The organism is Escherichia sp. MOD1-EC6098 (assembly GCF_002965865.1).
Taxonomy (GTDB): domain Bacteria; phylum Pseudomonadota; class Gammaproteobacteria; order Enterobacterales; family Enterobacteriaceae; genus Escherichia; species Escherichia marmotae.
In genome coordinates this window covers 1-57,671 of sequence record NZ_PTSN01000004.1, presented here as the reverse complement: position 1 = coordinate 57,671, position 57,671 = coordinate 1, and the positions used below count along the sequence as shown (strand labels likewise).

General features: G+C 47.6%; 41 protein-coding genes, 1 tRNA gene, 1 pseudogene and 2 CRISPR repeat arrays (1 of these 45 running past the window's edge). Of the genes and pseudogenes, 32 read left to right on the top strand and 11 right to left on the bottom strand.

The window, feature by feature from the left end:
• Positions 1–351, bottom strand: the 5' portion of a protein-coding gene (gene lysO / locus C0K55_RS06190; RefSeq protein WP_105266425.1) for an L-lysine exporter LysO. Its footprint begins 549 nt before the window's first position; 351 of the gene's 900 nt are visible here — the first part of the coding sequence; it begins with the start codon at positions 349–351; its stop codon lies beyond the left edge, outside the window.
• A 140-nt stretch (positions 352–491) separates the two neighbouring features.
• Positions 492–1,187 (bottom strand): aquaporin Z, encoded by a 696-nt coding sequence (gene aqpZ, locus C0K55_RS06185; RefSeq protein ID WP_001516085.1) that lies wholly within the window; start codon positions 1,185–1,187, stop codon positions 492–494.
• Positions 1,188–1,611: 424 nt separating this feature from the next.
• Between aqpZ and C0K55_RS06180 the strand changes: the two genes are divergently transcribed.
• The gene (locus C0K55_RS06180) at positions 1,612–3,270 is read left to right on the top strand and encodes an ATP-dependent endonuclease (RefSeq protein ID WP_000599821.1); all 1,659 of its coding nucleotides are present in this window, start codon (positions 1,612–1,614) and stop codon (positions 3,268–3,270) included.
• Here C0K55_RS06180 and C0K55_RS06175 read toward each other — a convergent pair.
• Positions 3,267–4,217 carry a VirK/YbjX family protein gene (locus tag C0K55_RS06175; RefSeq protein WP_143403315.1) on the bottom strand — a complete coding sequence of 317 codons (951 nt, stop codon included), beginning with the start codon at positions 4,215–4,217 and terminating at the stop codon, positions 3,267–3,269. The two genes, C0K55_RS06180 and C0K55_RS06175, sit on opposite strands and share 4 nt — an antisense overlap.
• A 158-nt stretch (positions 4,218–4,375) precedes the next feature.
• Here C0K55_RS06175 and macA point away from each other — a divergent pair, with 158 nt between their 5' ends.
• Together macA and macB are read left to right on the top strand one after the other, a co-directional pair.
• Positions 4,376–5,491, top strand: a complete 1,116-nt coding sequence (gene macA, locus C0K55_RS06170) for a macrolide transporter subunit MacA (RefSeq protein WP_000747340.1) — start codon at positions 4,376–4,378, stop codon at positions 5,489–5,491.
• A complete protein-coding gene (gene macB / locus C0K55_RS06165) occupies positions 5,488–7,434 on the top strand; it encodes a macrolide ABC transporter ATP-binding protein/permease MacB (RefSeq protein WP_085448909.1) in 1,947 nt (648 codons plus the stop codon). The genes macA and macB overlap by 4 nt, the downstream gene beginning before the upstream one ends.
• A gap of 72 nt (positions 7,435–7,506) precedes the next feature.
• Here macB and cspD read toward each other — a convergent pair whose 3' ends face one another.
• Positions 7,507–7,731 carry a cold shock-like protein CspD gene (gene cspD / locus C0K55_RS06160; protein WP_000410785.1) on the bottom strand — a complete coding sequence of 75 codons (225 nt, stop codon included), beginning with the start codon at positions 7,729–7,731 and terminating at the stop codon, positions 7,507–7,509.
• 149 nt (positions 7,732–7,880) lie between these two features.
• On the opposite strand from cspD, the gene C0K55_RS26520 reads away from it, so the two are divergent.
• From C0K55_RS26520 to C0K55_RS06095, 13 genes are all read left to right on the top strand, one after another.
• Complete coding sequence (locus C0K55_RS26520; RefSeq protein ID WP_212741843.1) at positions 7,881–7,955, top strand: hypothetical protein; 75 nt, start codon at positions 7,881–7,883, stop codon at positions 7,953–7,955.
• A gap of 98 nt (positions 7,956–8,053) precedes the next feature.
• Positions 8,054–8,374 carry an ATP-dependent Clp protease adapter ClpS gene (gene clpS / locus C0K55_RS06155; RefSeq protein ID WP_000520777.1) on the top strand — a complete coding sequence of 107 codons (321 nt, stop codon included), beginning with the start codon at positions 8,054–8,056 and terminating at the stop codon, positions 8,372–8,374.
• Between the two features lie 30 nt (positions 8,375–8,404).
• Positions 8,405–10,681: an ATP-dependent Clp protease ATP-binding subunit ClpA gene (gene clpA / locus C0K55_RS06150; protein WP_000934071.1), complete on the top strand. Its 2,277-nt coding sequence runs from the start codon at positions 8,405–8,407 to the stop codon at positions 10,679–10,681.
• 213 nt (positions 10,682–10,894) lie between these two features.
• Positions 10,895–11,222: a CRISPR direct-repeat array (repeat unit 28 nt; unit sequence GTTCACTGCCGTACAGGCAGCTTAGAAA).
• A gap of 171 nt (positions 11,223–11,393) precedes the next feature.
• Positions 11,394–12,377, top strand: a complete 984-nt coding sequence (cas1f, locus tag C0K55_RS06145) for a type I-F CRISPR-associated endonuclease Cas1f (RefSeq protein WP_105266424.1) — start codon at positions 11,394–11,396, stop codon at positions 12,375–12,377.
• Positions 12,374–15,607, top strand: a complete 3,234-nt coding sequence (gene cas3f, locus C0K55_RS06140; protein WP_105266423.1) for a type I-F CRISPR-associated helicase Cas3f — start codon at positions 12,374–12,376, stop codon at positions 15,605–15,607. Before cas1f ends, cas3f begins: the two co-directional genes overlap by 4 nt.
• 328 nt (positions 15,608–15,935) lie before the next feature.
• Positions 15,936–17,243 (top strand): type I-F CRISPR-associated protein Csy1, encoded by a 1,308-nt coding sequence (csy1, locus tag C0K55_RS06130; RefSeq protein ID WP_105266422.1) that lies wholly within the window; start codon positions 15,936–15,938, stop codon positions 17,241–17,243.
• Complete coding sequence (csy2, locus tag C0K55_RS06125; protein WP_061090904.1) at positions 17,240–18,163, top strand: type I-F CRISPR-associated protein Csy2; 924 nt, start codon at positions 17,240–17,242, stop codon at positions 18,161–18,163. The genes csy1 and csy2 overlap by 4 nt, the downstream gene beginning before the upstream one ends.
• Positions 18,164–18,173: 10 nt before the next feature.
• Positions 18,174–19,175: a type I-F CRISPR-associated protein Csy3 gene (gene csy3, locus C0K55_RS06120; protein ID WP_061090903.1), complete on the top strand. Its 1,002-nt coding sequence runs from the start codon at positions 18,174–18,176 to the stop codon at positions 19,173–19,175.
• Positions 19,176–19,185: 10 nt separating this feature from the next.
• On the top strand, positions 19,186–19,740 hold the full coding sequence (gene cas6f / locus C0K55_RS06115) for a type I-F CRISPR-associated endoribonuclease Cas6/Csy4 (RefSeq protein WP_105266421.1): 555 nt from the start codon (positions 19,186–19,188) through the stop codon (positions 19,738–19,740).
• 380 nt (positions 19,741–20,120) lie between these two features.
• Complete coding sequence (gene yehD, locus C0K55_RS06110; protein WP_061090901.1) at positions 20,121–20,663, top strand: fimbrial protein YehD; 543 nt, start codon at positions 20,121–20,123, stop codon at positions 20,661–20,663.
• Positions 20,664–20,718: 55 nt separating this feature from the next.
• Positions 20,719–21,399, top strand: a complete 681-nt coding sequence (locus C0K55_RS06105) for a fimbrial assembly chaperone (protein ID WP_061090900.1) — start codon at positions 20,719–20,721, stop codon at positions 21,397–21,399.
• A 14-nt stretch (positions 21,400–21,413) separates the two neighbouring features.
• Entirely contained in the window at positions 21,414–23,900 is a 2,487-nt protein-coding gene (locus C0K55_RS06100; RefSeq protein WP_061090899.1) for a fimbrial biogenesis outer membrane usher protein, read from the top strand.
• Positions 23,901–23,911: 11 nt separating this feature from the next.
• Positions 23,912–24,931, top strand: coding sequence for a fimbrial protein (locus C0K55_RS06095; RefSeq protein WP_061090898.1), 1,020 nt, complete (start codon positions 23,912–23,914; stop codon positions 24,929–24,931).
• 121 nt (positions 24,932–25,052) lie between these two features.
• Here C0K55_RS06095 and C0K55_RS06090 read toward each other — a convergent pair.
• The 6 genes from C0K55_RS06090 to trxB form a co-directional block, all read right to left on the bottom strand.
• Positions 25,053–25,140 (bottom strand) — tRNA-Ser (locus tag C0K55_RS06090).
• A gap of 340 nt (positions 25,141–25,480) precedes the next feature.
• A CRISPR array of direct repeats spans positions 25,481–25,808; the repeat unit is 28 nt; unit sequence GTTCACTGCCGCACAGGCAGCTTAGAAA.
• Between the two features lie 107 nt (positions 25,809–25,915).
• Entirely contained in the window at positions 25,916–26,134 is a 219-nt protein-coding gene (gene infA, locus C0K55_RS06085; protein WP_001040187.1) for a translation initiation factor IF-1, read from the bottom strand.
• Between the two features lie 284 nt (positions 26,135–26,418).
• Positions 26,419–27,123 carry a leucyl/phenylalanyl-tRNA--protein transferase gene (aat, locus tag C0K55_RS06080; protein ID WP_061090897.1) on the bottom strand — a complete coding sequence of 235 codons (705 nt, stop codon included), beginning with the start codon at positions 27,121–27,123 and terminating at the stop codon, positions 26,419–26,421.
• 44 nt (positions 27,124–27,167) lie between these two features.
• Positions 27,168–28,889, bottom strand: coding sequence for a heme ABC transporter ATP-binding protein/permease CydC (gene cydC / locus C0K55_RS06075; protein WP_001202150.1), 1,722 nt, complete (start codon positions 28,887–28,889; stop codon positions 27,168–27,170).
• On the bottom strand, positions 28,890–30,656 hold the full coding sequence (gene cydD / locus C0K55_RS06070; protein WP_105266790.1) for a heme ABC transporter permease/ATP-binding protein CydD: 1,767 nt from the start codon (positions 30,654–30,656) through the stop codon (positions 28,890–28,892).
• Between the two features lie 122 nt (positions 30,657–30,778).
• Positions 30,779–31,744 carry a thioredoxin-disulfide reductase gene (gene trxB, locus C0K55_RS06065; RefSeq protein ID WP_000537399.1) on the bottom strand — a complete coding sequence of 322 codons (966 nt, stop codon included), beginning with the start codon at positions 31,742–31,744 and terminating at the stop codon, positions 30,779–30,781.
• Between the two features lie 544 nt (positions 31,745–32,288).
• On the opposite strand from trxB, the gene lrp reads away from it, so the two are divergent.
• The 8 genes from lrp (at position 32,289) to dmsC (ending at position 44,553) form a co-directional block, all read left to right on the top strand.
• Entirely contained in the window at positions 32,289–32,783 is a 495-nt protein-coding gene (lrp, locus tag C0K55_RS06055) for a leucine-responsive transcriptional regulator Lrp (protein WP_000228473.1), read from the top strand.
• Between the two features lie 134 nt (positions 32,784–32,917).
• On the top strand, positions 32,918–36,871 hold the full coding sequence (ftsK, locus tag C0K55_RS06050) for a DNA translocase FtsK (RefSeq protein WP_105283163.1): 3,954 nt from the start codon (positions 32,918–32,920) through the stop codon (positions 36,869–36,871).
• A 158-nt stretch (positions 36,872–37,029) separates the two neighbouring features.
• Positions 37,030–37,641, top strand: coding sequence for an outer membrane lipoprotein chaperone LolA (gene lolA, locus C0K55_RS06045; protein WP_001516101.1), 612 nt, complete (start codon positions 37,030–37,032; stop codon positions 37,639–37,641).
• Between the two features lie 9 nt (positions 37,642–37,650).
• The gene (gene rarA, locus C0K55_RS06040) at positions 37,651–38,994 is read left to right on the top strand and encodes a replication-associated recombination protein RarA (RefSeq protein WP_000067764.1); all 1,344 of its coding nucleotides are present in this window, start codon (positions 37,651–37,653) and stop codon (positions 38,992–38,994) included.
• A gap of 90 nt (positions 38,995–39,084) precedes the next feature.
• Positions 39,085–40,377 carry a serine--tRNA ligase gene (serS, locus tag C0K55_RS06035; protein ID WP_000886683.1) on the top strand — a complete coding sequence of 431 codons (1,293 nt, stop codon included), beginning with the start codon at positions 39,085–39,087 and terminating at the stop codon, positions 40,375–40,377.
• A gap of 238 nt (positions 40,378–40,615) precedes the next feature.
• Entirely contained in the window at positions 40,616–43,060 is a 2,445-nt protein-coding gene (dmsA, locus tag C0K55_RS06030; RefSeq protein WP_001516102.1) for a dimethylsulfoxide reductase subunit A, read from the top strand.
• Between the two features lie 10 nt (positions 43,061–43,070).
• The gene (gene dmsB, locus C0K55_RS06025; RefSeq protein WP_000213098.1) at positions 43,071–43,688 is read left to right on the top strand and encodes a dimethylsulfoxide reductase iron-sulfur subunit DmsB; all 618 of its coding nucleotides are present in this window, start codon (positions 43,071–43,073) and stop codon (positions 43,686–43,688) included.
• Position 43,689: 1 nt separating this feature from the next.
• Positions 43,690–44,553 carry a dimethyl sulfoxide reductase anchor subunit DmsC gene (dmsC, locus tag C0K55_RS06020; protein ID WP_105266792.1) on the top strand — a complete coding sequence of 288 codons (864 nt, stop codon included), beginning with the start codon at positions 43,690–43,692 and terminating at the stop codon, positions 44,551–44,553.
• A gap of 35 nt (positions 44,554–44,588) precedes the next feature.
• Here the strand turns inward: dmsC and ycaC are convergent, their stop codons facing one another.
• Positions 44,589–45,215 carry an isochorismate family cysteine hydrolase YcaC gene (gene ycaC / locus C0K55_RS06015; protein WP_000165876.1) on the bottom strand — a complete coding sequence of 209 codons (627 nt, stop codon included), beginning with the start codon at positions 45,213–45,215 and terminating at the stop codon, positions 44,589–44,591.
• Between the two features lie 314 nt (positions 45,216–45,529).
• Between ycaC and C0K55_RS06010 the strand changes: the two genes are divergently transcribed.
• The 8 genes and pseudogenes from C0K55_RS06010 to C0K55_RS05985 all read left to right on the top strand — a co-directional run.
• Positions 45,530–46,678: an MFS transporter gene (locus tag C0K55_RS06010; RefSeq protein WP_105266793.1), complete on the top strand. Its 1,149-nt coding sequence runs from the start codon at positions 45,530–45,532 to the stop codon at positions 46,676–46,678.
• A gap of 182 nt (positions 46,679–46,860) precedes the next feature.
• Positions 46,861–46,959, top strand: a pseudogene (locus C0K55_RS26515) (hypothetical protein); the annotation flags it as partial.
• 1,240 nt (positions 46,960–48,199) lie between these two features.
• Positions 48,200–49,258 carry a CHASE9 sensor domain-containing protein gene (locus C0K55_RS26510; protein WP_313885320.1) on the top strand — a complete coding sequence of 353 codons (1,059 nt, stop codon included), beginning with the start codon at positions 48,200–48,202 and terminating at the stop codon, positions 49,256–49,258.
• Positions 49,248–50,369, top strand: coding sequence for an EAL domain-containing protein (locus C0K55_RS26505; protein ID WP_236942236.1), 1,122 nt, complete (start codon positions 49,248–49,250; stop codon positions 50,367–50,369). The genes C0K55_RS26510 and C0K55_RS26505 overlap by 11 nt, the downstream gene beginning before the upstream one ends.
• Before the next feature lie 4 nt (positions 50,370–50,373).
• Complete coding sequence (locus C0K55_RS06000) at positions 50,374–51,714, top strand: GGDEF domain-containing protein (RefSeq protein WP_061090893.1); 1,341 nt, start codon at positions 50,374–50,376, stop codon at positions 51,712–51,714.
• 84 nt (positions 51,715–51,798) lie between these two features.
• Positions 51,799–53,931: a UDP-forming cellulose synthase catalytic subunit gene (gene bcsA / locus C0K55_RS05995; RefSeq protein ID WP_105267008.1), complete on the top strand. Its 2,133-nt coding sequence runs from the start codon at positions 51,799–51,801 to the stop codon at positions 53,929–53,931.
• A 47-nt stretch (positions 53,932–53,978) separates the two neighbouring features.
• On the top strand, positions 53,979–56,279 hold the full coding sequence (gene bcsB / locus C0K55_RS05990; RefSeq protein ID WP_105267009.1) for a cellulose biosynthesis cyclic di-GMP-binding regulatory protein BcsB: 2,301 nt from the start codon (positions 53,979–53,981) through the stop codon (positions 56,277–56,279).
• 118 nt (positions 56,280–56,397) lie between these two features.
• Positions 56,398–57,671, top strand: a 1,274-nt coding sequence (locus C0K55_RS05985; protein ID WP_157944159.1) for a tetratricopeptide repeat protein, incomplete at its 3' end; no start/stop codon positions are given.

The window sequence follows — 57,671 nt, the reverse complement described above, 5'->3', positions numbered from 1 at the left end:
AATCACTACTACGCCGCACAGTTTTAGCGACTCCAGTGCCATCGTAATACGTGACGGTAATTTCTCTTGCTGGTGGTGATTACGCCATGGCAAACCACGCTCCAGCCACAGCAAGGCGACAATATTGCATAGCAAAATAACGGTAATACTGACGGCGGAATAATGCAGGATCGCCAGCAAATTACTGGCAAGATTATCAAGGAACGCCAGGCTAATACCCATAAAAAAGAGAATGAGATAGACCATCCAGCTTAATAACTGATTAATGCGTTTTAACGCAGCTTTTTGGCGAAGCGGAATGAGGTAACCCACAATGAGTGGCACCAGAATGATTAACAGCCCAGAAAACATGAAAACTCAGCCCTTGCAAAGAAGAAATCGAAATGCGCGATGACACACTACTGAAAGCGGAAGGATGAGTAAAGTTGCAATTAAAAGGAAACGTTATGCAAATGAGAAGGCCTGACATTGCGTCAGGCCTTCTGTGTTAATTAATCGCGTTTTTCCAGCAGTGTCCGGTAAATCAGACCACCAATAATACCGCCGACAATGGGCACTACCCAGAAGAACCACAGTTGTTCTAACGCCCAGCCACCCTGGAAGATAGCAACCGCAGTGCTGCGCGCCGGGTTAACGGAGGTGTTAGTGACCGGAATACTGATTAAGTGAATCAGCGTTAATGCCAGACCAATGGCAATCGGCGCAAAACCCGCCGGCGCGAATTTGTCGGTCGCACCGTGGATCACCAACAAGAAACCAGCGCTCAATACCAGTTCAACAACCAATGCAGAAAGCATGGAATAGCCGCCAGGTGAATGCTCACCATAACCGTTAGACGCAAAACCGCTGGCCGCCGCGTCAAATCCGGCTTTACCGCTGGCGATTAAATACAGCAGTGCCGCCGCAACAATACCGCCAACAACCTGGGCAATGACGTAGCCAACGACTTCTTTTGCCGGGAAACGACCGCCAGCCCATAAACCAATAGTGACTGCCGGGTTAAAATGACCACCAGAAATATGACCAACAGCGAAGGCCATGGTCAGTACTGTCAGACCAAACGCCAGCGCGACACCAGCAAAGCCAATACCTAATTCCGGAAATGTCGCCGCCAGCACAGCGCTACCGCAGCCACCAAATACAAGCCAGAAAGTACCAAAACATTCTGCTGCTAATTTTCTGAACATATCCACCTCAATTAAAAATTGACCCTGTGAAAAATATGGTCGTTTTATAGGGTCGTCGTAAAAAAGTGACGACAGAAATAATGCGTGGGTATTTTAAAAACGAAGCTGAGTCATTCGCCAGATAAATAAATCCAGTAATTTTGATTTAGAACAAATGAGGGTTCCCCCATATAGTCATTTGCCTGATTGACAGTGTAGTGCAAACCACGAAATTAAACCTTTGGGGGTAATAAAAATAATACACAAGATTAATCATTTGATTTTATTGTTTTTTGGGGGAAATCAGTGAGAGGGCGTCTGACACAATTATTCGCTCATTTTTCAGACATTTGCCATGCTTAAGTGTGATGTCATCACGTATTCCTGGGGGCTTTCCCGTTATACTGCCGGAGTAAAGGATAAGTAACATATTTCTGGAGGGGATATGATTCTTGAGCGCGTTGAAATTGTGGGCTTTCGTGGTATCAACCGACTATCGTTGATGCTGGAACAAAACAACGTCCTGATTGGGGAGAACGCGTGGGGTAAATCCAGTTTGCTGGATGCGCTAACCCTACTGCTATCGCCAGAATCAGATCTCTACCATTTTGAACGCGACGATTTCTGGTTTCCGCCGGGCGATATCAATGGCCGGGAACACCATCTGCATATCATTCTGACCTTTCGTGAATCGCTGCCAGGGCGGCATCGTGTTCGCCGTTATCGCCCACTTGAAACATGCTGGACGCCGTGCGTCGATGGTTATCACCGCATTTTTTATCGTCTGGAAGGGGAGTGTGCGGAAGATGGCAGCGTGATGACGCTGCGCAGTTTTCTTGATAAAGACGGGCATCCGATTGAGGTTGATGATATTAACGATCAGGCGCGTCATCTGGTGCGGTTGATGCCTGTTCTGCGCTTGCGTGATGCCCGCTTTATGCGCCGTATTCGCAACGGAACTGTACCAAATGTGCCCAATGTGGAAGTTACCGCGCGCCAGTTGGATTTTCTTGCCCGTGAATTATCCTCACATCCACAAAATCTTACTGACGGACAGATTCGTCAGGGGCTTTCGGCAATGGTGCAACTGCTTGAGCATTATTTTTCGGAGCAGGGAGCCGGGCAGGCGAGATACCGCTTAATGCGGCGGCGGGCCAGCAATGAGCAACGGAGCTGGCGTTATCTGGATATCATCAACCGGATGATTGACCGGCCTGGAGGTCGTTCGTATCGGGTTATTTTGCTTGGGCTATTTGCGACTTTGCTACAGGCAAAAGGCACATTGCGGCTGGATAAAGACGCGCGTCCGTTATTGTTGATAGAAGATCCGGAAACGCGCCTGCATCCGATTATGCTTTCAGTCGCCTGGCATCTGTTGAACCTTCTGCCATTGCAGCGTATTGCTACCACCAACTCTGGCGAGCTGCTTTCGTTAACGCCGGTAGAGCATGTTTGCCGTCTGGTGCGTGAATCTTCTCGCGTTGCCGCATGGCGTCTGGGGCCGAGTGGCTTGAGTACCGAAGATAGCCGACGCATATCCTTTCACATTCGTTTTAACCGTCCGTCATCGCTGTTTGCCCGTTGTTGGTTGCTGGTGGAAGGGGAAACAGAAACCTGGGTTATTAACGAACTGGCGCGCCAGTGTGGGCATCATTTTGATGCTGAAGGGATCAAGGTCATTGAATTTGCCCAGTCAGGATTAAAACCGCTGGTTAAATTTGCCCGCCGGATGGGGATTGAGTGGCATGTGCTGGTCGATGGCGATGAAGCCGGGAAGAAGTATGCCGCTACGGTGCGCAGCCTGTTGAATAACGATCGGGAAGCTGAACGAGAGCATTTAACGGCATTACCGGCGCTGGATATGGAGCATTTTATGTATCGCCAGGGATTTTCCGATGTATTCCATCGCGTGGCGCAAATCCCGGAAAATGTACCGATGAATCTGCGCAAAATCATCTCGAAGGCGATCCATCGCTCTTCCAAACCTGATCTCGCCATTGAGGTTGCAATGGAGGCCGGACGCCGTGGTGTGGAGTCCGTACCGGCATTGCTGAAAAAAATGTTCTCGCGCGTGCTGTGGCTGGCGCGCGGTCGGGCAGATTAACCGCGAAACATCGTTGCCATCTGTGGCTGAATAGCGTCGAGCATCTCATAGCGGCGACGGTATTCAGCTCGTTTTTTACTGGCTATTTCAGCAACTTCTTTTCGTACTATCTGACCAGGAAGTCGGTAATGCCGTTCGGCATCGCATTCGCCGCCAACCGACTCCCAGAACGCGTTATAGTCCGCATGGATTTTTCCTTCTTTATCGCGATAGCGCAGGCTGCGATAAATATGCGTTTCATTGCTGACGGCAATAATCTGCTCAACCTGTAAGCGTTGGGCAAAGAGACAGACCGCTTCCATCACCAGACGTTTTGGAAACAGACCGTGGCAGGCTTTCGTCGCATTCTGGATTTCCTGGTGCGGAATTTCCCATTTCGCGCCTTGCAGTCCACCAATAAACAGCGTTCTTTTTCCCAGGTACTCACACAGAGTGAAGGTGATCTCTGCCAGAGGGATGCCCTCGCTGTTACGGAACAGGATCGTGCTGTCACCTTCTTTATCCATTGAGATCATCATGGTCAGTTCAAGCGTGAACTGCTCGCCGTTTTTTCCTTCCAGCTTCGCCAGTTGCAGCCCGGGGGTATTCAAATATAAGCTGAATTCTTCCGCCGACATGCAGGCACGCAGCAATGCATAATGGTAACGTAACGCCTCCAGTAATTGTTTGCGGTTAAGATTGGCGGCAAGGTAAGGGCGATGCAGACGAACAGGCAGTCGCGGCTGGCGTGTTAACAGCGTATTGAGGTTCGGCCAGTGGGATAGTTCGTTCATCCACTCAACGCTTAAACGCGGCATAATCAAAGAGCGCAGCAAAAATTTCTGGCGAAAGCTACGGCGATGCCAGAATTTACCTGGTCGCCACTGGCCACCAGCCAGACTAAGGAAAAGAGACATGCTGCTAAGAGATTCAGATGGCGTAAAAGCCCGTTCAGTAAGTTGTGACATATTCACAAAATCAATGATTATACATAGCGTCGATTTCACCATCGGAAATCTTAACCAAACATCAATAATGTGATTACTAACGGAAATTTTAGGGTTTTGTTGATATTTTGTTGATGTTAACAACGCCCGGATGCGCGTATGGAGTACTCAATATATTTATGAAAAAGCGAAGAAACATTAAGAAGCGTTACGTTATTGCGCTGGTGATAGTCATTGCCGGGTTGGTTGCATTGTGGAAAATTCTCAATGCGCCGGTGCCAACTTATCAGACATTGATAGTGCGCCCCGGTGATTTGCAGCAAAGCGTGCTGGCGACCGGAAAGCTCGACGCGTTGCGTAAAGTTGATGTTGGCGCGCAGGTCAGCGGTCAGTTGAAAACGCTGTCGGTGGCGATTGGCGATAAAGTGAAAAAAGATCAGCTTTTAGGCGTTATTGATCCAGAACAGGCTGAAAACCAGATCAAGGAAGTGGAAGCGACGCTGATGGAGCTGCGCGCACAACGTCAGCAGGCGGAAGCAGAACTGAAACTGGCTCGGGTGACATACTCTCGCCAGCAACGACTGGCGCAAACGCAGGCCGTTTCACAGCAGGATCTCGACACTGCTGCGACTGAAATGGCTGTTAAACAGGCGCAGATTGGCACCATTGATGCGCAAATCAAACGCAATCAGGCCTCTCTCGACACAGCTAAAACCAATCTCGATTACACCCGCATCGTTGCTCCGATGGCCGGGGAAGTCACGCAAATCACTACCCTGCAAGGGCAGACGGTGATTGCCGCACAACAAGCGCCGAACATTTTGACGCTGGCAGATATGAGTACCATGCTGGTAAAAGCGCAGGTTTCTGAAGCGGATGTTATCCACCTGAAGCCGGGGCAAAAAGCCTGGTTTACGGTGCTTGGCGATCCGCTGACGCGCTATGAAGGGCAGATTAAAGATGTGTTGCCAACACCGGAAAAGGTCAACGACGCTATTTTCTATTACGCCCGTTTTGAAGTACCAAACCCCGATGGTCTGTTGCGGCTGGATATGACTGCACAGGTGCACATTCAGCTCACTGATGTGAAAAACGTGCTGACAATCCCACTGTCGGCGTTAGGCGATCCGGTTGGCGATAACCGCTATAAGATCAAACTGCTACGTAATGGAGAAACGCGCGAGCGTGAAGTAACGATTGGCGCACGTAACGATACCGATGTTGAGATTGTCAAAGGGCTGGAAGTGGGCGAAGAAGTGGTGATTGGTGAGGCCAAACCAGGAGCTGCGCAATGACGCCTTTGCTCGAATTGAAGGATATTCGCCGTAGCTATCCCGCGGGAGATGAGCAGGTTGAGGTGCTGAAGGGGATCACTCTGGATATTTATGCCGGAGAGATGGTGGCGATTGTCGGCGCTTCGGGTTCCGGTAAATCGACCCTGATGAATATCCTCGGCTGCCTGGATAAAGCCACAAGCGGCACCTATCGCGTCGCCGGTCAGGATGTTGCCACGCTGGACGCCGATGCGCTGGCGCAGCTCCGTCGCGAGCATTTTGGCTTTATTTTCCAGCGTTACCACCTGCTTTCGCATTTAACCGCCGAGCAGAACGTTGAAGTTCCCGCCGTCTATGCTGGTCTTGAGCGTAAACAGCGACTGCTGCGCGCCCGGCAATTACTGCAACGACTGGGGCTGGAAGAGCGCGCAGAGTATTACCCTGCTCAGCTTTCCGGTGGTCAACAACAGCGAGTCAGTATCGCCCGCGCGTTGATGAACGGTGGGCAGGTGATCCTCGCTGATGAACCGACAGGCGCGCTGGACAGCCATTCCGGTGAAGAGGTGATGACTGTCCTGCATCAGTTGCGCGATCGCGGGCACACGGTGATTATCGTCACTCATGATCCGCAGGTTGCCGCCCAGGCAGAGCGAGTGATCGAAATTCACGACGGCGAAATCGTGCGTAATCCACCTGCTATTGAAAAAAATACTGCTGCAGCCAACAGCGAACCGGGTGTCAAAACAGCGTCTGGCTGGCGGCAGTTCGTCAGCGGTTTTAACGAGGCGCTGACGATGGCGTGGCGCGCGTTGGCAGCCAATAAAATGCGTACTTTACTGACCATGCTGGGGATTATTATCGGTATTGCGTCGGTGGTATCTATTGTCGTGGTGGGCGACGCGGCTAAACAAATGGTACTGGCGGATATTCGTTCTATTGGTACTAATACTATTGATGTCTATCCCGGGAAAGATTTTGGCGATGACGATCCGCAATATCAGCAGGCGCTGAAGTACGACGATTTAATCGCCATTCAAAAACAACCGTGGGTCGCTTCTGCCACACCCGCCGTCTCGCAAAACCTGCGCCTGCGTTATAACAATGTTGATGTTGCTGCCAGCGCCAACGGCGTAAGCGGGGACTATTTTAATGTTTATGGTATGAGTTTCAGCGAAGGGAACACCTTTAATCAGGAGCAACTGAATGGTCGCGCGCAGGTAGTTGTTCTCGACAGTAATACCCGCCGTCAGCTTTTTCCGCATAAAGCGGATGTGGTTGGCGAGGTGATTCTTGTCGGTAATATGCCAGCGAGGGTCATCGGCGTGGCGGAAGAGAAACAGTCGATGTTTGGCAGTAGTAAAGTGCTGCGCGTGTGGTTGCCTTACAGCACCATGTCCGGGCGGGTTATGGGGCAGTCGTGGCTTAACTCCATTACCGTAAGAGTGAAAGAAGGCTTTGACAGCGCTGAAGCTGAACAGCAACTCACCCGTTTGTTGTCGCTGCGCCACGGCAAAAAGGATTTCTTCACCTGGAACATGGACGGTGTCTTGAAAACGGTCGAAAAGACCACACGTACTTTACAACTGTTTTTGACACTGGTGGCGGTGATTTCGCTGGTGGTGGGCGGCATTGGCGTCATGAATATTATGCTGGTATCGGTGACAGAGCGGACGCGGGAAATTGGTATCCGCATGGCCGTGGGCGCACGCGCCAGCGATGTGTTGCAACAATTTCTGATTGAAGCCGTGCTGGTTTGTCTGGTGGGTGGTGCGCTGGGGATAACGCTGTCACTGTTAATCGCTTTCACATTGCAGCTTTTTTTACCCGGTTGGGAAATTGGTTTTTCTCCGCTGGCGCTGCTACTGGCGTTTCTTTGTTCAACCGTTACCGGGATTTTATTTGGCTGGCTGCCTGCGCGAAATGCGGCAAAACTGGATCCAGTGGATGCTCTGGCACGGGAGTAATATTTGAGATAAAAATGCCAGCCGATCGGGCTGGCATTTTGCCTGTAGGATGTACACAATGAGACAGAAGAGCTATGCGACTGCAGCTTCTACTTCGACGGGCACAATGACACTGGCATGATTGCCTTTTGGCCCCTGGTGGACATCAAACTGAACGGATTGCCCAGCTTTTAGCGTTCTGTAACCATCCATCTGGATGGTGGAATAATGAGCGAAAATATCTTCGCCGCCGCCTTCAGGGCAGATGAAACCAAACCCTTTGGCATTGTTGAACCACTTAACAGTACCCTTTTCCATGCTTCGACATCCTTCGCAAATCTTATACAAGTAAGATGGAATAAACCGGGGTCAGAGAGGGAGCTGTTCAAAACCTCGCCAACTCTAGAAATACAATTTAGAGAAATAGGGCGAGTCGTCAAGCGTTTGACAGGGGCCTGGGGGTAGGTATGCATCAAAAATTTGAAGCAGTTAACGCTATTGACAGTAATGTGACTGATGTCGCTGATGCCAACGATAGATGATAATTATCTATTATGTGGAGTAGATTGGTCAGGCAAATAAGCTCTTGTCAGCGGCAGAGCGTTCTGCCGATAACCGTAACCGAAGATGATAACTGACAATGGGTAAAACGAACGACTGGCTGGACTTTGATCAACTGGCGGAAGAAAAAGTGCGTGACGCGCTAAAACCGCCATCTATGTATAAAGTGATATTAGTCAATGATGATTACACTCCGATGGAGTTTGTTATTGACGTGTTACAAAAATTCTTTTCTTATGATGTAGAACGTGCAACGCAATTGATGCTCGCTGTTCACTACCAGGGGAAGGCCATTTGCGGAATCTTTACCGCCGAGGTTGCAGAAACCAAAGTGGCGATGGTGAACAAGTACGCAAGGGAGAACGAGCATCCATTGCTGTGTACGCTGGAAAAAGCCTGAATGCAGGCATAAAAATTGGGGGAGGTGCCTATGCTCAATCAAGAACTGGAACTCAGTTTAAACATGGCTTTCGCCAGAGCGCGCGAGCACCGTCATGAGTTTATGACCGTCGAGCACTTGTTACTGGCATTGCTCAGTAACCCGTCGGCTCGGGAGGCGCTGGAAGCATGTTCCGTGGATCTGGTGGCGCTCCGTCAGGAACTGGAAGCCTTTATTGAACAAACCACACCCGTTCTGCCTGCCAGTGAAGAGGAGCGTGACACGCAGCCGACGCTGAGTTTTCAGCGTGTACTGCAACGTGCGGTCTTCCATGTTCAGTCCTCCGGTCGCAGTGAGGTTACCGGTGCGAATGTTCTGGTTGCTATCTTTAGCGAACAGGAGTCACAGGCTGCCTATCTGTTGCGCAAACATGAAGTCAGCCGTCTTGATGTGGTGAACTTTATTTCTCATGGCACGCGTAAAGACGAGCCATCTCAGTCTTCTGAACCAGGAAACCAGCCCGGCAGTGAAGAACAAGCTGGTGGGGAGGACCGTATGGAGAATTTCACGACGAACCTGAACCAGCTTGCGCGCGTGGGAGGAATCGACCCGCTGATTGGTCGTGAGAAGGAGCTGGAGCGCGCCATTCAGGTTCTCTGTCGCCGCCGTAAAAACAACCCACTGCTGGTTGGCGAGTCTGGCGTTGGTAAAACTGCGATTGCGGAAGGTCTCGCCTGGCGTATTGTCCAGGGCGATGTACCGGAAGTGATGGCTGACTGTACGATTTACTCTCTGGATATCGGTTCCCTGTTAGCGGGAACTAAATATCGCGGCGACTTTGAAAAACGTTTCAAAGCGTTGCTCAAACAGTTGGAGCAGGATACCAACAGCATCCTGTTTATCGATGAGATCCACACCATCATCGGCGCAGGCGCAGCTTCTGGCGGTCAGGTGGATGCGGCTAACCTGATTAAACCACTGCTCTCCAGCGGTAAAATTCGCGTTATAGGTTCGACGACGTATCAGGAGTTCAGCAACATTTTCGAGAAAGATCGTGCTCTGGCGCGTCGCTTCCAGAAAATCGATATTACTGAACCGTCGATCGAAGAAACCGTTCAAATCATCAACGGTCTGAAACCGAAGTATGAAGCGCACCACGACGTGCGCTATACCGCGAAAGCGGTGCGTGCGGCGGTAGAACTGGCGGTGAAATATATTAACGATCGTCATCTGCCGGACAAAGCGATTGACGTTATCGACGAAGCGGGCGCTCGCGCACGTCTGATGCCGGTAAGCAAGCGCAAGAAAACGGTCAATGTGGCGGATATTGAGTCCGTGGTGGCGCGTATCGCACGTATCCCAGAGAAGAGTGTTTCTCAGAGTGACCGCGATACTCTGAAAAACCTCAGTGATCGCCTGAAAATGCTGGTCTTCGGTCAGGATAAAGCCATTGAGGCGCTTACCGAAGCCATCAAGATGGCGCGTGCGGGTTTAGGCCACGAACATAAACCGGTCGGTTCGTTCCTGTTTGCTGGTCCAACCGGGGTCGGCAAAACCGAGGTCACGGTGCAGCTTTCCAAAGCCCTCGGCATTGAGCTTCTGCGCTTTGATATGTCCGAGTATATGGAACGTCACACTGTCAGCCGCCTGATTGGTGCGCCTCCGGGATACGTCGGTTTTGATCAGGGTGGTCTGCTGACCGATGCGGTCATCAAGCATCCGCACTCGGTGCTGCTGCTGGACGAAATCGAGAAAGCGCATCCGGACGTGTTCAATATCCTGTTGCAGGTGATGGACAACGGCACGCTGACCGATAACAACGGACGCAAGGCCGATTTCCGTAACGTGGTGCTGGTGATGACTACCAACGCCGGGGTACGTGAAACCGAGCGCAAATCGATTGGGCTTATCCACCAGGATAACAGCACCGATGCGATGGAAGAGATCAAAAAGATCTTTACGCCAGAGTTTCGTAACCGTCTCGACAATATTATCTGGTTCGATCATCTCTCAACCGACGTGATCCATCAGGTGGTTGATAAATTCATTGTCGAGTTGCAGGTTCAACTGGATCAGAAAGGTGTTTCTCTGGAAGTGAGCCAGGAAGCACGTAACTGGCTGGCTGAGAAAGGTTACGACCGGGCAATGGGTGCACGTCCGATGGCTCGCGTCATCCAGGACAACCTGAAGAAACCGCTCGCTAACGAACTGCTGTTTGGCTCGCTGGTGGATGGCGGTCAGGTCACTGTTGCGCTGGATAAAGAGAAAAATGAGCTGACCTACGGGTTCCAGAGTGCACAAAAGCACAAAGCGGAAGCAGCGCATTAATCAGATTGTTAAGTAGGTTGGTGAAGTCCGTAATCTCGTCAGGGGTTACGGACTTTTTGTTTATGGGGTGGGGGAGGTTCAGCCCCTTTTTTTGATGATGATGGTAAGTTGTTGATAATTAGTGCTGCTGGACGGTAAGGATAAAAAAGGGTGGCAGCAGGAAAATGAGATGGTTTTGCTTTATTAACAACGGGCTAAACGTGTAGTATTTGAGTTCACTGCCGTACAGGCAGCTTAGAAATCCTGTGGGAAGTGGGATTTGTCGGATCTTCCGTTCACTGCCGTACAGGCAGCTTAGAAACCTGGTATTTTCCCCCATTCCAGAGTTCGTAGGTTCACTGCCGTACAGGCAGCTTAGAAATGTTTGTATGATGTTCGCGATTTCGGTAAGGCGTTCACTGCCGTACAGGCAGCTTAGAAAACATCGCCACCGCCGAACGGTTTGTCTTCCTGGTTCACTGCCGTACAGGCAGCTTAGAAAAGCATCTGCATGGTGCCCGTGGTCTTAACAAGGTCCACTGCCGTACAGGCAGTTTCACAAATACGATGATGGCAGAAATTTAGCTGCGTTATGGCGCTCTCAACTCCGAACCATTAGCTGTGACACACAATAACAATTGTGATAATTGCGACGAGAATCAATTTCTCACATAGAAATCAATGCTGTACTAATCCTAACTCCTTCAAATAAAAATAATCACAGGATGTGTTTATGTCTTCAAATTACCTTACTCCTTCTGATCTCAAAACCATTCTCCACTCCAGGCGTGCCAATATTTATTATCTGGAAAAATGCCGGGTGCAGGTGAATGGTGGGCGAGTGGAGTATGTCACCAGTGAAGGCAAGGAGTCGTATTACTGGAATATCCCCATTGCGAATACCACGGCGTTGATGTTGGGGATGGGAACGTCCGTTACCCAGGCGGCGATGCGTGAATTTGCCCATGCTGGAGTGATGGTGGGTTTTTGTGGTACGGATGGCACGCCGCTGTATTCGGCAAATGAAGTTGATGTTGATGTCTCCTGGCTCAGTCCGCAAAGCGAATATCGTCCTACTGAATATCTTCAGCAGTGGGTTTCTTTTTGGTTTGTTGAAGACAAACGCCTTGCCGCCGCGAAACGTTTTCAGTTAATTCGTCTGACACATATTGATAAGTACTGGACCAGCGCGAAAATGCAGCGTGAACACGCCTTTCAACCTGATGCCAGTGCGCTGCAGACTCTGCTAAATCGCACTCGTGAAGAAATAGACATGGCAGAAAGCCATACGCAGCTTATGCTCGTAGAGGCGAAATTGACCAAAGCACTCTACAAAATGGTGAGTCAAACCGTGGGCTACGGCGACTTTACTCGTGCAAAACGGGGTGGCGGAGTTGATATGGCCAACCGCTTCCTCGATCAGGGTAATTATCTGGCGTATGGCCTGGCGGCAGCGGCGGCGTGGGTAACCGGGATCCCGCACGGTTTAGCAGTAATGCACGGTAAAACACGTCGCGGCGGCCTCGTTTTTGACCTTGCCGATCTGATTAAAGATGCCCTTGTTATGCCACAAGCATTTATCGCTGCAATGGCGGGAGAAGATGCTCCGGAGTTTCGTCAACGCTGCATCAATATCTTTCAACAAGCGGATGCGCTGGATGTCATGATCACCTCTCTGCAGGAAACGGCTCAGGCCCTGGCTAAGGCTGACCAATGAACGTCCTGATTATCTCGCGCTGCACAAAAAATGCTCGAGTGGAGAGCTGCCGTATTATTGATCAGTTTGCCGAACGCACTGGTGACGCCGCATGGCAAACGGTGATTACTCTGGAAGGGGTTAATACACTTCGCCGTTTACTGCGCAAAACTGCCCGGCGAAATACCGCAGTGGCTTGTCACTGGCTGAAGAAGAATGGGCAAACGGAGTTGATGTGGATTGTCGGCAATATTCGTCGTTTTAATGCTCAGGGACGCGTTCCCACAAATCGAACAACGCAAACCAGCCTGGTGAAAAAAGAAGAAAATCGCTGGCAGTGCGCGGAAAGTATTGCGCTGCTGGCGGCTATCGCTGGGTTATTTCATGATTTTGGTAAAGCAGGACGCAGCTTTCAGCAAAGCCTGACCCAAAAGAATGCCCGCAGTTATCAACCTTATCGGCATGAGTGGATTTCGCTGCGGCTTTTTCAGGCTTTTGTCGGTGAACAGCCAGACGAAGTGTGGCTGGAAAAACTTGGGAAATTAACGGCAGATGATGAAACCGCGATCCTTGAGTGCCTGCAAAAAGACACGCCTCATTTTTCAAATAGTCCATTCAGTTCGCTGCAACCACTCGCCAAAACGGTAGGCTGGTTGATCCTTTCCCATCATCGAATGCCGGAGAATCTTTCGCCACAACCAGAACAATCATGCAAAGGCTGTGATAGTTGGCTGGAGAAACAACTCAATGCTGACTGGAATGCCGTTAACCACCGTAAGAATGACTGGTCACAACAGGATTTCGAGCAAGTCTGGCAATTTCCGTCAGGAACGCCGCTTCAAAGCGCGAGCTGGCGAGAAAAAGCGCGTCAGATTGCCCGTAGGGCGTGTAACGCGATCGGCCTAAAGGAATGGGGGCAGATGGAGCAACTGTTTCCGTTACATATGGCGCGTTTTTGCCTGATGCTTGCCGATCACTACTATTCATCTAACGACGCGCAGCAAAAATGGCAAGACCCGAATTATATCGTCTGGGCAAATAGCGATCGGCAGAGCGGCACGCTCAAACAACGGGTAGATGAGCATCTGGTCGGCGTCGCGCATCATGCGTATCTACTTGGGCGGCAACTGATGCACACACGTGCATCGCTTCCGGCAATTGCCCGACATAAAGGTTTTAGACAACGGGCCACAGACGCGAAATACCGTTGGCAGGATAAAGCCTGGGATGTGGCACGTGCGTTACGTGAGCGAAGCCGGGAAGACGGTTTTTTCGGTGTCAATATGGCCTCGACGGGGTGCGGTAAAACCTTTGCTAACGCCCGCATTATGTATGCGCTTACCGATGAGCGGGAAGGGTGTCGTTTTACCGTCGCGCTGGGATTGCGCACGCTGACTTTGCAAACCGGCGATGCTCTGCGCAGTCGGCTTGGACTGGGCGAGGATGAGCTGGCGGTACTGATTGGTTCGGCGGCAGTTAAGCAACTGTGGCTGCAGGAAAAAACAGACAATGATTGCGGAAGTGCTTCGCAAGAATCGCTGGCAGAGGAGCAACAGTTTGTTAAATATGAAGGTAGTCTGCATACCGGGGCGCTGGAAAAATGGTTGAAGGATGACAGCAAACTTAAGGCGTTAGTAAGCGCACCGATTCTGGTAGCAACCATTGATCATCTTATTTCTGCGACCGAAGGTGTGCGAGGCGGAAAACAGCTTCCTTCGATGTTGCGTTTGTTAACCAGCGATTTAGTGCTCGATGAACCTGACGACTTTGATATTGCCGATCTTCATGCAGTATGTCGTCTGATGAATTGGGCCGGAATGTTGGGAACGCGGGTATTACTTTCTTCCGCGACGTTGCCGCCAGGGCTGATTCAGGCGCTGTTCGCGGCTTATCTTGCCGGGCGTAAAATGTGGCAGTCGTCATGCGGTACGAACGGCAGACCCGTCAATATTTGCTGTGCCTGGTTTGATGAAAAAGATGCCGACGCCATACAAATTGGCGATGGCGCTACTTTTCGTGAGACGCACAAAAAGTTTGTTGCGCGACGAGCGTTAATGTTGGCCGAAAAAGAACGACTGCATTTCGGACGTATTGCTTCTATTTCATCTGCATCAAACGCAATTCAGGATGTTACCGAAAGCGTGGCTCAGACGGTACATGCGCAAATGCTGAAGTTGCATCAGGCACATCGCCAGCTACACGAAAGCGGTAAAACCGTTTCGCTGGGCCTGGTGCGCTTCGCGAATATCAATCCACTGGTTGCGGTGACCAAAGCCCTGATTGCCATTCCTTCACCAGAAGATGTCTGCATTCATTACTGTGTTTACCACTCCCGACATCCACTGGCAGTACGTTCAGATATTGAGAAGCGACTGGATCGCGCTTTTACCCGCCATAACGAACTCGATTTCTGGAACAACGAAGATATCGCAGATGCCTTACATAAAAGTCCGGAATCGCACCATCTGTTTGTGGTGTTGGGGACATCGGTTATAGAAGTGGGGCGTGACTGGGATGCGGACTGGGGAATTATCGAACCAAGCTCCATGCGTTCGATAATTCAATTTGCCGGACGTATTCAGCGCCACCGTAGAAATGTGCCGACCAGTGAGAATCTGGTTATTTTGCGTTTTAATATCAAAGCATTGCAGAAAAAAGCCCCCGCATTTTGTAAGCCTGGTTTCGAAACAAAAGAACACTTGCTGGATAGCCATGATATTTGCGAACTGATTCCGATCGCGGACTACCGGACGATTAACGCCTTGCCGCGGATTCTGTCTGCCAATAATGACAACAAACTGGCGGAACTTGAGCATAGTCGTTTATCCACTGAATTGATGAGCAGTAAAAGCAAACATGTGGTGGCGGCACAATGGTGGCGCGCACCGCTAAGCTGGAACGGCTGGATGCAGCGCCAGACGCCATTTCGTTATTCGCCGTTGCCGGAGGCGGTATTTTTTCTACATATGGATGATGAAGAAAGCGAAGCGCGTTTCTATTCCCGCACCGGTGACAACGAGCGTAAAGCGCAGGGGAATTTCAGGCGAGAAGAGGTGAGATGCGCCAGCGGCGTCGCTTGCTGGGGCGTGATGGATTACCAACACGTTTTGTTGAATTTAGCTGATAAGCACGGTTGTGAAATACAGCGTGTTGGAGAAATGTTTGCTGAAGTGAGAGTACCGGCCAGTGAAGAAGATGCGGTCGATGACTGGCGTTATCACCCCTGGTTGGGAGTGTTCCGCAACCTGTGATAGGGGGCGCGCTGCCTGTACGGCAGTTTACAAGTCCGTATCCGGAGATACCTCTATTTCTTAGCTGCCGATGGCAGTGCGTGAATGTTAGTTATCAAACCATTGTGTGGCAAATATTTTATGCATGGTAATATCACCATTGGTTATTGCATGGATTTGGCTAGATTAAAGCGTAGATACCTCTAGGTGAACTATCCATGATTATCACCGCGGGTGTTGTCCCTTTTACTGTATGTGTCGTTGTACTGAAGCCTGGTTGGGCTATGGAGATTTTTCAGTGAAGTCAGGGAGCAACTTCAATTTGATGGATTAACGAAAAGGAGCCGAAATGGAAAAAACGGCGCTAATACAATTTATCACTGACTACATTGCTTCGCGAAGGCAACCCAAAATCGATGCCTTTGAAAAAGAAGCAGCAAAGCGACTGGAGCAGGGCGACGACGCCAGCGTTATCGCTCTGGAGCGACAGGAACTCGAAGCACGCTACCTGCCACGTAACTGGTTAACGGATGCGGCAAAGCGTGTTCGTTCTATAAGGATAATCTCCCACGGGGCAAAATATAGTAATGGTGACTCCAAAGCATATGGGCGTTATTTGGAGAAATTCGTCAGTGAGGGATATTTAAATACAGCATCACTGGCAATTATTAAAGAGGATGCTGAAGGCAATGCAGCCGTTTTTGATGTTGCAAAACTACTGCTAACGGAAGTCAACGGTGATTCATTACTCGCCAGCTTAAAACGTGGTGATTATCAATCATTAAATGCCTTTGCGTTGGATGATGAACAATTAAAACAATGGGTTGAATGCTTTAGTGAAGCATCCACTTCGGAGTGGATAAAAGCGCATAAACTGGCAAAACAAATCTATTTCCCTGTCGATGATGGCTATCACCTGTTATGCCCGCTGTTTTCCAGTTCGCTGGCACAGGCGATGTATGAAAAGCTAACTGCCGTGCGCTTTAGTGAGGAATCGAAAGCCATTCGCGATGCGCACAAAGCAGGTAAATGGCACTCACAGCCAGATATTCGTTTCCCGAATCTTGCAGAGATGCATTATGGAGGTGGAAATCAACAGAATATCTCCCTGCTAAACAGTGCCAGAGTTGGCCGTGTCTGGCTGTTGCCATCAATGCCGCCCACCTGGGCGACGCTGGATCGCGCGCCACAAAACATGCGCAGTATTTTTTCCCTACGCGGCGATTTCAATCGGGCGGCTTCAGGCATCATAGCCCGGATGACTTACCTGCTGAAGGTTGACATAAATAATGTTCATATTCGTACTGCGCGCGCGAAATATATTGATGAGTTGATAGATTTGCTGTTCATGCAGGCATCCTCTTTTCAGCAAGAAAAATGGCAGGGATGGTCAGTACAATCACCAGACTTACCTCGCCACCAACAACTTTGGCTGGACCCGTGGCGAAGCCTCTCAGATGAGGCTTTCAAACAGGAGCGTGAGAAAAACGACTGGCAAGAGACGATAGCCGATGATTTCGCACGCTGGCTGAACTATCGCCTGAAAAAAGCCCGTTTCGATGTCGGTGCTGTCGAGCAAAGGGAGTGGCGCAGTCAGTCCCTGTTTACTCAACGGATGCGTGAAATGGAAGCTGTTCTGCAGGAGGCGCTGAAATGAGTTATCTGCTCTTGTTACCCCATGTACGCATCGAAAACGCTAACGCCGTCTCCGGGTTGACCTGGGGATTCCCGTCGATGACCCATTTTCTCGGTTATGTTCATGCGCTTTCTCGCAAAGTCGTGGATGAATTTGGCGTAAGTTTTGACGGTTGTGCGGTAGTAAGCCATGAACAGCATATTCAGGCGTACAGCTCCGGGCGCGATTTTCAATTCGCTCTCACCCGTAACCCATTAACCAGAGAAGGTAAAACCGCGTCGTTCAATGAAGAGGGCCGTATGCACCTGACGGTTTCTCTGCTGATTGAATGTAATGGCGAAATTACCAATGGTGAATATGGCAGAAAAGCCCTTTGCGACTATCTGAAAATGCTCTGCCAGAGCCACAAACTGGCGGGCGGAAGCATTGTTGACATGCGCGAACCGCAGCTTTTTCATGCCCCTGAAGATGAAAAGCAACTGCGTAAAATCATCTGGCGTTTAATGCCTGGCTATGCACTTTACGATCGCAGTGAATGGCTGGCTGAACATCACCAACAACATCCCGATATATCGTTGCTTGATGCCTGGCTTGATTTTGCTGCCGTTAAATATCAGGCCGAATCTCCGGCAGAAGACAACAGCGCACAATGGGTATACCAGCCGAAGCCAATGCCTGGTTTCCTGGTACCGTTAATGTGCGGTTACCAACGCATATCTCCTGTTTACGCTCCCGGTGAAGTTGAAAATGCGCGCGATACCGTGATGCCATTTGCCTTTGCCGAAGCGGTTTATGGCATTGGCGAATGGCGCGGATTACATCGTATTACTGGCTTGCAACCACTGATGTGGCGTTACCGTGCAACGGACACTGGCTACTATTGCTCGGCAATACCAGTCGTTGACGACCCTACTACTAATGAAGATGACGATACAGAATAAGGACATAATTATGGCAAAGGCCCCTGTAGCAGTAAAAACGGCGTCAGTACTGGCATTTGAGCGCAAACTGGCAACCTCTGACGCGGTGATGTACGCAGGTAACTGGCAAGGAAATGAATGGCAACCTATTGAGATTCAGGAGAAAGCCGTTCGCGGAACCATCTCCAATCGCCTGAAAGATGCAATTTCCAGTAATGAGTTAAAGTTGAATGCAGAAATCCAAAAAGCCAACTTGCAGCGGGTAGATGTGGCAGCACTTCCGGTTGATGCGGATACACTAAAAGTGATGTTTACGCTGCGCGTGCTGGGTAATTTATCCTCACCTTCAGTATGTAATGATATGGCCTATCAGGAGGCGCTTTCCGACGTTATTGAAGGTTATATCAGCGAACATGGCTTTAAAGAGCTGGCGCTTCGCTATGCCCTGAATCTGGCAAATGGTCGTTTTCTGTGGCGTAACCGTATCGGTGCCGAGCAAATTCAGGTGAAAGTCACCGCTAACGACAAATCATGGACTTTTAACAGCCATGACTTCTCTTTACGTCAATTTGATCAGGGCCAGAGTAGCGTCACAAAACTGGCGTCAACGATTGAACAAGGATTGAGCGGAAAAGAGTGGGTGATGCTTACCGTTGAAGCGCAGGTTCGCCTCGGTGCCGGGCAAGAAGTCTTCCCATCACAGGAACTGGTGCTCGACAGCAACAGTAGCAAAAGTCGCGTGTTGTACCAGGTTGCAGGCATTGCTGGTATTCACTCCCAAAAAATTGGCAACGCTTTACGTACTATTGACACCTGGCATCCGAAGGTTGATGAGTTGGGGGCTATCGCCGTGGAGCCTTATGGCTCTGTAACCAGCCGAGGCGTTGCTTGCCGCCAACCGAAAGAAAAACTCGATTTTTACACTTTACTGGACAATTGGGTGACTAAAGGAGTGAAACCAGACGTTGATCAGCAGCACTACGTGATGGCAGTGCTGATCCGTGGCGGTGTTTTTGGTGAGAAAGCGGAATAAGGAGCTGCCAATGGAGCACTACCTTGAGATCCGCGTTCTGCCAGATCCTGAATTTTCGAGTGAAATGTTGATGGCAGCGTTATTTGCCAAATTGCACCGGGCATTAGGCGCAAGAGGGCAAGGTGATATCGGCGTGAGTTTCCCGGACGTGAATGTTACGCCGGGAGCGCGTTTACGCTTACACGGCAGCGCCCCGGCATTGCAGGCGCTTGAAGCCTCAACGTGGCGTAAAGGACTTACGGACTATTGCCAATGTTCACCTGTCACTCCTATTCCTGAAATAAAAGGCTGGCGAGTGGTAAGCCGTGTGCAGGTTAAAAGTAACCCCCTGCGTCTGTTAAGGCGTTCAGTAAAAAAGGGCTGGCTCACTAAAGAACAGGCAATTGAGCGACTGGCGACGCAAACTGAACGGCGGACCGATTTACCCTTTCTCAATATGAAGAGTTTATCGAGTCAGCAACAGTTCAAGCTGTTTATCCGACACGGGGAATTGCGTACAGAACCGGTTAAAGGGGTATTCAGTAGTTATGGATTAAGCGCAACCGCTACTATTCCCTGGTTTTGATTGGTTAGTTGTAATGTATAAAAGACCTGGCCTTACCGTCAGGTCTTTTTGTCTATTGAAAAGCCGATTTCTGGCTGGAAATAGAATAAAGAATTCAATGCCCTACACTTTCATCAGTATATGGATATTTATTTAAAACAAGCAATCTGCAATTAATTATACGTATTAATCTACCTTGTAATGACATCAAATAATGCCGAATAGTAAACAAGGTAAATGTTTCCATGGGTATTTTTTATTTGTTACGTATTTTTGACAGTTTGATTTAAATCACAAAAACAACTTGTTTACATTGCGATAAAAAATGTAATTTGCGAAATTCATTTCCGAGAGGACAAAGACTCTTAACCACCTGGAATAAATTAGTTAAGGAATAGACTATGAAACGTTCAATTATTGCAGTTGCAGTATTATCTTCTCTTTTTATGAGTGCAGGGAATGCTGCGGAAGGGAATCAACAGGGCGAGTTGATTATTACCGGTAATATCGCAGGAACTACTTGTCAATTCGATGGTTCAACTACTGCAACAATTACGATGAACGAGATTGGGGCTGATCAATTTCAAGGTAAGGATGCAGGCTATATTCACGACGCTTATTCAAATACAACAATTTTACCGCTGAAAGTTATATGCACGGGAGACAATGCACCTAAAATTACTTTCTCCAGGGACCAATTTGACGTGGGCAATAGTGGTATTACTCGTAACACCGCAGAAGAAAATGGTGCTGGTTTTGCTGTCTATTATGAGGGGGCGGACGGTCAATCTCAACAGATTAAAGGTGATGACTATATTCATCTAGTAAAAAACGAAAATAATACATATGAGTTGAATTTCAGGGCGAAATACGCGGCAGTAGATACTGAAGTGAAGGCTGGCCCGGTTAACTCTGCACTGACAATGACTGTCGTGACAGATTGATACCGTGTTTATCGGCGGCTTCGGTCGCCGATTTTCAATAACAAGGATTGTTATCATGAAAAAATTAATAGCCTTCTTGCTGGCCGGCATGGTCACGCCTGCGTGGGGTGGTGTCTATATCTACGGCACTCGTGTTATTTATCCAGAACAGAAAAAAGAGATTACCGTTCAGTTAATGAATGAAGGTAATCGTAGCGCCCTGGTTCAGTCATGGATTGATGATGGCGATACCAGCCAGCCTCCAGAAAAAATTCACGTCCCGTTCGTGTTGACGCCACCGGTAACTCACGTAAAAGGTGGCGAGGGACAACAACTCAAGATCAAAAAATTGGCGAATACCCTACCTAAAGATCGCGAAAGCTTGTTCTTTCTCAATGTTCTGGACATTCCACCTAATAGTGAGAAAAATGAAGGTAAAAACCAGATTAAATTCGCGATGCAAAACCGCATCAAATTTATTTATCGTCCGGAAGGTATAGCTGGTGTCGATAAAGGAAGTTTTTCTCGACTGAATATAAGAACTGTCAGTAATGGTATTAATATAAAAAATAATTCAGCGAACTGGATAACTATTCCTGAACTGAAAGGTAATACCAAATTAAATAAAGAAACGCTGGTACTAGCACCCTGGTCAGAACAGACCGTCACCACATCTTCCGTTGTTAGCCAGTACAATGTTACGTTGATTGATGATCATGGAAACTATTTGAGTGAAAAAGTGAAAACCGTCAAATAGATCAGGGATTGATTATGTCTAAACTTAATTCTATTACGCTGGCGATCCTGTCGGTGTTGGCTACTTCGCCTGCATGGGCGGAAGATGAAACATTTGACACCCATTTTATGATTGGCGGATTAAATGGGGAAAAAATTTCTGACTATCATATCGATAGTAATAAGCCGATGCCCGGTATCTATGATATGGATGTATACCTGAATAATCAGTGGCGCGGACATTATAATGTCGATATTAAAGACGATCCAGATGCAACATGTTTATCCTGGGAGCAGTTAAAGCAAATAGGTATCCTCACTGAAGGCATTAATATCGATAAAAGCGTGGAATGTGTACCACTTCGGGAAGCGGTACAGGGCGGCAGCGTTGACTATGATATTGGGCATTTTAACCTGAAGTTAAGTGTACCCCAAGCCTATGTCGTTGAGTATGAACGCGGATATGTCCCGCCTGAGGCATGGGATCGCGGGATTAACGCATTATATACGTCTTATTATGCCAGTCAGTATTACAGTAATTATAAGCACGGAGGAGATAATAAAAGTAGCTATTTAAATCTGAATAGTGGTTTGAATCTTCTGGGCTGGCAGTTGCATTCAAATGCCAATTATACGAAAAGTGACGAGAGCAGCGGTAAATGGAAGAGTAACACGTTATATCTGGAGCGCGGAATTCCACAAATTCTTGGCACATTGCGTGCTGGTGAAATGTATACCGGTTCTGATGTTTTTGACTCCGTGCGTTTTCGCGGTGTACGCCTATGGCGCGATATGCAGATGTTGCCGAACTCTAAACAGAATTTTACTCCAGTGGTGCGTGGTGTTGCCCAAAGTAACGCACTTGTCACTATCGAACAAAATGGCTTTGTGGTTTACCAGAAAGAGGTTCCGCCAGGTCCATTCGCCATTGATGATTTGCAACTTGCTGGTGGTGGTGCAGATCTGGAAGTTACCGTTAAAGAAGCTGACGGTTCGGTATCGCGTTATCGTGTACCTTATTCATCTGTACCAAATATGTTGCAACCGGGCGTTTCGAAATATGAATTTGCTGCCGGACGTAGTCGTATCGAGGGAGCCAGCGATCAGTCAGATTTTATTCAGGGAAGCTATCAGTATGGCCTTAATAATTTGCTGACTCTCTATGCTGGCACGCAGTTGTCTGATAATTACTCATCGTTTGTTCTCGGCACGGGATGGAATACACCGATTGGTGCTGTATCGGTTGATTTTACCCATTCCCATAGTGAACAAGATAACGGTGATGTGTTTAATGGTCAAAGTTATCAGATTGCCTGGAACAAATATCTCTCTCAAAGTGGAACGCAATTTTCGCTGGCGGCCTGGCGTTATTCTTCTCGGGATTATCGTACTTTTAACGATCACGTGTGGGCAAATAACAGGAAAAGTTATAATCGAGAAGATGACTCAGTTTATGATATCGCCGACTATTATCAGTACGATTTTGGTCGTAAGAACAGCTTTTCTGTAAATATAAACCAGTCATTACCGGAAAATTGGGGATATCTGTCGGTCAGTGGTCAATGGCGGGATTATTGGGAACGCAGCGGGACAGGGAAAGATTATCAACTCAGCTATTCGAACTCCTGGGAACGCCTTAGTTATACCTTGTCTGTTAGCCAGACCTACGATGAAGATAACCGCGAAGATAGACGCATTAACTTATATTTCTCAATTCCCTTCTCGTGGGGCGATGGAATCACTGAAAAACGACGAGATTTATTTGTTTCTAACTCGACCACTTTTGATAAAGACGGCTATCGGTCGAATAATACCAGCCTCAGCGGTGTAGCGGGGAGTCGCGATCAGTTCAGCTACGGGGCTAACTTAAGCCATCAACACCAGGGCAGCGAAACAACAGCAGGTGCAAACCTGACCTGGCGTGCGCCATTGGCGACTATTGGTGGCAGCTATAGCCAGTCGAAAAGATATCAACAAGTTAGCGGTAATATTCAAGGCGGTTTAGTCGCGTGGTCGGACGGGGTGGCACAGGCTCCCAGACTTTCCGATACGTTCGCCATCGTCAAAGCGCCGGGACTGGAGGGAGCGGCGGTGCAGGGATATCGTTACCTGACCACGGATAGCAGAGGCTACGCTATTTATGACAACCTGACGCCGTATCGTGAAAATACGTTGATGTTGGATATTGCCGACAGTAAAAGCGATGTGGCGCTACTGGGTAACCGTAAAAACACCGTTCCTTATCGTGGTGCGGTAGTGATGACGCAGTTTGAGACTGATAAACGCAAGCCCTGGTATTTCATCTCCCAACGCCCTGATGGCTCTCCGTTGCCGTTTGGTTATGAGGTTGAAGATGAAAGCGGCAATAATGTGGGCTTAGTAGGACAGGGAAGCCGGATATTTATTCGCACCAATGATGTTCCCGCGTCGATTCGCGTCTCGGTTAATAAACAGCAGGAACAATTCTGCACTATTACCTTTGATAACGTTATTGATGAGAATAAAGTTTATATTTGTCGTTAAAGGATTTGTTTATGAAGAAATATTGGTTTTTGTTTCTACTGGCTTTGCCATTTTGGGGGCAGGCTAAATGTACTATCAACGGAAATTCTACTGCCATACAGGGCGTAAATTTAGACCTAACAACGGGAAATGGGACGGTTACATTTTCTCCTAATCTGACGGGGGAATTCACATGTAATTCGACTCAAGATAAGGTAAATGTGCTTAAGACATTGGATAATTATGTTGTAGAGATAAAAGAAAATCAAAACAACAATCAATCAATTTATATTAAGTTTAATCTTGATGTCGGAGATGGATTTCCTGTTGATACGGGAGGCAGGAAGACTTATTCAGTTAACGATACTATTAATAATAAAAGCATAGCATTAACAGCTTCATATATAAAATCGCCTGACAGTAATGCGAATGTTCAAACAGTATATTCTAATTCATTCATCTTGAATGCTCCTGCGGTTGTCTTTCCATTTGAAAATGGTTCAGCAACTAATTTTTGCTATCAAAACATTATCTTTTATTTTATATGTTATGTGAGCAATAGGTTACCAACAGATGCTGCTTATCAACAGAATTTAAATGTTAATATAACAAAACACAAACCTACAACCTGTAGTTTCTCGCAACCGACTTACGAAATAAGAATGCCAGAAACAACGATAAGTGAGATGCAATCTGCCAATAACACAAAATCAGGTTCTATAGATCTGGTTTTAAATTGTGACAGTGTTTATAACGTCACGACTAATCCAGTGACTTTTAAAGTTGCGCGCGGTGAATGGGATGATAGTGGAACCATTCTGAAAAACACATCGCTTAATGGTGCTAAGGGGGTTGGGTTCCAGATTTATAATGGTAACGCAACGACACCGTTAAAGTTGGGTGATACCCTGATGAACAAATTAACTAAAATGGCGGCCATTGAGAATCAGTACACCTTCCCGATTACCGCGAAATATGTCCGCGTGAATGAGGAAGCACTACAGCCAGGAGAAGTCCAAAGCAAAGCCATATTTGCCGTATCCTACGACTAGTGGGTATAGTAATCAGCCACTGATTTTCACGTACTTTCGAAGAGGAAGTACGTGTTTTTTATTTAAGGCGCATTAATGCGAAAAAAAAGCCCGTACTTTCGTACGAGCTCTTCTTAAAATATGGCGGTGAGGCGGGGATTCGAACCCCGGATACGTTGCCGTATACACACTTTCCAGGCGTGCTCCTTCAGCCACTCGGACACCTCACCAAATTTTTGCTGCCTTACCACATGGGGGGCAACGGGGCGCTACTATAGGGAGTTGGAGCAAAACGGTCAAGAAGAATTTATTTAGATTGATTTGTTTGGTTACGCAATGAACACACGATTCATTCGCCCGAGATTATGGTCGTATGCGTTCTGATCAATTGTTTATCAAAAGCTACGAGGGAAATATGAGAGTGAAGAAATACCAATCGACCCATTTTTTAGAGTGACATGTAACTCATTGATTTTGTTTATTACTATTTTGACGTCTCGAAAAAGGGTATGAACCTGTGATTTTGTGATTTTTAACAGTAAATCAATCGGATAGTCTGCTATTATTTCAGTTCACTGCCGCACAGGCAGCTTAGAAAAATTTTGCCCAGCGTTCAGCATAGCGGCGCTAGTTCACTGCCGCACAGGCAGCTTAGAAAGCTGGCAGTGATAAGTCTGTATATAAAGTTAAGTTCACTGCCGCACAGGCAGCTTAGAAAGATCCGTGGGAACGCGCCGCCGCAGGTATTACGTTCACTGCCGCACAGGCAGCTTAGAAAAAGTAGTTTCAGCGGGATCAATAAAACACACTGTTCACTGCCGCACAGGCAGCTTAGAAAACGGAGAACATTTTCGCCTGGTTGTCCGTAATGTTCACTGCCGTACAGGCAGTTTTTAAAATCCATACCCCAATATTTATTTTCTTCCTTAATCCCGGGCGCAAAAAAGGCCGGTTAAACCGACCTTTTACTCGTTCTTTCTCTTCGCCCGTCAGGCGGCAAAACAATCAGCGACTACGGAAGACAATGCGGCCTTTGCTCAGGTCGTACGGGGTCAGTTCAACAGTCACTTTGTCGCCCGTCAGGATGCGGATGTAGTTTTTGCGCATTTTACCGGAGATGTGTGCAGTAACCACGTGACCGTTTTCTAACTCTACGCGGAACATGGTGTTAGGTAACGTTTCAAGAACAGTACCTTGCATTTCAATATTGTCTTCTTTGGCCATCTAATCCTCTGGGGTATCACTACCGTAATTTGAACCGGCAAGATAATGCCGAAGTTCTGTAAATAAGTAAAGATTTGCGCGCTAAATCGCAACAAACAGGTTTGGCACATAACTCCGAAAACACACGGCTAAGCCGCACCAAAAGCGCAACGTATAAGGGAACGGTGAGATAAACGATGGGCGTTACCTGACGCGAAAAATTCCTTATCGGCAGCGGAGTAATGAGCGTAACCAACTCTGCGAGCGCAATTATAACACTCTGGAGAGAAATGTGCCGAAAACATTCATTTCTGTGGCGAAAACAATTGCCGCGGCACCCAGAAATTATTCGGTAATCGTTCCGGGCGCATTTGATTGAGGTAATTGAGGTAATCCCGCCGGGGAATTTCGCAGGCTCCAAGCGAAGCCGTGTGATCATTAAGCACCTGGCAGTCGATCATTTTGCCGCCATGACGGATAAATTCTTCGCAGAAGATCATGAGCGCCGTTTTGGACGCATTTTCCATCCGGCTGAACATCGATTCGCCACAAAATAGCGTTCCCTGCGCTACGCCATATATGCCGCCGACAAGCTCGTCTTCATGCCAGACTTCAATGGAGTGGGCATGACCCAGCTCGTGTAAGCGGTGGTAGGCTTCAATCACATCGCGCGTAATCCAGGTTCCTTCTTCGCGATCGCTGGCACAGCCTTCAATGACCTGACCAAAGGCATGATTCATCGTGACACGGTAAAGCGAGCGTTTATGAAATCGTTTCATACTGCGACTGATGTGCAGTGATTCCGGCCATAATACTGCGCGTGGATCCGGCGACCACCAGAGAATGGGGTCGCCAGGAGAAAACCATGGGAAAATACCACGCTGATAAGCCATTAACAGGCGCGCGGGGCTAAGATCGCCCCCCAGCGCCAGCAGGCCGTTAGGCTCACGTAATGCGCCTTCCGGAGAAGGGAAGGCTATTGAATGGCGAGAAAGCTGAACCAGGCGCATGACCGCAAAACTCCACTACGCAAGTCGGATCGTTCAATAATAGCTTACAAACCCTGCTTAAACTGGTAATAACGCCCCTGTCTGGCAAGCAGTTCTGCGTGAGTACCTTGCTCAATAATTTGCCCGTTGTCCATCACTATTATTTGCTGGAAATGAGAGAGTCCGCGAAGTCGGTGAGTGACCATTAACACCGTTTTCTCACGCATCATTTCTGCAAGTAATTCAAGGATCTGACTTTCTGTTGTGGCATCTAAACCTTCGGTAGGTTCGTCCAGCAATACCAGCGGCGCATTGTGCAATAGTGCGCGGGCGATAGCCAGACGGCGCAGTTCACCACCAGAGAGTTGACGTCCGCCTTCACCTAACCAACTGTTGAGTCCTGCATCTTCGAGCAATTTCTCCAGACCGACGCGGCGCAAGATCTCCGCCAGAGCCTCATCACTACTGCCAGGCGAAGCGAGTAATAGATTATCTCGCAGCGTGGCGCTAAACAGATGCACACGCTGCGGCACAACGCTGATGGTCTGGCGCAGAGTCGCTTCGTTCAGGCTGGCAATGGGGCTACCGTTAAGCAGAATCTCGCCTTGTTGTGGATCCCATGCGCGAGTCAGCAGTTGTAACAGAGTTGATTTGCCGCATCCGGTTCGCCCGAGAATCGCAATATGTTCTCCGGCGTTTGCCTGAAGGGAAATCCCTTTAAGCGCTTGTTGTGATTGTTCCGGATAAGTGAACTGAACATCACGTAATGTCAGGGATACCTGATCGGCAACACTGGATTGGGTATCAGGAAAGGTAACTTCCGGCTTTTGGTCCGTTAAGTCAGTGATTCGCACGGCAGAGGCAATCACTTGCCCCAGATGCTGAAATGCGCCAGTCACCGGAGTCAGCGCTTCAAATGCAGCTAACGCGCAGAAGACAAACAGCGCAATTAACGCGCCAGGCTGATTATTACTACCAACGCCACCGGAGGCCATCCATAGCATCAGGATCACCGCCAGCGCGCCAATCAGCAGCATAATCGCTTGTGATAACGCGGTCAGTTCGGACTGGCGGCGTTGCGCTTCCAGCCACTGAATTTCGGTATTCTCTAACTGCGTGCGATAACGATCGCTGGCGCCAAAAATGGTCAGCTCGGCTTGCCCTTGCAGCCATGCGGTTAATTGTTGGCGATACTGACCGCGAAGGTGAGTCAGATTTTGCCCAGTGCTCTTTCCGGCGCGATAAAACAGCGGAGGCATCAGGAACAACGTCAGCAACATAATGCCGCCCAGCGTAAAGGCGAGGGTGAAATCAAGGAAGCTTAACCCGACGGTCACCACCATAATCACCACAAAAGCGCCTACCAGCGGCGAAATAACGCGCAGATAAAGATGGTCGAGCGTATCAACATCCGCCACGACACGGTTGAGTAATTCACCCTGGCGATAGCGGGCCAGCCCGGCAGGGGAGAGTGGCAATAGTTTGCTGAAGGTGTAAATGCGCAGATGCTGCAATACGCGGAAAGTCGCGTCATGACTCACCAGTCGTTCAAAATAGCGACCGGCGGTACGGGTGATTGCCGCGCCACGCACACCTGCGGCGGGCAGCATATAGTTAAAACTATACAGGCCTGCGACACCGGCTACAGCCGATGCGGAGAGGAACCAGCCGGAAAGTGTTAACAGACCGATACTGGCGAGCAGAGTAATAATCGCCAGCACAATACCGAGGCTTAACATCCACTTATGGCGTTTATACAGTGCCAGATAGGGTAGCAAAGCGCGCATTTAAATCTCCTCCTGACGATGGGCCAGTAATGTGGCGAAAGGACCGTTAGCCACGCTTAACTCCGCATAACGTCCTTGCTCGACAATCTGACCATCCTGCATTACCCAAATGGCATCCCAGTCAGCAAGATCTTCTAACTGGTGGGTGACCATTAACGTAGTCTGGCGCAGTGAGGCGGCATTCAGTGCTTCCATCACGCGCTGCTCGCTGTGAGCATCAAGGCTGGCAGCGGGTTCATCCAACAGTAATAGCGAGCAGGGATTTAGTAACGCACGAGCCACCGCCACGCGTTGCGCCTGACCCACGGAAAGGCGGGCTGCCTGGTCGCCAACAGGCGTATCAACACCTTGTGGCAGGAGCGGTAGAAACTCACTGACCCACGCGTTATCCAGTGCTGTTTGTAACTCTTGTTCGCTGGCATCAGGTCGCGCTAGCAGTACGTTATCCCGTAGTGTTGCCGCCGGTAATTGCGGATTCTGCCCAACCCAGGAGAGATGTTTGCGCCACGATTCCGGTGATAAATTGCTCAATTCTATGCCGTTGACTCGTAGCGATCCCTGATAGGAAAGAAAACCGGAAAGCGCATTCAATAGTGAGCTTTTACCTGAACCGCTACGACCAACTAACACCGCACGTTGGCCTGCTGGCAGAGTAAAATTCAGCGGGCCGACCAGCGTTTTACCTTCTGGTGAAGTGATAAACAGATCCTCGGCTTCAATGGTCACCGGATCGTTAGACGCTAACTCCGCCTCACCGCGTTGTGGATGAGCGAGTGGGGTTTCCATAAACGTTTTCAGGCTGTCGGCTGCGCCAACCGCCTGGGCTTTAGCATGATAAAACGTACCGAGATCGCGTAATGGCTGGAAAAACTCTGGCGCAAGGATGAGTGCGAGAAAACCCGCAGCCAGCGTCACCCCAGTATCGTAGTGACCAAAATCCAGCTCACCGAGGTAGGAGAAACCAAAGTAGACCGCTACCAGAGCAATTGACAGCGAGGTGAAGAATTCCAGAATGCCGGAGGATAAAAATGCCAGTCGCAGCACCTCCATCGTCCGTTGACGGAAATCTTCCGAAGCAGAACGAATGCTTTCAATTTCGGCTTCACCACGACCAAAAATACGCAGTGTTTCCATGCCGCGCAGGCGATCGAGGAAATGTCCACTTAAGCGAGCAAGCGCGAGAAAGTTACGTCGGTTCGCATCGGCTGCGCCCATCCCAACCAAAGCCATAAATAACGGGATTAATGGAGCGGTGCCCAGCAGAATGAGCGCCGCAGCCCAGTTAGAAGGGAAGATCGCGACCACAATCAGTAGCGGCACTGATACCGCCAGCGCCATTTGCGGCAGGTAGCGAGCATAGTAATCATGCATATCGTCAATTTGCTCAAGTACCAGCGTCGCCCAACTCCCGGCTGGCTTGCCCTGAATCCATGCAGGCCCTGCTTGTTGCAGGCGGTCGAGAACCTGGCGGCGAATGGCAAAACGGATATGCTGCCCGGCGTGATAACCCACCCGTTCGCGTAACCAGACCACCCATGCGCGCAGCACAAAGGTCAGTACCAGTAAAGTAAAGGGAAGCAGCAGGGCTTCGCGGGGAATATTCTCCATAATCACATGTTGCAGAATACGCGCCATGCACCAGGCCTGGGCAATTATTAATATGCCGCTCACAAAGCCCAGCAGACGAGAAATATTCAGCCAACGTTGGGAGATGACGCTTTGCTGTTTTAACCAGCGGGTTAACTCTTTTTGACGGGATTTATTCATTGCACGCTTAGCAGGTGAGTTATCAGAATTTTTTGCAGGGCAATGTTACAACGGGGAAATAATAAAGGCGACCCATAGTCGCATGGAGTCGCCTTTTTTACTTTTGTTACTGATATGTAAAATTATTTTTCGCCGTATAAACCGTCGAGGTAGCGTTCAGCATCAAGTGCCGCCATGCAACCTGTACCAGCAGAAGTAATGGCCTGGCGATAAATGTGATCCATTACATCACCTGCGGCAAACACGCCCGGGATACTGGTCTGGGTGGCATTGCCATGAATACCCGACTGTACTTTGATGTAGCCGTTTTCCAGTTCCAGTTGCCCTTCAAAAATGGCGGTGTTCGGACTGTGGCCGATAGCAACAAACAGGCCAGCAACGTCGAGTGATTCGATGTTATCGCTGTTTTGCGTATCGCGCAGACGAACGCCTGTGACGCCCATCTGATCGCCAGTCACTTCTTCCAGCGTGCGGTTGGTGTGCAGAATGATGTTGCCGTTCTCCACTTTATCCATCAGACGCTTAATGAGGATTTTTTCTGCGCGGAAACTATCGCGGCGGTGGATCAAATGTACTTCGGAAGCGATGTTAGACAGATACAGCGCCTCTTCAACCGCAGTATTGCCGCCGCCGATAACCGCTACTTTTTGGTTACGATAGAAGAATCCATCGCAAGTCGCACAGGCAGAGACACCACGACCTTTAAAAGCCTCTTCAGAGGGCAGGCCGAGATAGCGTGCAGAAGCCCCGGTGGCAATAATCAGCGCATCGCAAGTGTATTCGCCGCTGTCGCCAGTCAGGCGAAACGGACGATTCTGCAAATCCACTTTGTTGATGTGATCAAAGATGATTTCAGTTTCAAATTTGGTGGCATGTTCATGCATGCGCTCCATTAACAACGGTCCGGTCAGATCGTTTGCATCGCCTGGCCAGTTTTCCACTTCCGTGGTGGTGGTCAGTTGGCCGCCTTTTTCCATGCCGGTGATCAGCACCGGTTGCAGGTTGGCGCGTGCCGCGTAGACAGCAGCGGTATAGCCCGCCGGGCCTGAACCCAGGATAAGCAGTTTACTGTGTTTGGTCGTGCCCATGAGATCCCCATAGTTGTTGGCAGACAATAGGCAGGATTGTAGGGAATTTACAGGCGTAAAAAAAGAGTATGACGATTTTGTTAACGATTTGTGCAATCGTCAAAAGCGATAAGCGTGTCAAATTCTTCTGTCATTATCACCTCTGCTACTTAATTTTTCCGGTTTATAAGCCGATTAAATGATGATTAAACGCGACTGTTAATGAATATCTGGCATGTTGTACTAAAAAACGATGTTTTGCTTTGACAATCACCTGGCGTTTTGCGAAAACATTCGAGGAAGAAAAAAACAGTATTCTTATATGCGCATAATCATGCATGTAAATACCATGTTTACCGTGCTAGTGAAATCTACGCATGGCGTGGACAGACGCCATTCGTGATGTCGATAGCTGCCACAAGGCAACGGTCTTCTCACCGTAGACCCAGGCATTGCGCGCCGTGAATCTTAATGATTTCGGTCTATCGTGACGGGTAGCGACTCTGGACAGTGATGTTTTCAGGGTCAGACAGGAGTAGGGAAGGAATACAGAGAGACAATAATAATGGTAGATAGCAAGAAGCGCCCTGGCAAAGATCTCGACCGTATCGATCGTAACATTCTTAATGAGTTGCAAAAGGATGGGCGTATTTCTAACGTCGAGCTTTCTAAACGTGTGGGACTTTCCCCAACGCCGTGCCTTGAGCGTGTGCGTCGGCTGGAAAGACAAGGGTTTATTCAGGGCTATACGGCGCTGTTGAACCCGCATTATCTGGATGCATCACTTCTGGTATTCGTTGAGATTACTCTGAATCGTGGCGCTCCGGATGTGTTTGAACAATTCAATACCGCTGTACAAAAACTTGAAGAAATTCAGGAGTGTCATTTAGTATCTGGTGATTTCGACTACCTGTTGAAAACACGCGTGCCGGATATGTCAGCTTATCGTAAGCTGTTGGGGGAAACTCTGCTGCGTCTGCCTGGCGTCAATGACACACGGACATACGTTGTTATGGAAGAAGTCAAGCAGAGTAATCGTCTGGTTATTAAGACGCGCTAACACGGAACAGGTGCAAAATCGGCGTATTTTGATTACACTCCTGTTAATCCATACAGCAACAGTACTGGGGTAACCTGGTACTGTTGTCCGTTTTAGCATCGGGCAGGAAAAGCCTGTAACCTGGAGAGCCTTTCTTGAGCCAGGAATACACTGAAGACAAAGAAGTCACATTGACAAAGTTAAGCAGCGGGCGCCGACTTCTGGAGGCGTTGCTGATTCTTATTGTTCTGTTTGCCGTCTGGTTGATGGCAGCTTTATTAAGCTTTAATCCTTCGGATCCCAGTTGGTCACAAACGGCCTGGCATGAGCCTATCCATAATTTAGGTGGGGCACCTGGCGCATGGCTGGCCGATACCCTGTTCTTCATTTTCGGCGTCATGGCTTACACCATCCCCGTCATTATCATCGGTGGCTGTTGGTTTGCCTGGCGTCAGCAGGCCAGCGACGAATACATTGATTATTTTGCCGTCTCGCTGCGCATTATTGGTGTGCTGGCGATCATTCTTACTTCCTGTGGTCTGGCGGCGATCAATGCTGACGATATCTGGTATTTTGCCTCCGGTGGCGTAATCGGGAGTTTATTAAGCACTACGCTGCAGCCACTGTTACACAGTAGTGGGGGAACGATTGCGCTGCTTTGCGTCTGGGCGGCAGGCCTGACGCTGTTTACCGGTTGGTCCTGGGTGACTATTGCCGAAAAACTGGGCGGCTGGATTTTAAACATTCTCACATTTGCCAGTAACCGTACTCGTCGCGACGATACCTGGGTTGATGAAGATGAGTATGAAGACGACGAAGAGTATGAAGATGAGAGTCACGGCAAACAACATGAGTCGCGCCGTGCCCGGATCCTTCGTGGCGCATTAGCGCGTCGTAAACGTCTGGCCGAAAAATTCATTAATCCGATGGGGCGGAAAACTGACGCTGCGTTGTTCTCCGGCAAGCGGATGGATGATGAAGAAGAAATTACCTACACGGCGCGCGGTGTCGCCGCCGATCCTGATGACGTCCTCTTTTCGGGCAATCGTGCAACGCAGCCAGAATATGACGAATACGATCCGTTATTAAATGGTGCGCCGATTACCGAACCTGTAGCTGCTGCAGCGGCTGCGACCACTGTGACACAAAGCTGGGTTGCGCCGGTTGAACCGGTAACCCAGACACCACCATCTGCACCTGTTGATATTTCACCAACACAGCCCACAGTGGCCTGGCAACCTGTTCCTGGACCGCAAGCGGGTGAACCGATAATTGCACCTGTATCCGAAGGTTACCCGCAGCAACCGCAATATGTGCAGCCTGCGGTGCAATATAACGAATCGCTGCAACAACCGGCGCAGCCTCAGCAGCCATATTATGCGCCTGCGCCGGAACAACCGGTGGTTGGTAACACCTGGCAAGCTGAAGAATCGCAATCCACTTTTGCTCCACAACCTACTTACCAGCCGGGGCAAACTTATCAGCAGCCGACCGTTCAAGAGCCGTTGTATCAACAGCCACAACCTGTTGAACAGCAGCCTGTCGTTGAACCGGAACCTGTTGTTGAAGAGACAAAGCCTGCACGTCCGCCACTTTACTATTTTGAAGAAGTGGAAGAGAAGCGTGCGCGTGAACGTGAGCAACTTGCGGCCTGGTATCAACCGATTCCTGAACCGGTTAAAGAACCAGAACCGGTCAAGCCTGTTTTGGCACGACCAGGTGTTGCAGCAGTGCCGCCGGTAGAATCCGCAGCCGCAGTCTCACCGCTGGCATCTGGCGTGAAGAAAGCGACCCTGGCAACGGGAGCCGCAGCGACGGTGGCTGCACCTGTCTTCAGCCTGTCAAATAGCGGTGGACCGCGCCCGCAAGTGAAAGAGGGTATTGGCCCTCAGTTGCCAAGGCCGAAGCGTATTCGTGTTCCGACGCGTCGTGAACTGGCGTCATACGGTATTAAGCTGCCCTCACAGCGTGCAGCGGAAGAGAAGGCACGTGAAGCGCAGCGCAACCAGTACGATTCTGCCGGGCAGTATAACGATGATGAAATAGATGCAATGCAGCAGGATGAACTGGCTCGTCAGTTCGCCCAGACGCAGCAGCAACGCTATGGTGAACAGTATCAGCATGATGTGCCAGTTAACCCGGAAGATGAAATAGATGCCGCTGCAGAGGCAGAACTGGCTCGTCAGTTCGTCCAGACACAGCAGCAACGTTATTCCGGTGAACAACCTGCGGGGGCGAATCCGTTCTCGCTGGATGATTTTGAATTTTCACCGATGAAAGCATTAGTGGATGATGGTCCACACGAGCCGCTGTTTACGCCAATTGTTGAACCTGTTCAGCAGCCGCAACAACCGGTCGCGCCGCAGCCGCAATATCAGCAGCCGCAACAACCGGTCGCGCCGCAGCCGCAGTATCAACAGCCGCAACAACCGGTCGCGCCGCAGCCGCAGTATCAACAGCCGCAACAACCGGTCGCGCCGCAGCCGCAATATCAGCAGCCGCAACAACCGGTCGCGCCGCAGCCGCAGTATCAACAGCCGCAGCAACCAGTCGTGCCGCAGCCGCAGGATACCCTGCTTCATCCGCTGTTAATGCGCAATGGCGACAGTCGTCCGTTGCACAAGCCGACAACGCCGTTGCCATCGCTGGATTTGTTGACGCCGCCGCCGAGCGAAGTGGAGCCAGTAGATACCTTTGCGCTCGAACAAATGGCACGTCTGGTGGAGGCGCGCCTGGCTGATTTCCGCATTAAAGCCGATGTTGTTAACTACTCACCAGGGCCAGTTATCACTCGCTTTGAACTGAACCTGGCACCGGGTGTAAAAGCCGCGCGTATTTCTAACTTGTCACGTGACCTTGCCCGTTCGTTATCAACAGTGGCAGTCCGTGTAGTTGAAGTAATCCCAGGTAAACCTTATGTAGGTCTGGAATTACCGAATAAAAAACGCCAGACCGTTTATTTGCGCGAAGTGCTGGATAACGCCAGGTTCCGTGATAATCCATCACCGTTGACGATTGTATTGGGTAAAGATATTGCCGGTGAGCCGGTGGTTGCCGATCTGGCGAAAATGCCGCACTTATTGGTTGCGGGGACTACCGGTTCCGGTAAGTCTGTCGGTGTGAACGCTATGATCCTGAGTATGCTCTATAAAGCGCAGCCGGAAGATGTGCGTTTCATCATGATCGACCCGAAAATGCTGGAGCTTTCGGTTTATGAAGGTATCCCGCATCTGTTAACGGAAGTCGTTACCGACATGAAAGATGCAGCGAATGCTCTGCGCTGGTGTGTCAACGAGATGGAACGTCGTTATAAGCTGATGTCGGCACTGGGTGTGCGTAACCTGGCAGGTTATAACGAAAAAATTGCTGAAGCTGATCGTATGATGCGGCCAATTCCAGATCCGTACTGGAAGCCGGGCGATAGTATGGATGCACAGCATCCGGTGCTGAAAAAAGAGCCGTATATCGTGGTGCTGGTGGACGAATTTGCAGACCTGATGATGACGGTGGGTAAAAAAGTGGAAGAGCTGATTGCACGTCTGGCGCAAAAAGCCCGTGCCGCGGGTATCCACCTCGTACTGGCAACGCAACGTCCTTCGGTTGATGTTATTACTGGTCTGATTAAAGCGAACATTCCGACCCGTATCGCCTTCACGGTATCCAGCAAGATCGACTCACGTACCATTCTTGATCAGGCTGGCGCAGAATCGCTACTGGGAATGGGGGATATGCTCTACTCCGGGCCTAACTCCACCATGCCAGTACGTGTTCACGGTGCCTTTGTTCGCGATCAGGAAGTACATGCGGTGGTGCAGGACTGGAAAGCCCGTGGTCGTCCGCAGTATGTTGACGGCATCACTTCCGACAGCGAAAGTGAAGGTGGTGCGGGTGGTTTTGACGGTGCTGAAGAGCTGGATCCGTTGTTCGATCAGGCGGTGGCGTTTGTCACTGAAAAACGCAAAGCGTCTATTTCCGGTGTTCAGCGTCAGTTCCGCATCGGTTACAACCGTGCCGCACGCATCGTAGAACAGATGGAAGCGCAGGGGATCGTCAGCGAACAGGGTCACAACGGTAATCGTGAAGTGCTGGCCCCACCGCCATTTGACTAATTGGTGAATCGTAGGCCGGATAAGACGTGATAACGTTGCATCCGGCACTCCATCAACTGAAAATTCAGTATTTTCTTCTTTCCTCAAGCTGATTATTAGCCTGGAATAGAGAGTAGAGGGAACTCCCGTTTGGGAGTGACGTAATTTGAGGAACAATGATGAAAAAAATTGCCATCACCTGTGCATTACTCTCAAGCTTCGTGGCGAGCAGCGTTTGGGCTGACGCCGCAAGCGATCTGAAAAGCCGCCTGGATAAAGTCAGCAGTTTCCATGCCAGCTTTACGCAAAAGGTCACTGACGGTAGCGGCGCTGCTGTACAGGAAGGTCAGGGGGATTTATGGGTGAAACGCCCTAATCTGTTTAACTGGCATATGACTCAGCCGGATGAAAGTGTTCTGGTTTCTGACGGTAAAACACTGTGGTTCTATAATCCCTTTGTTGAACAAGCCACGGCAACCTGGCTGAAAGATGCCACCGGCAATACGCCGTTTATGCTGATTGCCCGTAACCAGTCCAGTGACTGGCAGCAATACAACATCAAACAGAATGGCGATGACTTTATCCTGACGCCGAAAGCCAGCAATGGCAATCTGAAGCAATTCACCATTAATGTGGGGCGCGATGGTACGATCCATCAGTTTAGTGCGGTAGAGCAGGACGATCAGCGCAGTAGTTATCAACTGAAATCCCAGCAAAACGGTGCTGTGGATGCAGCGAAATTTACCTTCACCCCGCCGCAAGGCGTAACGGTAGATGACCAACGTAAGTAGAGGCCCTGAGTGAGCAATCTGTCGCTCGATTTTTCGGATAATACTTTTCAACCTCTGGCCGCGCGTATGCGGCCAGAAAATTTAGCACAGTATATCGGCCAGCAGCATTTGCTGGCTGCGGGGAAACCGTTGCCGCGTGCTATCGAAGCGGGGCACTTGCATTCCATGATCCTCTGGGGGCCACCCGGTACTGGTAAAACGACCCTCGCAGAAGTCATTGCCCGCTATGCGAATGCTGATGTGGAACGTATTTCAGCCGTCACCTCTGGCGTTAAAGAGATTCGCGAGGCAATCGAGCGAGCGCGGCAGAACCGCAATGCCGGTCGGCGCACCATTCTGTTTGTTGATGAAGTTCACCGCTTCAACAAAAGTCAGCAGGATGCTTTTCTACCGCATATTGAAGATGGCACCATCACTTTCATTGGCGCGACGACTGAAAACCCGTCGTTTGAACTTAACTCGGCATTGCTTTCCCGTGCCCGAGTTTATCTGCTGAAATCCCTTAGCACAGAGGATATTGAGCAAGTACTGACTCAGGCGATGGAAGACAAAACCCGCGGTTACGGTGGGCAAGATATTGTTCTGCCAGATGAGACGCGTCGGGCGATTGCTGAACTGGTGAATGGCGATGCGCGCCGGGCGTTAAATACGCTGGAAATGATGGCGGATATGGCCGAAGTCGATAACAGCGGTAAACGTGTTCTGAAGACAGAATTATTGACGGAAATCGCCGGTGAGCGCAGTGCCCGCTTCGATAACAAAGGCGATCGCTTTTACGATCTGATTTCCGCGCTGCATAAATCTGTGCGCGGTAGCGCCCCCGATGCGGCGCTTTACTGGTATGCGCGAATTATTACTGCCGGTGGCGATCCGTTATATGTCGCACGTCGCTGCCTTGCAATAGCGTCGGAAGATGTCGGCAATGCTGATCCGCGTGCGATGCAGGTGGCAATAGCTGCCTGGGATTGCTTTACCCGCGTGGGTCCGGCAGAGGGCGAGCGCGCCATTGCCCAAGCGATTGTTTATCTGGCTTGCGCACCAAAAAGTAACGCTGTGTATACTGCGTTTAAAGCCGCGCTGGCCGATGCTCGCGAACGTCCTGATTATGACGTGCCAGTTCACTTGCGCAATGCGCCGACCAAACTGATGAAGGAAATGGGCTACGGGCAGGAATATCGTTACGCTCATGATGAAGCAAACGCTTATGCCGCCGGTGAGGTTTACTTCCCGCCGGAAATAGCACAAACACGCTATTATTTCCCGACCAACAGAGGCCTTGAAGGCAAGATTGGCGAAAAGCTCGCCTGGCTGGCTGAACAGGATCAAAATAGCCCCATAAAACGCTACCGTTAATGTTATCGTTGCGGTAATGTTGTTACTGTATCCCTGTGGTCGCAGGCTGTGGCCACATCTCCCATTTAATTCGATAAGCACAGGATAAGCATGCTCGATCCCAATCTGCTGCGTAATGAGCCAGACGCAGTCGCTGAAAAACTGGCACGCCGGGGCTTTAAGCTGGATGTAGATAAGCTGGGCGCTCTTGAAGAGCGTCGTAAAGTATTGCAGGTCAAAACGGAAAACCTGCAAGCGGAGCGTAACTCCCGATCGAAATCCATTGGCCAGGCGAAAGCGCGCGGGGAAGATATTGAGCCTTTACGTCTGGAAGTGAACAAACTGGGCGAAGAGCTGGATGCAGCAAAAGCCGAGCTGGATGCTTTACAGGCTGAAATTCGCGATATCGCGCTGACAATCCCTAACCTGCCTGCAGATGAAGTGCCGGTAGGTAAAGACGAAAATGACAACGTTGAAGTTAGCCGCTGGGGCACCCCGCGCGAGTTTGACTTTGAAGTTCGTGACCACGTGACGCTGGGTGAAATGCACTCGGGTCTTGACTTTGCAGCAGCAGTTAAGCTGACCGGTTCGCGCTTTGTGGTGATGAAAGGGCAAATCGCTCGCATGCACCGTGCGCTGTCGCAGTTTATGCTGGATCTGCACACCGAGCAGCATGGCTATAGCGAAAACTATGTCCCGTATCTGGTTAACCAGGACACGCTGTACGGTACTGGTCAGTTGCCGAAATTTGCTGGTGACCTGTTCCATACTCGTCCGCTGGAAGAAGAAGCTGACACCAGTAACTACGCGCTGATCCCGACGGCGGAAGTTCCGCTGACCAACTTGGTGCGCGGTGAAATCATCGATGAAGATGATCTGCCAATTAAGATGACCGCCCATACACCGTGCTTCCGTTCTGAAGCTGGTTCTTATGGTCGTGACACTCGCGGCCTGATCCGTATGCACCAGTTCGACAAAGTTGAAATGGTTCAGATCGTGCGTCCGGAAGACTCTATGGCGGCACTGGAAGAGATGACCGGTCATGCAGAAAAAGTCCTGCAACTGCTGGGTCTGCCGTACCGTAAAATCATTCTTTGCACTGGCGACATGGGCTTTGGCGCTTGCAAAACTTACGACCTGGAAGTATGGATCCCGGCACAGAACACCTACCGCGAGATCTCTTCCTGCTCTAACGTCTGGGATTTCCAGGCACGTCGTATGCAGGCACGTTGCCGCAGCAAGTCAGACAAGAAAACCCGTCTGGTTCATACCCTGAACGGTTCTGGTCTGGCTGTTGGTCGTACGTTGGTTGCGGTAATGGAAAACTATCAGCAGGCTGATGGCCGTATTGAAGTACCAGAAGTTCTGCGTCCGTACATGAACGGACTGGAATATATTGGCTAATATCTAAATATGCCGAATCTAAAAAGCGCCTACGGGCGCTTTTTTTGTCTCTTTTTGATACCAAACAATAATTACATTTCACTTACGCGTAATACTACTTTCGAGTGAAAATCTATCTATCTCGTTGATTTTCAAATCATTCGATGTATACAAGCCTATATAGCGCACCGCTATAAAAATAATTACACAATACGGTTTGTTACTGGAATCAATCGTAAGCAAGCTTGAGTGAGCCATTATGAAAACGAAAATCCCTGATGCGGTATTGGCTGCTGAGGTGAGTCGCCGTGGTTTGGTAAAAACGACAGCGATCGGCGGCCTGGCGATGGCCAGCAGCGCATTAACATTACCTTTTAGTCGAATAGCGCACGCTGTCGATAACGCCATTGCGGCAAATTCTGACGAGAAGGTTGTCTGGAGCGCCTGTACAGTTAACTGTGGCAGCCGCTGCCCGCTACGTATGCATGTCGTGGACGGTGAGATCAAATACGTCGAAACGGATAATACCGGTGATGACAATTACGACGGCCTGCATCAGGTGCGCGCCTGTCTGCGTGGGCGTTCCATGCGTCGTCGCGTTTATAATCCTGATCGTCTGAAATATCCGATGAAACGGGTAGGGGCGCGTGGTGAAGGCAAATTTGAGCGCATTAGCTGGGAAGAAGCCTACGACATTATCGCTACTAATATGCAGCGTCTGATTAAAGAATATGGCAACGAATCCATCTATCTGAACTATGGTACAGGTACGCTGGGCGGCACCATGACCCGCTCCTGGCCACCGGGAAATACCCTGGTGGCGCGTTTAATGAACTGCTGTGGCGGTTACCTGAACCATTATGGTGACTACTCCTCCGCGCAAATTGCGGAAGGTCTGAACTATACCTACGGCGGCTGGGCTGATGGCAACAGCCCGTCAGATATTGAAAACAGTAAGCTGGTGGTACTGTTTGGTAATAACCCGGGCGAAACGCGAATGAGCGGCGGCGGGGTGACTTATTACCTCGAACAGGCGCGTCAGAAATCAAATGCTCGCATGATCATTATCGATCCGCGCTATACAGACACCGGTGCCGGGCGCGAAGATGAATGGATCCCGATCCGTCCGGGAACAGATGCCGCACTGGTTAATGGTCTGGCATATGTCATGATCACTGAAAACCTGGTTGATCAAGAGTTTCTCGATAAATATTGTGTCGGTTACGACGAAAAAACGTTGCCTGCCAGTGCGCCGAAAAACGGTCACTATAAAGCCTACATTCTGGGTGAAGGGCCGGACGGCGTTGCTAAAACGCCGGAATGGGCTTCGCAAATTACGGGTATTCCGGCGGACAAAATCATCAAACTGGCGCGGGAAATTGGCAGCACTAAACCGGCGTTTATCAGCCAGGGTTGGGGACCACAACGCCACGCTAACGGTGAAATCGCCACTCGTGCTATCTCAATGCTGGCGATCCTCACCGGTAACGTCGGTATTAACGGTGGCAACACCGGGGCGCGCGAAGGCTCATACAGCTTACCGTTTGTCCGTATGCCGACCCTCGAAAACCCGATCCAAACCAGCATTTCCATGTTTATGTGGACCGATGCGATTGAACGCGGTCCGGAAATGACAGCGCTGCGTGATGGTGTGCGCGGTAAAGATAAGCTGGATGTTCCGATTAAGATGATCTGGAACTATGCCGGTAACTGCCTGATTAACCAGCACTCGGAAATCAACCGCACCCATGAAATCCTTCAGGATGATAAGAAGTGCGAATTGATTGTAGTTATCGACTGCCACATGACCTCATCAGCAAAATATGCTGACATCCTGTTGCCGGATTGCACCGCCTCTGAGCAGATGGACTTTGCGCTGGATGCTTCCTGCGGAAATATGTCCTACGTAATTTTCAATGACCAGGTGATTAAACCGCGCTTTGAATGTAAGACCATCTATGAGATGACCAGCGAACTGGCAAAACGCCTTGGCGTCGAGCAACAGTTTACTGAAGGGCGTACCCAGGAAGAGTGGATGCGCCACCTGTATGCCCAGTCGCGAGAAGCGATTCCTGAATTGCCGACCTTTGAAGAGTTTCGTAAGCAGGGGATCTTTAAAAAGCGTGATCCACAAGGGCATCACGTTGCTTATAAAGCCTTCCGGGAAGATCCGCAGGCAAATCCATTGACCACGCCATCGGGCAAAATTGAGATCTATTCACAGGCACTGGCTGATATTGCAGCTACCTGGGAATTGCCAGAAGGCGATGTGATCGATCCACTGCCGATCTACACGCCGGGCTTTGAAAGTTATCAGGATCCGCTGAATAAACAGTATCCGCTGCAACTTACTGGTTTCCACTACAAATCTCGTGTGCACTCCACCTACGGTAACGTTGATGTGCTGAAAGCGGCTTGTCGCCAGGAAATGTGGATCAACCCAATTGATGCGCAAAAACGCGGTATCAACAATGGCGATAAGGTGCGGATCTTTAACGATCGCGGTGAGGTTCATATTGAGGCGAAAGTAACGCCACGAATGATGCCGGGCGTGGTCGCATTGGGTGAAGGTGCCTGGTATGACCCCGATGCGAAACGTGTTGATCAGGGCGGTTGTATCAACGTACTGACCACTCAACGCCCATCTCCTCTCGCCAAGGGGAATCCGTCACATACAAACCTCGTTCAGGTTGAAAAGGTGTAAGGAGTAACCGATGACAACCCAGTATGGATTTTTTATTGATTCCAGTCGTTGCACCGGTTGCAAAACCTGCGAACTGGCTTGTAAAGACTACAAAGATTTGACACCAGAAGTCAGCTTCCGCCGAATTTATGAATATGCGGGCGGCGACTGGCAGGAAGATAACGGCGTCTGGCATCAGAACGTATTTGCCTACTATCTCTCGATTTCATGTAATCACTGCGAAGATCCGGCGTGTACCAAAGTCTGCCCGAGCGGCGCGATGCATAAACGTGAAGATGGTTTTGTCGTTGTCGATGAAGATGTGTGTATTGGCTGTCGTTACTGCCATATGGCTTGCCCGTATGGTGCGCCACAGTACAACGAAACCAAAGGACATATGACCAAATGTGATGGTTGTTATGATCGTGTCGCGGAAGGTAAAAAACCGATCTGTGTCGAGTCTTGCCCGCTGCGGGCGCTGGATTTCGGCCCTATCGACGAGTTGCGTAAAAAACATGGCGATCTGGCCGCCGTTGCGCCGTTGCCAAGAGCGCACTTTACCAAACCAAATATTGTGATCAAACCTAACGCCAACAGCCGCCCAACCGGGGATACCACTGGCTACCTGGCAAATCCGAAGGAGGTGTGAGATGGGAAGTGGATGGCATGAATGGCCGTTGATGATCTTCACGGTCTTCGGGCAGTGTGTAGTGGGCGGTTTTATCGTTCTGGCATTTGCCTTGTTGAAAGGTGAACTTCGGGCCGATACCCAACAGCGGGTTATTGCCTGTATGTTTGGCTTGTGGGGACTGATGGGCATTGGCTTTATTGCCTCAATGCTTCACCTTGGTTCACCGATGCGCGCCTTTAACTCACTCAATCGGGTTGGCGCTTCGGCGTTGAGTAACGAAATCGCCAGCGGTTCGATCTTTTTTGCCGTTGGTGGCATCGGCTGGTTGCTGGCAATGCTGAAAAAGCTGTCACCGGTATTACGCGCGCTGTGGCTGGTGGTGACGATGGTTCTCGGTGTGGTATTTGTCTGGATGATGGTACGTGTGTATAACAGCATCGATACCGTACCGACCTGGTACAGCATCTGGACACCGATGGGCTTCTTCCTGACCATGTTTATGGGTGGCCCGCTGCTGGGATATCTGTTACTGCGTTTGGCGGGGGTTAATGGCTGGGTGATGCGTTTACTTCCGGCAATTTCAGTGCTGGCGTTGGTGGTGAGCGGTGTAATGTCTGTAATGCAGGGGGCTGAACTCGCTACGATTCACTCTTCTGTACAACAGGCTGCGGCGCTGGTGCCGGATTACGGTGCACTGATGGCCTGGCGGATTGTGCTTATCGCTGTGGCACTGTGCTTGTGGATTGCTCCGCAGTTAAAAGGTTTTCAGCCTGCGGTGCCGCTGCTTTCCGTGTCATTCATCCTGCTTCTTGCAGGGGAATTAATCGGTCGCGGCGTATTCTACGGTTTGCATATGACCGTGGGTATGGCTGTTGCCAGCTAAAGCGTTATAACCGGGGTTTCGGCCCCGGTTCTCTTTTATTTCTGTTTCGTTAAGGTGTCGTAACTGGTCATCAAATTACGATAATCAGGAATGTGGTTAGAGAACAGCGTCGCCAGGCCTTCGATATCGTTACGCCAGTCACGGTGCAGTTCGCAGGCGACACCAAACCACGTCATCAATTGCGCCCCCGCTTGTGACATGCGATCCCATGCCGAATGCCGGGTAATTTCGTTAAAGGTTCCTGACGCATCAGTCACCACAAAGACATCAAACCCTTCTTCAATTGCGGAAAGTGCCGGAAATGCTACGCAAACCTCGGTTACCACCCCTGCAATAATCAGTTGTTTTTTACCTGTCGCTTTAACTGCTTTGACAAAATCTTCGTTATCCCAGGCGTTAATATTTCCAGGACGCGCAATATAAGGTGCATCCGGAAATTGTGCTTTCAGTTCAGGGACCAGTGGGCCGTTAGGACCAGTTTCAAAGCTGGTGGTAAGAATGGTAGGCAAATTGAAATATTTAGCTAAGTCACCCAGCGCCAGCACGTTATTTTTAAATTTGTCAGGTTCAATATCCCGCACAAGGGAAAGTAAACCAGCCTGGTGATCAACTAACAAAACAGCAGCATCATTTTTATCGAGACGAACATACGGTTTGGTCATTCTCTTCTCCTTTCGAGAGTCAGTGGTACGCCTGAAATCGTTCAGACGCGATGCGTTGCCCTGAAAGCATAGACGGGAAATCCAGGTTTGCTGTGACCATGAAATTTTTCGACTGAACGAAATGCATGAACTTTATGTTAGTTCAATAAAAACAAGTAGATGAGACTGATTATCTTTTCGTCATTAGTGTTATGAATGAGTAATATAAATCGATAATACAGCCGCTACGTTATGTACGTATTTTCACCCATTGACAATGTTTTTGGTGGTGGCATGATGCGCATGAAATTTGAGCTTCCTCACGGTTTTAATTCATGTCCACGTATACCCGGCCTGTCATGCTTTTGCTGTCTGGCTTACTTTTGTTGACTCTGGCGATCGCGGTGTTAAATACACTGGTGCCGCTATGGCTCGCCCAGGCGCATTTGCCCACATGGCAGGTCGGTGTCGTCAGTTCATCTTATTTTACCGGCAACCTGGTCGGTACTTTACTGACAGGGTATGTCATTAAACGCTTTGGGTTTAATTGCAGTTATTACCTTGCTTCCTTCATTTTTGCGGCAGGCTGTGTCGGGCTTGGTTTGATGATTGGATTCTGGAGCTGGTTAGCCTGGCGTTTCGTCGCAGGCGTCGGTTGCGCCATGATTTGGGTTGTGGTGGAAAGCGCGCTGATGTGCAGCGGAACGTCACGTAACCGTGGGCGGTTACTTGCTGCCTATATGATGGTTTATTATGTGGGGACGTTTTTAGGCCAGTTACTGCTCAGTAAAGTTTCAACCGAATTGATGAGCGTATTGCCGTGGGCTACGGGGTTGACCCTGGCGGGGATCTTGCCGCTGCTGTTTACTCGTATCCTGAATCAACAGGCTGAAAATCATGCTTCGACGCCCATGACGTCAATGCTAAAACTTCGCCAGGCACGACTTGGCGTGAATGGCTGCATTATCTCGGGAATCGTTCTGGGTTCTTTGTATGGTCTGATGCCTCTGTACCTCAATCATAAAGGGATTAGCAATGCCAGCATCGGATTCTGGATGGCGGTACTGGTTAGTGCCGGTATCCTCGGGCAATGGCCAATTGGCCGTCTGGCGGATAAATTTGGTCGTCTGCTGGTACTGCGTGTTCAGGTATTTGTCGTCATTCTCGGTAGTATCGCGATGTTAAGTCAGGCGGCAATGGCTCCAGCATTGTTCATCCTCGGTGCAGCCGGTTTTACGCTCTATCCGGTGGCGATGGCCTGGGCTTGTGAGAAAGTTGAACATCATCAACTGGTCGCAATGAATCAAGCATTGTTGTTGAGTTATACCGTGGGTAGTTTGTTTGGGCCGTCTTTTACTGCCATGCTAATGCAGAATTTTTCTGATAATCTGCTGTTTATCATGATCGCCAGTGTGTCGTTTATCTACTTACTGATGCTGCTACGCAATGCCGGACACACGCCAAAACCCGTTGCTCACGTCTAAATGAATTAGTGCAGAGTGTGAACTTGTTGTCCGCACTCTGTTTTCTTATTCCCTCTTTACACGAGCTTTCAGCAAAATTTATTTGTAAAAATAAAATGTACAGCAGATTGTAATTTTTATTCCACCATTTTCGCATTTCTTATTTTCCACACAATCCCCCTGTTTAGAGATATCTATTAAATATTAGCGAAAGATCGGTCTATGCTGAGAGCGTTCAGGAAAAACAGTTGCGCTGGTACAACATTGTGCTGATGTCATTTATCACCGATTGGGGTTTGGGCAGGAAATAGATTAAAAGAACGAGTCGATCTGATAACGCTAAAGTTAAGTTTTTCTTAAGAGATGAATGGTGATAAATGTTGTCGTGATAATACGAATTTAAGTTATCGGAAAGCTTTATTTTTAGATATGGTGATAATTTAAATTGTTGGCTATTTTGCGCGTTATTATTCTGAGTTCCGCAGTGAACTATTTCTTATGGTAACAGTTTGATTTTTGAGGACAAAGTTTAAACAACGCCCAGCACTATAAAATCGTTTTTTTTGATCTGCATCAACAATGTTGCATGTTATCACTTTTGGTTAAATTTGCTGAAAATAGTTGCAACTATTGTTTCGTTATGTAGAAAATACATTTCTAATCTGGTTTAAAATTCTGCTAATTTGATGTTTTATAGGATTTTAAACTTACAAAAACCTTCTCTCACTAGAATCTACTCATACCAGGCATGGTTCACAGACTATTGTTTTAAAAATAAAATAGTCGTCTGCCACTGCACCTTATTGTTTTATCGATCGTGTATTCCTCAACGTATTTATCTGTTCAGGTTGATGGGCGCTCTACAGCCTTAGCAATCAACTAATAATGACCACTTTCTCTAAGGTTATTGATTAATTTATTTGGGTTAAAAGAGTCACATTGCTCATATCTGAAGAACAGATAAATAAACGGAATGGATTGCTGAGATTACATATTAATGCCTCTTTTGGGTGGTAAAAGTGGCGATGGCGCAACTGTGCGGTATGTGACAGTTATGTCGACATTTATAAATATTTTCATATCTTAATTATTTCGTTGAAAATTAACGAAAGGCGGTAGCGTGGGCAAAAGAGACAAAAGCACGAATATTAAGTATAACAATGTTGGTTCAGTTAAAGTAAAAACTATGATAATCACTTTTGTAAATTAAGGAAAAATGAATCTTCTCATCATGGTATATTCGTTGGGAGGAAATGTTTCAAGTAATAAAATCATAATGAGGGATATTAACACCATCAATTATAAGTAATTTTATACGATGTAATATCGGAACTATTGATAACACTTTAGTCAGAACTCCAATATGTATAGCATTACTGAAAAATTAAATTCAAGATTTAACACTGCGCTTATATTAGCCGTTACAGTCTATATTATTTTGTCATTTATTACAGCGATTGATTTTCATAAAAAAATAGAAGAAAATTCTTCGCGTATTAATCTTATACTTATTAACAATAATTTAAATAATTTTTTTCTAAAATTGAAAAAGAAGCTGATGCGTTAAAAGATGCTATTTATCTGTTACATGATGAAAATGAAATCAAACAAGCGGTCATCCATCGGATGAAAAAAATAGATTCCGTTAATCTAGTTGGGATAATGTTGAATAACGGGAAGTATCTTAGCTTTATTCGAACTGATGGTGGTGTGATTAAGTTTTTTGGCCAATCAGAACCCGGTAAACCTTTTACTGGGGTTGATGGTGAAATTAGCGATAAATACTTTGATCCTGAATCTCGCCCCTGGAATAAATTGCCGAAAGGGACTTATTCAAAATGGTCACCGTGGTATAACTGCTATGGCATTGCAGGGAAAAAATGTTTCTCGTTTTCATTACGTCCATCCGAAGGAGAAAAAAATTCGTTTGCTCTGAAGTTAATGCATTTAGATCTTGATGAAAGATATTTTAGTAATTATCTTAATAAATTGGCTGGTGAAGCTGATATTTTATTCATGGAGCAGAATAAAAAAATTATGGTAGGTAATGAAAAATCAATGCTGCATCTTATTGTTCGTAACTCATCAGGTAGTTATAACATAAGTAATGACAGTGGCAACTATACCGATAATGTCATATCACTCCCCAGACTTCCTGATGTCAGATTCCATTATTTTCACTATCAGAAATCAGAGGATGCAAACATCAATAAATATTTTACATTGATGTTTTTATGTGGTTTGGTTTGCTTCTGTTTATTATGGTATGTTGTTGAAAAGATAACAAAGAAAATTAAAAAAGAGTCCAATAAACTGATAGAGCATTTGAAAAAATTAGCGAATTCAGTATACCGCAACGACAAAATTGAAATTGTGCAAAATGACAGCAGTGAGATTATTGAGCTGAAAAAAATCATTAATAACATAAGTGATAAATACAAAGAACGAATGGAGCGGTTACTTAATCTTGTTTCTTGTGAGCAAGGAAGTTGCTTCTATATCAATAAATCTGTTATTGAAACCAACAATAAAACCTACTTAGCAGTTGGCATACTTTGTATCTATGGATTAGAGTTTGTTGAGGCGATACATGAGAAGTAAAAAATATGACGAGATTATAAATGATATAAAATCAAAAATATCAGAAAAATATTCTCGATACTGTGACATACTGAAAGTCTCAACTGAAACATATTTGTTGCTATGTCATACTCATTGTGAAGAGTTCATCGAGCAATTATCAATTTTAAATCTCCCTGATCATATTATTTGTCTAAGAAATATTTATGTTCATAAAATTGCTATTTGCGAAACTTTTGTGGGGGAAAATGTATCAAACTATGAAGGCAAGCTGAAACTGGCATTAACGGCTATGCGAGAAAATAAAGAATCTGAATTTATGTTTTATGATGACATCAAGGCTCATGAACTTGATCAAAAAGTCTGGGTCGCTGGAAATATAAAAAAGGGGATTGCGAGTAGTGAGTTTTATTTAGTCTATCAACCTATTATTGATATGGCGAATAATAAGGTTGTAGGTGCGGAGGCGTTATGCCGTTGGTTGTCAGTTGAAAATGGCATAATACCACCATCAATTTTCGTACCTGTTGCTGAAGAAATTGGCTTAATTAAAGAATTGGGTGATTTTGTACTGGAAACGGCTATTGGAGAATTTGGGGCATTTAGCCGTGAATATGAAATTACGAATGATTTTCTCCTGCATATTAATGTATCTCCGTGGCAATTAAATGAATTTGATTTCCACTTCCGGGTTTTGTCATTAATTAATACGTTTAGTATAAATGCTGATCAAATCTGCCTGGAGATCACCGAATCGGCAGTAAAAGACATAAATGATAGCTTTTACAATAATATAAATATTTTAAAAGAAAACGGTATTAAGATTTCACTTGATGATTTCGGCAGCGGTTTAGCTGATTTGAAAAAACTTTATAAAGTAAGGCCTGATAGCATTAAAATTGATTCGGAGTTTACCTCAGGAATTTTCGATGAAACAAACAGAATTGTCTATTTCATATCCAGCCTTGCCCGTGAAGAAAATATGCCGGTTATAGCTGAAGGTGTTGAAACCGAAAGCCAGGCCAGAGAATTACAAAAGTTAGGATTCTCTCATGTCCAGGGATACTTATACCAGAAACCGTTACCATTTTCAGAGTGGCATATAGACAATAAACCGAAAAAAAGAAAATAACGCAATGTTCAAATATAAAAAAAAGGCCGCAGGAATCTGTTTTTTGTATTTTTTGTGCGTCTCTGTAGTTACTTGTTATTTATACACTATGTATGTTAAAGACCGAGTTAATTCGGTAAAGGTATCTATTATTGATAGTGGGCTTGCTATTGCTAATGTGTCTGAGTATCGTCGTTCAGTATCTAATAATGTATTTTATGAACTAGAGATATCACCAGATGAACTGTTAAATAAAATACGCGATAGCTTTTCAAATTTCCAACATCCTGGATATTTATATGATCTGGGTCCTTATATGATTAGTGATGATAAATGTATCAAAATTACGTCAAAAGGAGATGATTTTTGTGACGACATAGTTTCCTCTGTTCGGGTAATTAACGAATTTGAAAGAGGTGTTATTAGTTTAAAAGATAAATACTATGTTTATTATGCACATCCCATAGCAAAAAGAACTAGTTTAATATCAGTAGTGGATCCAGAACGTTATTTATCTTTGATAAGAAATCAGTCAGGGGAACGAGAAGATATCTATGTCTCATTTTATGATATTAATGATAATGAAAAGAAAATTGCGGGTGATGATTTTTTGATAAATGATGCTGTATTTGAGATCTCAGCCATCACCCTGACATATTCTTACATCCCTGAAATGATATTTATCGTGGCTTACAAAAAAAGCAAGTATATTTATATGTGTTTGCTATTTGTTTTTGCTTCGGCGGTATCTGCAGTCATAATATATTATTATTATATTAATTTGCTGCAAAACATTATATATAAGGGTAGGTTGGAAAAAGAATCTATATTGTCGGATCATCATTATGGTTTACGTGGAGAAAATCTATTCTTTAATACTGAAGAGATCAATGCAATTAGAGAAATATATGATTTTGGCACTTATGATGCGCTTACACGGGCTTCTGGTCGCCGGAGTTTTGATAAAGATATCAAAATATTGAGCGAAAAATTTGGATACTTATGTCTGTTTGACATAGATAAATTTAAAACCATTAATGATAAGTTTGGCCATTTGTTTGGTGATGAGGTACTCATAAAAATAGTTAATCTTATTAAAGATGAATTGCCTCGCAGTAAAGGTGAAATTTATCGGTTTGGTGGCGATGAGTTCGCTATCATTTATCATGATAAAGATGTAAGTCAACTAACAAGAATTTTGCACCGAATTGTTCATTTCTCGATGGGTGGGTTGAATTGTAGTTGCAGCATTGGCGTAGCTAATACTGACGAGAGCATCAATAATATTGAACGGTTGAAATTGTTGGCAGATGAACGATTATACAAAAGTAAGCAAAATGGTAGAGCTCAGATAACATGGTGTTAATGTGTTAAATTTCATTGAATTGGTTCCTTATGTTTCAAAAAAACACACAGTTTGAATAATAGTATTAATGAATGACTAGATGCCATGATCTTTAAAAATAAAGAAGCATACAACAAAATCCTTCTGGTTGTTGCTATATTGCTATGTTTTGTTTTTATATCGATTGTCGAACAGCCTCTTGGACTTTATCAACAAATATTATTCTCTATTATCATTTGCATCTCTGTTTTTCTCATCAATTTTTTTAAGGGAAGGATAATTACCCTTATTTTGATGGGGATTGGCGTACTCATATCTTCCAGATATCTATGGTGGCGTTACTCTTCTTCAGTTATTCTGGATGAGGTTCCAGACAGCTTCTTTTCAGTAACGCTATTAGTTGCTGAGACGTATGCCTGGCTTGTCTTATTACTGGGTTACTTTCAGGTTTGCTTTCCATTGAACAGAGAGTGTATACCCTTACCAGACAATAAAGAAGAATGGCCTAATGTTGATATATTAATACCCACTTATAATGAACCTCTGACGGTTGTGAAGAATACAGTTTATGGTGCACTGGCATTAGACTGGCCAAAAGATAAATTACACGTCTGGATCCTTGATGATGGCGCCAGGCAAGAGTTTAGAAGATTCGCAGATGAATCAGGCATTCATTATGTCGCAAGAGAAACACATGAACATGCTAAGGCCGGAAACATAAATAATGCGCTTAAAATAGCTAACGGAGAATTTGTTGCTATTTTTGATTGCGATCATATACCTTCTGTTTCTTTTTTAACGAAAACAATGGGTTGGTTTATTGCTGATGAAAAACTATCGATGTTGCAAACACCACATCATTTTTTCTCCCCTGATCCTTTTGAGCGAAATCTGGGACAGTTTCGGCAAAAGCCAAATGAAGGGCATCTCTTTTATGGATTAATCCAGAATGGAACGGATACCTGGAATGCTTCATTTTTTTGTGGTTCGTGCGCAATTATCCGTAGATCTGCTTTGGATGAGGTGGGTGGCATTGCAGTCGAAACAGTAACGGAAGATGCGCATACGTCGTTACGTTTGCATCGTGCAGGTTACAGCTCTGCGTACCTTCGCTATCCTCTGGCTGCCGGACTTGCCACCGAAACATTATCAGCCCATATTGGGCAACGGATTCGGTGGGCCAGGGGAATGATCCAAATCTTGCGTATTGACAATCCATTATTAGGCAAAGGCCTGACATTATCACAGCGCCTTTGCTATCTCAGCAGCATGATGCACTTTTTATCAGGTGTGCCACGACTGATTTTCTTGTGTGCACCATTATGCCCCATTTTCTTTTCAGTTAATCTGATAGATGCATCGATAGCGGATATTATGTCTTATGTTTTGCCTTATCTATTTGTTATCGTTTTAACTAACTCAAGAATACAAGGAAAATACAGGCATTCTTTCTGGAATGAGATTTACGAAATGGTGCTGGCCTGGTACATTACGCTACCGACGCTTGTTGCATTACTTGCTCCGGCAAAAGGGCGCTTTAATGTTACAGCTAAAGGGGGATTAATAAAAAATAAGTTTGTTGACTGGCGAATATCATATCCCTACCTCATTTTTGCTATTTTAAACTTACTTGGATTGATAATGGGTATTGTTAATTTTTATAATTTGCAAGGGCATATTGCGATCCTGAATCTCTTTTGTTTAGTTTGGTTGCTTTATAATACAATTATTATTGGCGCAACTTTGGCTGTCTCTATTGAACAAAAACAGGTGCGTTTTTCTCCGCGTATCGACGTGTCTTTCAAAGGTGTGATCCAACTGACTGATGGGCGAAACTACCCTTGTTCTGTTCTTGATTTCTCCGAAGGAGGACTAGGGGTTATCATTGATAATATTTCCGACCTAAAAGATTTTGATAAAACACAGCAGTTGTCTCTTCATCTGGATGATGGTTACGGAAAATGCGATATTCCAGTACAAATAGTTCATGCTTACAATAATAAAATTGGCCTGAAGATTATGCCAATGAGTCATGAACAAAGTATTAATTATGTTAGAGCGACATTTTCTCGTGATTCAATATGGCAAGAATGGAATGATAAAATATCCCGGGATAATATTCTAAAGAGCTTTTTTGAAATATCTTTCATCTCTCTGAAAGGTTACTGTAATATGATTTTTATATTCTCCAGAATATTAAAGGACGTTCTAAGGGTTAGTTTTGTTTCTGGTTGCTAACTAAATATTTATTGTGTGTATTTGTTTTTGGTTCTTGAGTTTTTAAAATGGGAAGAAAGTTTTTTAAGGCTGGTTTTGCAATAATTTTCTTGGGGTTGTTATGCATTTATCAGGCAAATGCAGCATCGACTACACATACAACGATTAATAAACCTACCACCGGGATAATATTACCTTCTGTGCAGAAGGAGAACGTTTCTATTTATGAGAAAGTGCCATCCCGCCAGTTAAAGCTCCCATTTACGCAAATAGCAGCAGTGCCAGGTAATATTGTTCTGAGTGGAGTCAACCCTCAGGGTCATATTGAGTTTGGTATGCGCAGTGATGAAATGGTTTCAGAAGCGAAACTAAAACTTGAGTATACCCCATCGCCGTCGTTACTCCCTGTCCAGTCACAACTTAAGGTTTATCTTAATGATGAGTTGATGGAGGTATTACCGATTTTCAAAGAACAACTGGGGAAAAAAACGTTGACGGAAATATCTCTCAATCCATTGTATTTCTCCGATTTTAACCGCTTGCGTTTCGAATTAATTAGTCACTACCAGAGTGCATGTGAAAATTTGACCAGCAGCAGCCTGTGGCTTGATATTGGGCGCAACAGCGAACTGGAACTGACGTTTCAGAGACTCAATCTGAAAAATGATCTTTCATATTTTCCGGTGCCATTCTTTGATCCACGAGATAACCGTACCAATACATTGCCGATGGTATTTGCCGGTACTCCTGACAAAGGGTTGCAGCAGGCATCAGCAATTGTCGCTTCGTGGTTTGGTGCACAATCGGGATGGCGTGGTCATCGATTCCCTGTTTTCTATGACCAGTTACCAGAAAGTAATGCAGTGGTATTTGCCACTAATAATAGACGACCAGACTTTCTACGTGATCATCCGTTGGTGAATGCACCTGTTATTGAAATGATCAACCATCCGCAAAATCCTTTCGTCAAATTGTTGGTACTTTTTGGTCGCGATGACAACGATTTATTACAGGCGGCAAAAGGCCTTGCGCAGGGAAATATACTGTTTCGCGGCGATAGTGTGGTCGTCAATGATGTGGAGCCGCTTTTGCCGCGCAAACCTTATGATGCGCCAAATTGGGTACGCACTGACCGTCCTGTAACTTTCGCAGAGCTTAAGACATATGAAGGGCAATTACAGGCAAGCGCCCTGGAGTCTGCGGCAATTAATATTTCATTTAATTTGCCACCAGATCTCTTTCTGCTACGTAACCGCGGTGTTGATATGAAGATTAACTATCGCTATACCACACCAATGGTGAGTGGTTCGCGCGTGGATGTCAGCCTTAATAATCAGTACCTGGAATCTTTTCGTCTAAATACTCAATCTGCTACGGATCGACTGCTGTTACGTTTACCGTTATTGCAAGAATTGTTGGATGACAATAATAAAATTACCGTTCCGGCGTTGACACTGGGGGCGCTCAATCAATTGCGATTTAATTTTGAATACGTTAATACGATACCGCGCGCTGATGCTGATAGCTGTATTATTTCCCGGCCTTTGAAAAATCATGCAGTCATTGCAGATGATTCCACTATCGATTTTTCAAAGTATCATCACTTTATCGCCATGCCTGATTTACGCGCCTTTGTCAGCGCAGGCTTTCCTTTTAGTCGAATGGCTGATTTATCAGAAACAGTTGTCGTTATGCCTGAAAAGCCTGGTGCAACGCAGGTTGAAATATTGCTAAATACCCTGGGATTGATTGGTGCTCAAACCGGGTTTCCAGCCATTAATCTGACAATTACTGATGATATAAGCTCCGTTCGGAGCAGGGATGCAGACATTCTGTTGATAGGGACACTTCCACAAGAATTAGAAGACAAACAGCAAATAAATCTGCTTATTGAGGCAACGACACGTTGGGTAAAAAGTCCAATGCGGCACGCTAAATATGTCCAAATTGAGGCAGATAAAAACGATCAAAATTCGGAAACACAATCAACCATAGTTTCCCCATCGCCAATGGCTGCGGTGGTTGGTTTTCAGTCCCCGTATCATACCCAACGTAGCGTAATTGCATTGATGACCGAAGGAGCACGCGGCGATGGGTTACTCAACAATGCGTTGGTTGATAGTGTAAAGCGCGGCAATATCTTTGGCTCAGTCGCGGTTATTCGTGAATCTGGTGTCGATAGTTTACGGGCTGGAGATACTTATTATGTGGGGGATCTTCCCTGGTTTGAGCGTATCCAATACGTGTTAGCGAGACATCCCGTTCTGTTGGCGGTGTTGGCAACACTCAGTGTGGTGCTATTGGCATGGGTGGCCTGGCGTCTGCTACGCATTATTAGCAGCCGTCGTCTGAATCCTCATCAACAGTAATTCATCGTCATTTTTATTTTGCAGCTCAATCCTGTCCTGGCCTTAAACAGGCAGGGCGGGGAGCTGCACTCATTCTGTTTCTAATAAAAAGTGAGTTAACACCTGATTGAGGCCAGGCATGTACAAATTCACCCTAAATTTGCTCACACTATCCCTTGGTTTGTCGATGCTGTCGATGGCGGAAGCCGCGCCAACTGCTCATCAGTTGTTGATGGCGCAGGTTCGGTTAGGCGAAGACACTCACCGCGAAGATCTGGTCGAGCAATCGCTTTATCGTCTTGAATTGGTGGAACCCAATAATCCAGATGTCGTTGCGGCTCGTTTTCGCTATCTGCTGCGAAGGGGAAATATTGACGGTGCACAAAAACAACTTACCAGGCTTTTCCTGCTCGCACCGGATTCAAAAATATATCAAGCATCGCACACGGCTATGCGACTTTCCTCGCCTGATGGCCGTCAGGCACTGCAAATGGCACGTTTACAAGCTATCTCCGGGCGTCACAAAGAGGCTATTGCCAATTACGACAGGCTATTTAATGGGGTACCGCCAGATGTCGAAATGGCGATGGAGTACTGGAGTACAGTGGCGCAAATAGCATCCCGTCGCAACGAAGCGATTAGTCAGTTGAGAATACTTAATAATGATAACCCTGACACTGGTGCAATATTGGGTGCGCTGGGCCAGGCGTATTCCCAGAAAGGCGATCGCGCGAATGCGGTGGTGAATCTGGAAAAAGCCCTCGCGCTGGACCCGCACAGCAGCAACAATGACAAGTGGAACAGCCTGTTGAAAGTGAACCGCTACTGGCTGGCGATCCAGCAGGGTGATGCTGCGCTGAAAGCCAATAATCCAGAGCAGGCCGAACGGTTGTTCCGGCAGGCGCGCAGTGTTGATAACGCCGACAGCTATGCAGTGCTGGGACTGGGTGATGTGGCAATGGCGCGCAAAGATTACCCCGCCGCGGAACGTTATTATCAGCAGACGCTGCGCATGGACAGTAGCAACACCAACGCCGTGCGCGGACTGGCGAATATTTATCGCCAGCAGTCACCGGAAAAAGCCGAAGCGTATATTGCCTCGCTCCCGGCCAGCCAGCGGCGCAGCGTTGATGACATCGAACGCAGCCTGCAAAACGATCGTCTGGCACAGCAGGCGGAGGCACTGGAAAATCAGGGCAAATGGGCGCAGGCGGCAACGCTTCAGCGGCAACGGCTGGCGCTGGATCCCGGCAGTGTATGGATTACTTACCGGCTGTCGCAGGATTTCTGGCAGGCCGGGCAACGTAGCCAGGCCGATACCCTGATGCGCAATCTGGCACAGCAGAAACCAGACGATCCGGAGCAGGTTTACGCTTACGGGCTGTATCTCTCCGGTCACGATCAGGAGCGGGC

Bases quoted from the DNA above. Each gene is read 5' to 3' on its own strand.
- ycaC (WP_000165876.1), bottom strand. From the start codon at position 45,215: ATGACCAAACCGTATGTTCGTCTCGATAAAAATGATGCTGCTGTTTTG.
- cydD (WP_105266790.1), bottom strand. From the start codon at position 30,656: ATGAATAAATCCCGTCAAAAAGAGTTAACCCGCTGGTTAAAACAGCAA.
- csy1 (WP_105266422.1), top strand. From the start codon at position 15,936: ATGGAAAAAACGGCGCTAATACAATTTATCACTGACTACATTGCTTCG.
- C0K55_RS06095 (WP_061090898.1), top strand. From the start codon at position 23,912: ATGAAGAAATATTGGTTTTTGTTTCTACTGGCTTTGCCATTTTGGGGG.
- clpS (WP_000520777.1), top strand. From the start codon at position 8,054: ATGGGTAAAACGAACGACTGGCTGGACTTTGATCAACTGGCGGAAGAA.
- dmsB (WP_000213098.1), top strand. From the start codon at position 43,071: ATGACAACCCAGTATGGATTTTTTATTGATTCCAGTCGTTGCACCGGT.
- lrp (WP_000228473.1), top strand. From the start codon at position 32,289: ATGGTAGATAGCAAGAAGCGCCCTGGCAAAGATCTCGACCGTATCGAT.
- dmsA (WP_001516102.1), top strand. From the start codon at position 40,616: ATGAAAACGAAAATCCCTGATGCGGTATTGGCTGCTGAGGTGAGTCGC.
- bcsA (WP_105267008.1), top strand. From the start codon at position 51,799: ATGATCTTTAAAAATAAAGAAGCATACAACAAAATCCTTCTGGTTGTT.
- cydC (WP_001202150.1), bottom strand. From the start codon at position 28,889: ATGCGCGCTTTGCTACCCTATCTGGCACTGTATAAACGCCATAAGTGG.
- C0K55_RS06010 (WP_105266793.1), top strand. From the start codon at position 45,530: ATGTCCACGTATACCCGGCCTGTCATGCTTTTGCTGTCTGGCTTACTT.
- trxB (WP_000537399.1), bottom strand. From the start codon at position 31,744: ATGGGCACGACCAAACACAGTAAACTGCTTATCCTGGGTTCAGGCCCG.
- C0K55_RS06100 (WP_061090899.1), top strand. From the start codon at position 21,414: ATGTCTAAACTTAATTCTATTACGCTGGCGATCCTGTCGGTGTTGGCT.
- cas1f (WP_105266424.1), top strand. From the start codon at position 11,394: ATGTCTTCAAATTACCTTACTCCTTCTGATCTCAAAACCATTCTCCAC.
- csy3 (WP_061090903.1), top strand. From the start codon at position 18,174: ATGGCAAAGGCCCCTGTAGCAGTAAAAACGGCGTCAGTACTGGCATTT.
- lolA (WP_001516101.1), top strand. From the start codon at position 37,030: ATGAAAAAAATTGCCATCACCTGTGCATTACTCTCAAGCTTCGTGGCG.
- cas3f (WP_105266423.1), top strand. From the start codon at position 12,374: ATGAACGTCCTGATTATCTCGCGCTGCACAAAAAATGCTCGAGTGGAG.
- aqpZ (WP_001516085.1), bottom strand. From the start codon at position 1,187: ATGTTCAGAAAATTAGCAGCAGAATGTTTTGGTACTTTCTGGCTTGTA.
- C0K55_RS06105 (WP_061090900.1), top strand. From the start codon at position 20,719: ATGAAAAAATTAATAGCCTTCTTGCTGGCCGGCATGGTCACGCCTGCG.
- cas6f (WP_105266421.1), top strand. From the start codon at position 19,186: ATGGAGCACTACCTTGAGATCCGCGTTCTGCCAGATCCTGAATTTTCG.
- yehD (WP_061090901.1), top strand. From the start codon at position 20,121: ATGAAACGTTCAATTATTGCAGTTGCAGTATTATCTTCTCTTTTTATG.
- macB (WP_085448909.1), top strand. From the start codon at position 5,488: ATGACGCCTTTGCTCGAATTGAAGGATATTCGCCGTAGCTATCCCGCG.
- cspD (WP_000410785.1), bottom strand. From the start codon at position 7,731: ATGGAAAAGGGTACTGTTAAGTGGTTCAACAATGCCAAAGGGTTTGGT.
- C0K55_RS06180 (WP_000599821.1), top strand. From the start codon at position 1,612: ATGATTCTTGAGCGCGTTGAAATTGTGGGCTTTCGTGGTATCAACCGA.
- csy2 (WP_061090904.1), top strand. From the start codon at position 17,240: ATGAGTTATCTGCTCTTGTTACCCCATGTACGCATCGAAAACGCTAAC.
- macA (WP_000747340.1), top strand. From the start codon at position 4,376: ATGAAAAAGCGAAGAAACATTAAGAAGCGTTACGTTATTGCGCTGGTG.
- infA (WP_001040187.1), bottom strand. From the start codon at position 26,134: ATGGCCAAAGAAGACAATATTGAAATGCAAGGTACTGTTCTTGAAACG.
- clpA (WP_000934071.1), top strand. From the start codon at position 8,405: ATGCTCAATCAAGAACTGGAACTCAGTTTAAACATGGCTTTCGCCAGA.
- serS (WP_000886683.1), top strand. From the start codon at position 39,085: ATGCTCGATCCCAATCTGCTGCGTAATGAGCCAGACGCAGTCGCTGAA.
- dmsC (WP_105266792.1), top strand. From the start codon at position 43,690: ATGGGAAGTGGATGGCATGAATGGCCGTTGATGATCTTCACGGTCTTC.
- C0K55_RS26505 (WP_236942236.1), top strand. From the start codon at position 49,248: ATGAGAAGTAAAAAATATGACGAGATTATAAATGATATAAAATCAAAA.
- bcsB (WP_105267009.1), top strand. From the start codon at position 53,979: ATGGGAAGAAAGTTTTTTAAGGCTGGTTTTGCAATAATTTTCTTGGGG.
- aat (WP_061090897.1), bottom strand. From the start codon at position 27,123: ATGCGCCTGGTTCAGCTTTCTCGCCATTCAATAGCCTTCCCTTCTCCG.
- C0K55_RS06000 (WP_061090893.1), top strand. From the start codon at position 50,374: ATGTTCAAATATAAAAAAAAGGCCGCAGGAATCTGTTTTTTGTATTTT.
- C0K55_RS06175 (WP_143403315.1), bottom strand. From the start codon at position 4,217: ATGTCACAACTTACTGAACGGGCTTTTACGCCATCTGAATCTCTTAGC.